The sequence below is a fragment of the bacterium genome (assembly GCA_037128595.1).
Taxonomy (GTDB): Bacteria; Verrucomicrobiota; Kiritimatiellia; order CAIKKV01; family CAITUY01; genus JAABPW01.
Genome location: JBAXWB010000003.1, coordinates 1 through 56,610 on the forward strand (window position 1 = coordinate 1; position 56,610 = coordinate 56,610).

Genomic DNA, 56,610 nt, shown 5'->3' on the forward strand with positions numbered 1-56,610 from the left:
CCAAACCTCGCAGAGTATGCCTCGCAAGCTCGGCAACTCTGAAGGCTGACGTTGGCAGGAGGAGAAATAATGAAGCAAAAGATTATCATGCTGGTGACGGTGTGTACGATTGCATTACTCATCTCCCCTGCTTTCGCTAAGCGGAGCACCCCTAAGACCGTCGCCCCAGTGTCCAAAGACGGGATCGAATACTCCGCCCCTCTCAATCGGGAGGGATTCGTCGTTGCGACATGGATTAAGACAAAACGTGAAATTTGGAGTCGGCAGATTTATGTTATCAAACACGAGTACAAATTCGGGCTTGAAACCGATGTTCAGACCTGTTTCATAACGAAACTTGAAATGCAGAACGGGAAACTGAAAATCAAGAACGAGGAAAAGGCTGAATTTGTACTCGATCTCGACACGATGGAAGTCAAGATTCTCTCAGGACAAGCTGTGATCGATTACACAAATTTCAAGCCACCAGAGAGATGAGGACTGCCAACCACACCTCGCTCGGTACGTCGCTGACGCGCCGACCGAGAAGGTGGCCGTTCGCATTAAGAATATGAGAACCATAATTGTATCATTGGTTATAGGAATCCTGATATGTGGGTGCTCCACACACAGTTCAAGGAATGATCGTGCTTTCCAAGAGAGAGGCCGTGAATTCCAGCATAACTGTTTCCCCACCAACGAAGCAGCAATACAACTTGGGAATAAATTACTTTCATCGGTTTTGACTGAAAGATCAGGCAATGGGAAGGAATATTGGGGTGCGACGGTCTCCTTTTATGGTGGAGGCGCGCCTCCAGGTGGAAATGCCAACTTAATGATTGCTCAAAATGTTCTGCTATTCGTTGAGATTGACCCCTTTCAAAATGTTGTGCCCGCCGCTGCAGCATATGAGGCGTGTGTTTTGGGTGAACTCATCTATATAGATCAAAAGATGAGGATCATTTATATAAAGGCCAAGCCGGAGAATTGGCGGCACGGAGACACGATGTGACAAAAGATGTGCGAACCACACAATTCTGGCTATCGTCGCTTCGCTCCTCAGCCAGATTGTGAACGTTCGCTAAGACATGAGAATAAAACCGATAATATTGACGATCGGGATTGTCGTTATAAGTGCGGCATTTATACTAATCACGAGCCTGGTGTCGAAGGAACAACCGATTACTAGCGTTGATGTCTTGGGAAAAACGATACTGATGGGGTTGACATTCGAAAATGTTGACCAGGGATGGTCGGAGCTTCACCAAACCCACGGAAAGATCGTTGCCCTCACCAACGGGTTTCTGCAAATAAAAAAAGATGATGGCGATCTTTTCATGTTGCCATTCAACTTGGAGGGCATCTTGCGGGCCAAACCAGGAGAGTATCGGGAAAAGGAAACCGGACAGGTAATCGAGGATCCAGACTTCTTGGTCACGTGGACTGTCGGCAATGCGCAGCGTGACCTTATCGCCATAAGGATGAAATATGGTTTTGGCGAGTTCGAGCAAGACAAGGGCAGCGAACAACGAGGAATGACAAACAGCGAACAACACGGTCGACTCGTACGGTGAATCCTGGCGGGTTCACCGCCGGTGACCGTCGACGTTCGGCCAGAAAATATAATGTATGAATACAGAGCGACACATTGTTGAGTGGATCATCTCGGCGCCATGCCTTGCGTTCTGGCTGTTCTGCGTTGTCATCAACCCGATTCTCTTCGTCCGCAGAGACATCCTGGACCGGCCAAACATTCCATCAGTGATTCCAATAGTCGGAGGAATTGTGGGTGGGATCGGATTGATGAACATTCCCATCGCCCATATCAATCACTGGTACTGGATTGCCGGGCTTCTGGACTTCGGTTCGGCACCTTGGCTCGTATACGTCTTGGGAAAAGCTGGAATCGAACGAATTAGAATGATGAAATAAGCCCGAACCACACAATTCTGGCTTTCGTCGCTCCGCTCCTCAGCCAGAATCGGACCGTTCTGTGAAGAGATGAAATGATGAAGCCGAAGCCATTGCCACCGCGAACTGTCCTAAGGCTCCATCGATTGTGGCCATATGCCCGAAAGCAAGGTCATGAGATTGGGGAGATTAGGAGAGTTGGCTACTATTCCCCGCAGGATGGACTCGATTGCGTCTGGCTTGTGGACAAAGCTGGCAAGTACAATTGGACGGCTGACCACAAATGGGTATGTGCGAAGTTTGAAGTCGTCAAACTCTCAACCGAGACGGACCTCTTCGGGAAGACCAAACGGAGACTAGGTAAATTAAAGATGAAATGATCACAGAACCACGGCCTGCTGGGTACGTCGCTGACGCGCCGCGCGTGAAGGCTAACGTTGGCTTAACATTATGAAAATTAAGATTTTAATATTAGTTCTCGTGATATCTGCACTTTTTACTTCGTGGATTATTTATCAGTTATATCTCTGGCCTCCGGATATGTGAAGGGATTTCTTCAATTCAAAGCTGAATGGGCATTTTTTCCGGGGGCCTTTTTCTTGACATTGTTCCAGAGGGCAAACCGTGGACCGTGTGAGGGTGCGAGACGATAATGGAAATGAATACGCTGAATGGGCAAAGTGTGTGTGTTGGTTCTTTGGAATCATAACATACAAGATGGAAGTGATTGGGGCTTCGCGGAAGCGGGTGCCTTTGATCTTGTTTTGGGTCACGACCTCAAACTCATCGTGTTACCAGCGGAATCCGGCGGATCGAAATGCGGGGAGTCGTGGCGCCTATTTGCTCCGAGCATGAGCCAAGCGCACTTTGTATTCTGTGGAGAAAATGAAGAGCCGAACAATGCCTCGGAGATTTCAGGACCCGCGCCGAGCGCGGATTCCTCGGCGCATCAAGGCTGACGTTAACGGGATTCCGCCGCTTTGACATGCCGCCAGACCCGCCCCTTGAATTCACCTTCTGTCACGGTGGGCTTTATCAAGCCCTTGCGAATCAGGGTTTGACGCAAGATATCAGCCTGGCTATCCGATTGGCCCCGTGAGTAAGTCCGGTCGTGAATGGTGTTGTGGATAATGGAAATGGCCCGGCGCGTCTTTTCCGCATCTGTCGTGGGCTCATAATCCGTGGCCAGTCCCTTGGCCATCCCGAATACTGAATATAGCCCGCCCACCGGGAGCCCCATTAATTGTGTAGCCGCCTTGATTACCTTAACAATCTTGTCCATATCAACCGGCTTGTCATTCAGCAGGTTTCCAGCGAAATACGCGATTTCGTCGAGAGGCTTCTGGATTATCAGGCCTCCACCGCTCAGGTAAGTCCCTGAAGCCGCGCTGAAGACCTTGTCCATGACCTGGCCTGATCCGGGGACAACGGTGTCCATGGACTGGTTAATCCCGTCCAACAGGGCCATTTCTTCAGCCTTATCCTTATCATCGTCAGGGCCGGCCCTCAGTGACCGCAGGAAAGCATGGATCATGACCGTGGCTATCAAGGATGCCGATAGACCCAGTGCCGCCAAGGCGATGCCCTTCTTGCTTCCGTCGAGAATTTGCTCGATCAGGAAATTGCGGGCGGTCACATTCTGGCTCAGGAACGGGAACAAGCCGCCCAGGGTGGACTCCCTGACATCCTGAATGAATGGCGAGTCATCAATATCACTGCTACTGTTCTGGGTGGCACGGGTGCCATTGGCGATGATGGTACGAGTCTCCCGCTCTGAAACCCCCTCCGCTACCAGCCCCTTGAACGCCATAATAGCATTGCGCTGTTCCGCGTGCATCATGGGATTCAGGGATTCATTCCCCCAATGGCGAACAACCATGGCCACTTTGCTTCTGGTATTTGGGACCAACCCGCGTGCGACAGGTGAAGCGATATGACTGTAATCACCGGCCCAGCGGTCGCCCAGATACCCATGTTCCATCAGGAAATCAAGGATCCGCATGTTCTCCTGAGTTGACGGCAGACTTGGGAGAGGGATCCTGGTCGTCTTAATCAGGGTTGGGTGTGCGAGATGTGCCAGCATGATTGACGCGGCCTTGGGATGGTCCTTGGCGATATAAGCAGCCAGCAGGAACGAACCGGGGAGACGGTTGTTCCAGTAGGGTCCGGGATTCCAGGCCAGGACTGAGCGCATGACGTTTGAGGACAGATTGGCAATGACCTTGCCCACTCCCTGATGAATGACCTGGGAGCCGGCGAGGTTATTTGTAGTTTGTGTGAGGCGTCTTATCCAGGCGGTCCCCATCCGTTCGACCAGTTCACGATGCAAAGCCCCGTTGTTCGTTTTCAGGGCATTCCTGACATTACGAAGGGGGATCGTCAGGCCGATATATCGGGCCATTCCGTCAACGTGCGAGTCAAAAGCACCGAAGATATTGCCGATCTGGATTGGCAAGGTGTGCTCAACCGGGGCATGAGTGAAGCCCATGTTCTCAAGAAACTTCTGGGTTCCGGTCCAGGTATTCAATTCCTCGGCAAGAATATGGAGTGCCTGCAGATCTTGCCAGTGAGGGACGTCCGGCGTATGAGCCCGGCGATGTGGTGAATCCCGAGATCGGGTTGTCCGTTTTGCGTGAATTGAGGAACGATTGGCGTGTTATTCTCTCTGCCAGTGTCATTTTCCTGGCTCCGGAACTTACGGCCAGTCCGATTGTCGAAAAGTCTCAGGTCTTTACCGGGTTTGGGGCCATCAACCGGTTGTTCTGACTATTTGCCATAGCCTTGCTCGACCTTGGCGGCCACATCGAGATAGCCGATTTCGATCTGATAAATCTGTTTGAAGCACTCCATGGCTTCGGGCGCACGTCCAGTAAGCTCAAAGATGGCACCGAGTTCATACACCACGGCCTTTTTGGTGTCGTCCATAACGGGTAATTCGGCCACAGCCTGTTGCAACTGGTCGATGGCCATATCGTATTGCTGTTTGGCCCGGAAGCACCGGCCGATATAGAAAAGCGACTGAATCCGGCGCTGGGCATTGCGTTGCGAGGCTTGGAATTGCTGGATGGCCTCATTGATCCGGTTCTGCTCAAACAGCAGGATGCCGAACTCATACTTCAATTGCAGATCATTCGGGTAACGCGTCACGCGATCCTGGAGGTCGCTGGTCAGGAATAGCTCGCGATCTTTTTGTTTCGCTTCGACGCCTGCGGTCATGCCGGCCGCCTTGAGCTTCGTGATTTCTTCATCCATCATTTGAATCCGAATGGAGCTGATCGTCTGATCAATCTGAGGGTCGCGCCCCCCGGATACGACTTGGGCCTCCTGGAGGGTCGTGATGGCGTCAGCGAACATCTTGCTGTCTTTATAAAGATTGGCCAGCGCGCGCCGGTAATTCATATTCCCCGGCTCGCGTTTGATCCGGGCCTTGTTTTCCTCGATCATGATGGTGGTGTCATTTTTATCCACCACGGCTTTGGACTCGCGGGCGAGCATATCGGCCTCTTTCCGGTCGCGGATGAGATCGGTGAACTTGGTGCCCTTTGTTCCCACCTTTTCCCAGCCGTCCTTAGACATGCTGTCGATCGCCATGGCGTCTTTCAGGAGCTTCAGTGCGCCACTATCCTGCGGCTTGATCTCGCAGAGTGTCTCGAAGCACTCTCTGGCGAGGCGGGGTTGGTCGGTGGACATGTACAGGCGCCCCAGCCGTTCCAGGAGGTCGGTGTTCTGCGGGTAATGCTCTTTCGCGATCGCGAGTGTTTGGACGGCGATCTCGGGTTCGCCAGCGGCGAGGGCGGCATTATCGAGGAGTTTGATATAATTCAGGTTCAAGGGGTCTTTTAGCAGCAGCTTTTCGGCGGCTTGCAATGCTTCCATGGGTTTGGATTTAAGCAGCGCCTGAGCTTTGATCAGGTTGGAGAATCCCGTAATGGAGGAAATGAGGTGCGTAAGCTGCCCGCCACCCTGACTTTTGAAGCGCTTGATTTCGGCGGCCCGCAGGAATTTCCGGGCCTTATGAAGCCGGGGTTCAAGGGCCAGACAGGCGGTGAACATGTCGATGGAATAGTCCAGATTACCGCGCTCCATGGCCACAAAGCCGCGATTGAACAAATCCTTGATCTTCTGCGGAACCTGTTCAAGAGTCACTTCAGCCATGGTTCATACCCCTTGTGTAATTGATGCGTAGAGCTGTATGTCGCTTGACATACTCTTGTTCCGTATATCAAAGTACGTGGTTTGCGGCTACAAAAAATCATAACACAGACAGGACAAAAAACGGTGGCAAGGATCATGCTGATAGCGGGAAGAATAGGGGCGGGATTGATAGTTGCCCTATTGCTGCTGGTCCTGTCGATGCCGGCCGAGGCCGTTGTGTTCCGTGGATTAGGATTGAATGAAGTCATGGCGTCTTATGGGTTCGGGGCTCCTGCTGAATACGGGAAGAGCGCCGTGTATCGAAGTCGCACCAGTACCGTGATTTTCGAGGCCGGCAGCCGGCGGGTGGTGGTGAACGGAGTTTCCTTATACTTGAACCGGAGCGTTTTGAAAGCGGCTGGAAATTGGGTGATTACTCCGGTGGATGCCGTGGATACCGTTGGAGCCGTTCTGCTCCCTTCGCGGGCCCTGCGAAAAGCTGAGTCGGCTTTGGTGGTGCTTGATCCCGGGCATGGCGGGGCTGATCCCGGCGCCGGGCAAGGGTCCCTGCAGGAAAAGGGTTTAACCCTGGATATCGCCAAGCGCGTGCGGGCCCGGCTGCGTGAGAGCCAGGTGAATGTGATGTTGACGCGGGATCGTGATGCGACGATGAGCCTGGAAGAGCGATGCTGGCGGGCCGACCGCTATGGCGCGGATGTGTTTGTGAGCATCCATTTGAATGCATCCCGTAATCAGGCAATATCAGGATTGGAGACTTATATTGTCCCTGCATCGGGCTACCCGACAACGGTGGAACTGGAGCAAAATGTGCTTAGCTTGCAACGTAAAGACTGCTCCGGTAACCGGTACGATGGGGCAAATGTCGTGCTGGCCCAATATCTGCAGAAGGGGCTGTTAGCTCACACGGGTGCCTTCGATCGCGGGATTCGGCGGGCCCGGTTTTATGTGATCCGCAATGCCAGCAGTCCCGCCGCTCTGGTGGAGTGCGGATTTTTGTCCAACCGCGGGGAAGCTAAGAAAATTCTGGATGCCGATTATCGGGATAAGATTGCGGAAGGGGTCGCGCGGGGTATCCTCACCTATCTCAGCCGGGTGCGCCTGCAGCATCTGCCGCCCGTCAGGAATATGTAAGAGTTCAAAGTTTCGAGTCCAAAGTTCAAAGTTGTAAGTTGAGTGTTGACTGGCTAAAATCGGCCGTTTCAAGGTGAACTTTCAGCTTTGAACTTTCAATATTCAACTTCAAGGAGAGCCAGAGTGATTACTGCAAGGGTTATTGGTGCCAGCGGGTATGGGGGAGTGGGGATTATTGAGCTGTTACTCGGGCATCCGGATGTCAAAATTGCCGGACTGGTCAGCTTGACGGATGTCGGTGTGCCGATCAGTCAGATCTATCCGCATCTGGCCGGCGCCTGTGATATGTTCGTGGTCGCCCCCACGGACCCTTCCGTAAAACAGCCGGTGGATGTGGTGTTTATGGCCACCCCGGACGGGGTAGGAATGAAGATGGCGCCCGAACTTTTGGCCAGTGGGGCCAAGTTGGTCGATTATAGCGGGGACTTCAGATTCAATACCCCCGAGAGCTATGCTGCCTATGCCACCCGCATTGGACGTGATCCCCAACATACGGCCCCGGAGCTTCTGCCCGAAGCGGTGTACGGGGTTCCGGAATTACATCGGCGTAAGATCAATTCCAAGCGGCGGGTGGTCGGAAATCCCGGATGTTTTGCGGTGAGCTGTATCCTGGGGCTGGCCCCGGCCGTGAAGCACGGCTTGATTGATCCTTTCAGCGCAATCTGTGACTGTAAGACCGGTGTGTCTGGCGCGGGAAAAAAACTCAATGCGTCCTTCCACTACCCTGCGCGCTATGAAAATGTAAATGCCTACAAACTGTCCGGCCATCAGCATGTGTGCGAAATTGAGCGGGAGTTGAGCTTGCAGGCGGGCGTGGATATCCGGGTGACGTTTACGGCCCAGGTGGTTCCGGTGTGTCGAGGGATTCTCTCCAGCCTGTACGGGCAATTGAAGGCCGATACGAAGGTTGAAGAGGTGATCGCCTTGTACCGTGAATTCTACAAGGATAGCCCGTTTGTCCGGATTTTTGACCGGAATGCCAATATTGGAACCATTCATGTGCGCGGGACGAACTACTGCAACCTGATTGTGGATGTGGATGCGCGCACCCGGCGGCTGCGGGTGATCGCCCATATTGATAACCTGGTCAAAGGTCAGGCGGGCTCCGCGCTTCAAAATATGAACCTGCTGTTTGATCTGCCGGAGGCAACCGGACTGACGCGGGTGGGAATGTATCCATAAATCTTAATCGTAATCTTAATCATAATCACTCGCTCAGAAGTGGATTAAGATGAGGATTAAGATTACGATTAGGATTTCGATGTAGAATGAAAACACAAATAAAGGACATGATCATGGAAGAAGTCAGGACGATTATTGCGGATGATGTGGAAATTAACGGCTCCATCAAGTGCTCGGGCAGCATTAAGATGGCTGGCAAAGTCAATGGGGATGTCACGACAACGGGCGATGTGTCTGTGGAGAAGGGGGCCGCGATCAAAGGCAATGTGGTCGCTGCGTCGGTGGTGGTGCATGGCATGATCAAGGGCAACATCATCGCGAAGGAACGCATTGAGCTGAAGGGGACGGCCCGGGTGTCCGGTGATATCAAGGCGCGGCGGTTGGTTGTGGAAGAAGGGGTCAGTCTGGTGGGCAAGTCCGAGATTACGCCGGTCGAGTCGGCTTCCGGCGATGTGACGCTTGATCTGGATGTGCCCGTTGCCGCCTCAATTGATACGGTGAAGGGTGACGACGAGATGGGTAAGCCCGGTTTGTCGGCGCGCCCTGCGATGGATCCTCGCGCCCGGCCCGGTCAGCTTTTTGCCCGTAAATAAATGTTTTGTTATTGCATGATGGTTGACAGGAGGGATGAGGGATGGCGGTAAAACACGGTTTGGGTCGGGGGTTGAGTGCGTTGATTAAGGATACTCCCACCGTGGCGGCCCCGACCCCTGCGCCGGTATCTGGCACAGGGGGGCCGTTGATGATTGAGGTCGTCAAGATCCGGCCCAATCCCTTTCAGCCGCGTCGGACCTTTGTGCGGGAGGCGCTGGATGAACTGGTCGCCTCGGTGCGCGAGCATGGCGTGCTGGAACCCCTCCTGGTTCGCCAGGCGGAAGATGGATATGAGCTGATTGCCGGTGAGCGGCGCTGGCGGGCCGCGCAGGAGGTCGGGCTGAAGCAGGTGCCTGTGGTGGTGCGTGAGGCCACCGACCTGGAGGCTCTGGAAATCGGGCTGATTGAGAATCTGCAGCGGGCGGATTTAAATGTGGTTGAGGAGGCCGAGGGGTATCAGGTCCTGGCGCAAACCTTCAAGCTGACCCAGGACGAGATTGCGCAAAAAGTGAGTAAGGCCCGGGCGTCGGTGGCCAATGCGCTCCGCCTGTTGTTGCTTCCAAAAGAAGTAAAAAAGTTTCTCGCTGAGGGACTGATTTCGACCGGGCACGCCAAGGTGTTGCTCTCGCTTGCGACTGAGCCTGAACAATGCAAAATGGCGGAACGCATCATCAAGGAGGGCGTCTCGGTCCGGGAACTAGAGCGGATTGTGGAGCATTCCCGAAAAACTCCCAGGAAAAAGGCCGTCGAGAAAGAGGATATCCCAGCAAGCCATCTCGTGTATCTCACGGATAAGCTCCATCAGCATTTTGGAACCAGTGTTCAGGTTCATCCCTGCCGGACTACGGCCAACGGCCGGAAAGTCAAGGGGTACATCCAACTCGATATCTACACGAACGACGACTTGGATCGCATTCTTGAGCTTTGCGGGCTTGCGGAACGATGAGGGGGAAGGGGTTAAGCCTTAGACGGTCAGGCGGTTGGGCCTTAATTCCTGTTTTTCTGCTGATGGCCTCGTGTGGGCGACAAGAGGTGATGGCGCCCGCCATCAAGGCTGATTATCAGGTTTCTGAGTTCAAGGGGTCGGATGCCTTCACTGAAGTGGATCACTTCTTGAAGTCAGGGTCCGGGGTAGCCGGGTCTCCTGCGGCCGGGAAAGCGGCCGATTATCTGGTCAGGCGTTTACAGGAAATGGACGTTTCGGCCTCGATGGACACCTTTGAAGAGGCGACCCCCGACGGGGTCAAGACGTTCAGGAATGTCATCGGCGTTATCCCTGGTTTCCAAAAACGCATCATCATTCTGGGCGCTCATTACGATCTGAAGTCCGGAATCGACTCCTTTGTTGGTGCAAATGACTCCGGATCCGGGGTGGGATTACTGTTGGCGATGGCGCCGGTGCTGAAAGCCGCTTCTGCCGCAGGGAATGAAGTCTGGCTCGTTTTCCTGGATGGTGAGGAATGCCGGGTGAACTATGGGCCAAATGATGGGTTACACGGGAGTCGGCATCTGGCGGGTAAGCTGGTCGCTGAGGGCCGGGTTCCCAAGGTGCAGGCCTTTATCCTTGTTGATATGATCGGCGATCGAGACCTGAACGTCACCCTCCCACGCAATAGTGATCCCGCATTAATGGCGGCGGTGTTCAAGGCGGCCGCTGCGGCCGGAACACGGGCGGTCTTCGCGTTAAGTGATTATACCATTCTGGATGACCATCAGCCGTTTCTGGACAAAGGGATTCCGGCGGTTGATCTCATTGATTTTCAATACGGCTCGGCCCCCCATCTCAATGACTATTGGCATACCGCCAACGATACGCTGGACAAGCTCAGTGCCAATAGTCTTGAAATAGTGGGGCAGGTGGTGCTGCGTGTGATGAATGACCTCTCGGCTCAGTCGAGATCAGTCCCTTTCAAGGCGGACAACTGATCGGTCAAGGCGGAGCCGACGGGACTGACTTTCTCGCCGTTCAAGATTTTCTCGACGATGGCCTTGGTGTCGCTTGCGAAATCGCTTTTGAGAATCCAGCGGAGGAAGTTAGGGTCACGCTTGGAGAGGTCGCTGAGTTTTTCGCCCTTTTTCTTGCCGAAATTAATGGCGATCTCACCGTTGACCCAGCGGAGTTTACCGTCACGATCCACCCAGGACGGGTCGCGGAGATCGCAATACTTGTCGAGTTCATTCATGGTTCTGGGAAGATCCGGGTACCGGTTGAACTGCCCTTCAAGCACTCTCACGGTGGCCAGGGCGTCGGCTTCTGCGCGGTGTCCTTCCAGAAACAGTTCCCCGCAGTAATGCTGCAGGGCGGCTTTGAGGTCGCGGGGCTCCCGCTTGTGGTAGATGCGCTGGGCATCCACCATGCGGCGGCCTTCCATGCTGAAGTTAATGCTGGCTCGCAGAAATTCTTCGATCAGCATGGGGATGTCGAACCGGATGATATTGTAGCCGGCCAGGTCACATCCTTCCAGAAACCGGTAGATTTCAGGCGCCAGGTCCCTGAACAGGGGCTTACCGGCTACGTCCGCCTCGGTGATGCCATGGATCGCCGAGGATTCAGGAGGGATGGGGATGCCCGGGTTGACGATAAACGTTCGTAGCTCCTGCAACCCCTTGGGAGGGAGTAGTTTCACGATTGATAACTCAATAATGCGGTCAGACCTCGGGTTGATTCCCGTCGACTCAATATCAAAAACGGCCAGTGGCCGATCCAATTGCCAATTAAACATGTATCCTCCGATTTCAAGCACCATAACCCAGTGTCTTTAAAAAAGCAACGCAAGCTATTGACAGCGGGGCTTCTTTTCGCCATTATCTGCGGCCCTGTAATGAAAGCAGGTTAAAGAGTTGGAGTACGATCATGTCGATGCATTCAAGTTTAAAGTCGGCGGATAAAATCGCCACCAAGCGTAATGTCCTTAAGCGTTTCGAAAGAGTTGACCTCCTGCGCAAGCGCGGGAAGTGGAAAGAGGGCAACCGCGGACAAGGGCTTCCCAAAACGAAGCCTGAGTAAGCTGGTTCGTCTTCAGAAATATCTCGCCTCCTGTGGCGTAGGATCCCGGCGTGCCTGCGAGCAATTCATCGCAGACAGCCGGGTTTCTGTCAATGGAGCGGTCGTGTCCCAGCAGGGCGTTTCTGTCACGCCGGGCGTCGATGTGGTCGCCATGGATGGGCAGCAGGTGTTTCCCCAGCAGAAGCTCTACTTCATGCTCAATAAGCCTGGCGAGGTGCTATGCACCTGTCAGGATACGCATGGGCGGCGCACCTTCCTTGATTTTTTTCCAGGAATTACCGAGCGCCTTTATCCTGTCGGACGACTGGATCAGGATAGCGAGGGGCTGTTGATTGTCACCAACGATGGCGAGTTGGCGCTGCGCTTGACTCATCCCCGCCATGAAGTGGCGAAGATCTACCATGTCCGCCTGAATTATCCGTTGCCCGAGCAGGCCAGACGCCGCATGCTTTCGGGGATTGAATCAGAGGGCGAGATGCTTCACGCGGAGGCGGTCAGTCCTGTGCTGGCGCGGCCCTCCGAATATCTCATTACTCTCCGGGAAGGCCGCAAACGACAGGTGCGGCGCATGGTGCGGGAGTTGAAGCTCCGCGTATTGACCTTGCAGCGTATTTCCGTGGGCTCCCTGACGTTGGGGACCTTGCCCTTGGGGAAAGTGCGGGCATTGTCCCGGGCTGAAATCGAGACCTTGTTCCGTGAGGCTGGCGAAGCGCATGCCTGATAGTTCCTTGTTGATCGGGAGTTAACATGAAGAAATATTGGATAGCCTTGGTTTTGGGAAGCCTGCTTTCTGCCGGTGCGGCGGAATCGACTAACCTTCAGGTCCGGGTGGTTGCGGATGATGTCAATGTTCGTGTCCGGCCGGATGCAGGAACTGAAGTGGTGTCTCAAGTCCAGGCGGGCCAGGTCCTGACGGTTGTCCGGATGGACGGCGATTGGTTCGGGGTTCTGGCGCCGACGAATGCGGGGCTTTGGATAAAGAAGCAATTTGTGAAGGCAGGCGTGGTGACGGGCGATAAAATCCGGCTCCGCTCCGGACCCGGCATCAGTTATCGTGATGTGGGGACGGTCAGTCAGGGCGCGGCATTAACTGAAATGGAAAGTCACGGGGATTGGCTGAAAGTGGCCGCCCCGGCCGAGCTTGTGTTATGGATCAGTCGCACGGTGGTTCAGGCGATTGAGGAGACGGTGCCGGCTGCGCCTGTCAAGGTTGAGGGAACGCCGGGGCCGGCTGGGGAGAAGGGGGCTGTAGTGGCCAATCCGCCGTTGTCTCGGGAACTGCCTGCGGGGCTGAGCCGGGATGACCTTGCGCCGGTGTTGGGGCAGGGGGCGTTGGTGGAGCGGTCGGGGCTGGTTGAGCGGGTCCCCCTGGCGTTTTTCCGTGGCATGGATTACCGGTTGGTGACCCTGCGCAATCAACAAAAAGTAACCTTGTGTTATCTCCGGGGCAATGAATCGCAGCTACCCGCCCTGGTTGATCGACGCTTGACGGTAAAAGGGCGGGAATACTGGTTGAACAATCAACGGTATGCCGTCATTTATCCCGAGTTGATTACGCCTCTGGCGGAGTAAATTTAGTCAGGCCGAAGTGTGCATGCACAGGTGGCAGCCGACGTCCCGGCGGCTGATGGGCGGCAGGGGGGCAAGTAATCGTTCGCCGGGACGTCGAACGCCACCTTAAGACGCAGCCGGCAATTCTCCTGGTCGGAGACCATCCGTAACTCAAGCCGTCAGGCGCTTTAATATCCTTTTCAATCTCGCCGCCCTACTACGCCCTGCGGCGGGTACGCCTGGTGCTTCGAAGGGCGCCATCCTTCGCTCGGCAATTCTCTTGGTCGGAGACCATCCGTAGCTCAAGCATTAGCGCTGTATTGAACAACGCCATTTGAGAATTTTTATCAACGATCTGAGATATTATGTCTCATTTGCCTGTTACTGAGACACCTTATGCGAGAAATAAGTCTCACTTGCAATATAAATGCAGGGAAGTTTTAAGGGTGATGCAGAGGTGAAAAACTGGCGTTGCAAAGCAGAAAAACTGCTCTTAAAACGGCACTTCAGAAGGGGGTTCTGATGAGCCGCCTTTCATATACTTAGCGGGAACGCCTTCAGGGCATCGGCAGTCGCCTTTGCAAGTGTCAGGATTGCACCTTGTTGGAAGGCATTTTGGACGGATTTCTAAGCGCTTGCAGAGGCGGCGAATATGGGTGTCCAGCATCTGTAAAACTTTGATGAGAATGGCGGATGGGGCTTCAGCTAGATCAGGTAGAAGGCTTGATTGCGTCCAGATCGCCCGGACATACTCCCATGTAACAGGAGTCTTCTCCAGCCAGGAGAGATCTGACATGTACTGAGTTATCCCCCACCTCACCCGGATCTCCGTTGCCTGTGAAAAGTGGTCAATGAGATGGTCATCTCCTGAGATGGTGGCGAGCTCGGCCATTACCTTATCAAATGACTCACGGCGATCGGTAGCGTGATGCCCCATGATGCCATGGGAAAGAAGCAGATCAGAAACCCAGTCATTGAAATCAAGGTCATCAGGAAATAGGCCCGTTGTGCGGCCGATGTCGAATGATTTTCGGGCTTCCTTTGAGAACCACGATGTTTGCGACTGGGTCCAACCTTTGATGATGATGGGCTGTGGATCCCCGGCAAGAAGCATGAATCGGTCAAGGAGGGTTTGATAGTCACGGGTGGGATCAGCGTCACGGGTGGACCACAAGCCGGTGGCACTGTGCACCTGGTCACGGTACCAGGTTTCTTTTGCGGGTTTATTGTTCGGGGAAAGCCCCTCCAATCTGCAATGCTCTAGCCACGCCTTTTCGACGAGGGGCCGGTATACAGATTGTTGGGGTTTTGTAAGCATAAATATTATCCCTCCAGCAGCGCCACAGCTCCCGATGCCTTCATTTCCAATATCTCCCCAAGAGCGATCCCCGATATCGCCGCCATGCTCTTTGGATCGGTCAACTCCGATAACACCTTGCGCTCATAATCAAGAGCGGTCCGGATATGGCCCATGGCGGCCACATGATGTGGGCGGCCATCCTTCTCCCGGATCTCCTTCATCTTGCGCATGGTCAGATCCAGGATCACAGTCAAGGCCCCGATCGTGCGGACGTAGTCGCAGTCGGAAACTGATTTGATCATTGCCTCAGTCATTGCTGATCCTTTTCACGGTTTTCTTTATTCCGGTGAAGAATAACGAGAATAAATTGTCCAAAGCATAGCCCACAAAGAAAAATCCTCACCCATTCCTCATGAGCCACACACGCACCTACAAGAATAATGTTTCCAATGATGTCTTCCACCTGACTTTGCTTCATGTCGTAATCTCCAATCCCGCTAGATTCTCCCGATAGAACCGGCATTTCTTCCAGTAACAGATGCCTTTTTTCTGGCATCGGGCGGTGAAGACACAGCCGCCTTTTTTACGTTTCCCAATCTTCATATTCACCCCTTAAATATTCAGCGCATTCACAAGGTTATCGATAGCCTCATTAATCCATTTTTTAATTAAAATATCTCTTTTGGAGGGAGAACGTCGTTTAATGGGAGTTTTTTCGATATCCATTAATGCCCAATTTGCATTATTGAGCGCATTAATAAGCAGCCCACGACTATCTTTTGACAGGCTCATTATTTTGCATTCCCTTTCTGTAATTTTCAGAGATGTCGGTCTATTGCCAAACGAACGGTTTTCTGAGTGTCCGGCCAAGCGAGTGCAGCCCTAAGAATAGTAGGAGGCATATTTTTAATGATTCTAAGCCTGTCTTCAACCCCACAATACTGAGATTTTACACCACAAAAAACGCGGCCATCTTCCCACGGGTTTTTCATGATTGAGCCTTTTTAATTGATTTCTGCACCTTTTTAACCAGTCTCCGTCGCGCAGACTCAGTTTGAGAATCTGTTAAAAGTCCGAATATGCAGAGGCGTGAAATTGCCTGAGAATATTCATCGAAACTCATAAGATCGGTTGCCGGGGCCAATCCTGCAAGTTGTTTGACAAGCGGTTCACACATTAATCCGATATCAAATGTCCTGGTGGTTTTAGTTGTCATTATTATTTCCCCTCCTGTTTTTCGCCCATCATTTGCTGGCGCAGGGCGATGGCTTTCCACACATGTTCCTCTGTCATGGGTTGCCGGGACTTGTTGGCGATCCGGCTGGCAACCTTTAGGGTCTCAACCAGGATACCCAGGCGGCCGAGGCTGTTGGCGATCTGGTCAAGGGCCTGAATTAACTTGTCACTGGGATCCTTCAGGTACTGGTTGACGATTGGCTTGAAGTCTTTGACCTTGATGCGCTTAGGAAGCCGGATAGGCATCCCAATGCGCCCCAGGACCTGCTCGAACTGGTAATGGGCCTTGCGGAGCTCATCATCAAAGCGCTGGGTGGCAATGAGTGCCAGGGCGCATCCCTGGCCATCATTGTAAAGGTCACGTAGGATCTCGATATTGACGGGGTTTGTCCGGCGGTCCCCGGGGAGCAGCCGATGGGCCTCATCCACAATCAGGATCCGGTTCTTATTGAATGCCCGGCTCAGGGCCTCCATCAGTTGCGGCACACAGAGGTTCTTACTCACCCCGACAACGTCAGCAATGCGGCGCAGGAGCATCTTGGTGCCACCATAGGGAGGGGCCACCACATAGACACTGCGGCCGTGATTGTTTTCATCACGCCATTTCTTGGTGGCCACGCTCTTTCCCATCCGGCTTTCCCCAATGATCATCGTGATGGAATTGTTAGCCAGGGCGTAATCGAGTCCCGCTGAAATCATCTGGGAAATCCCGTTGTCCACAATCTCATTGGATTGAATGGTACTGCGGGTCTCGGCAATGCGCTTGTAACTCTGGATCCCCTTGCAGACGTTGGGATAACTGCCCTCATAGATTCCCTTCAGAACCTTGAAAATAGTGGTGCGATCATATTCAATCGCCTCAACGGCATCATCCCAGCCCATGTGGTTATCCAGGAGATGCTGGTGAAACCACAGAAGATCATCCTGCACTCCTTTTTCAAGGGCCTTCCAGTTGTCCAGATTCAGCGGGATATTAATCCTGCTGTGAGCGCTTGCCGCTTTTGCTTCCAACGCCCGCTCAGCACCCGGAACCGTCCCATTCTTTCCAATCTCATCCATTACCATTACTCCCTTTTTATTTTTCCGTTTTCAACAGCTCGGCAATCTCTGCCGCGCTAAATTCATCCTGTCCGGGATCCGTGACAGCCGCCGTAAAATCGCCATGCTCAGTGGCGGCCTTACGATCTCCCGCGGTGACTCGTGTATCCCTGACAGTTTCGTCCGTCTCAATCTCTGATTCCAGGACCGGCGCCCCGGACAGAATCGTCTCATTCCATTGATCATCCTCCGCCCGCTGTTCAGCCTGCCCAGCGCTGCGCCCCAGGAACGCCCGCGCCCGGGCTGCATTCGCATGGGCGGCCTGACCCATTGCCCTATGCATTCCCTGATCATCGGCCCTGCAAACCTTGTTCACACGTTCACACCGGCCGATGTACCGGCCCTTGGCATCGCAGACCAACAGGAACCTGGCGTCGAATGGATTACAGAAAGTACGGTATGATTCGTTGTTGTTGAGCAGCACCTGGTGACCCTGCGCATTCACAGCAATGCCCTGGTACCGCATGGGCTCATGACTGATAGATGAGTCCTCAAACAGAAACGCCCCGTGATCATTCAGTTTCCGCTCTTCTGACAGATCCGCCCCAATGATTTGAGGAAGTACGCTCATCGGTATTTTCACCAGTCCGGATGCCTCCCGCTCCCAGACTTCAGATGGTGACATCTTCCGGAGGCTGAAACACCCGGGCAGCTTCATCAGTGACGCCATGGCATCGGCATGATCCTTTGTCTGCATAGGGAGCGCATAGGTTGGCGTCCAGTGTGGTGAGCGGGGATCAACGCGAACCTGCCCTGTGACCAGCTGGGCGGTTTCCCAGCCTTCAAGATCGTGTTCTGTCCGACTATCCAGCCAGGCATAGATGTCTGAAAGAATGCTGGAGGCCTGGCTCATCAGCATGAAGTCCCATCGGATCATATCCAGTTTCTCGGGGCGCAACTGCAGCCCGGCGATCGCCTTGATGAGCGCCTTGTCATTCTCCGTGCGGCCGAATAATTCCTCAGGCCCATTCACCCGCTCATTGCTGCCGGTCTGACCTGGCAACATGGCCGTGGCGTTGTGAACCAGGTTGAATGAGGATTCCAGGGCGGCCTTGAAGCGGGGATTGCCACCGGCACGGCCCCGGTACCACCCGGGGAAGGCTGGTGACCCTTTGCACTTTCCCGTTTCCACATGGATCGCACCGCCGGTGCAATCGAACAGGGCCGCGGCTATGTCATCACGTACAACCGCGGTACCCGACTCACAAACCAACGTGGTCCCCGCCTTGCGGTATCCATGAAGGCTGAACATCGCTGCCAGCAAAAAGCGCATGTCCCGTTCCTGGAGGCGCTTCCGGATCCCGGTGATGTCATCCGTGGTTTCGCATTTGAGGCCGTAACAGATTTTCTTGGCACTGAATAAATCCAGGGCGGTGAGTTCCAGCAGCCGACCGGCTGGCGCTTTGAGCGTGGGCTTGACTTTGAAATCATGCCAGACATCATCCAGCATCATGTACTGTCCCGCTTCCAACCCCACCCGGGTGGTGGGGATGTGAAACGCGAATTGGGATGCGGCCTTGGCCCCGGTGTTGGCCATGGACCGCACAAACTTAGATTCCTTAACCAGTTGCAGGAAGTTGGAATAGCTCCATCCCTTGGGGATCCCATGCACATCTGCAGGCGGGCGGATCTCATACCCCGGGATGGGATAATCGGTGACACGCCATAATTCGACACAGCGCTTGTGGGCCTGTTTCAGGCAGTTCTTGCGCCCCTTGAATTGCTCAATAATCTGTTTCCACCACTGAACAGTGGCGGCCGGGATGGGCGTGTCACCATCCTCAGTCTTGTGCTGCCGATAATCCACCAGCGCCCGCCAGCCGCACACCAGTTTACCAGATGCCAATTTCTTGCCTTTTGAAACCCAGTCATACTGGCGGCGGGCCGTGGCCACACTCACCCGCATCCGCTCCGCCACCATCACCAGTGAGGGGCCAATCCCCACGCCGGCCTTTGCCGCCTCTGAAAACGCCTCTGCCCAGGACAGCACATCGGCCTTTTGACTGTCCGACAGGTTCGACCAGTCAATCGACCGATCTTCCGCTGTTGGAACCATCCCTGGTATGATGAGCGCTTTCATGATTACCTCACTTGGATTTCTTCAGGAAATCCTCCAACTCATCCGCCACACTGCGGAGCGTTTCCCACACTTCACGCAGGCGCACCTTCTCCAGGTGCCCATAGCTTTTCTTCTGACAGTTGGTGACTGTGATCCGACAGACATCCGACCAATCCTTGTTCGCCATCAACCGTTCCGCCTCAGCCCGATCCATCACCGTGGCGGGATTACCTGCACGGCCATAGGGATTATTCGCGCCGCCAGAGGTGCCATCCACTTTCGGCTTGATGATGCCGAGTTCAAGTTGCAGCTCCTGGATAGTCCGGTGATCCGTCATATCCCGAACGGCAGACAACAGGAGATCACGTTCCTTCCGCATCATCATGGATGGTGCCACCGAATTATCCATGTCTCCAAAAACCGGATACTTAGCCTCAATTACCGGTATAGCCCGGTCGGCAAGCAGCATGTATCGCTGGGATGTGCGTAGGTCGAACTTGCAGTTCTTCTCTACCCACGGCAGCCATTCGCCGTGAGGGGCTTGTTCCTTGGCTGCAAGCAGTTCCATTCCGCAGAGGACAGCGAAACGGCAGGCCTGACCATAGGCGGCTTCGGAACTGTCATGGTAGTGGTTGATGATGGGGGCGCGGTCAGCCAGGGTACGTTTCGGCACCATGGAAAGAATCTTTGCCGGCCGTCCAACAGGGCGCTTTTCGACAGATTGATTGGATGCTGCACTCATATATGGTTACCTCGCATGAATCCATTATTGACCGGGTTCCATCCCGCCGTGTGATCTGACACGAACGGTACCTGCTTCTGATATGGATCCGGTGCATTACTCAGCGGGATCCGGACGGGCTTTTGTTGCAACATCATTTTCAGATGTATCCTGAGTTTGAACTGTTCCTGCGTCTCCACAGAATTAGTAGATTCCGTTTTAATCAATATAGGGGCAGCAACGGGAAGAACCGTTTTAACCGGCGGGATGCCAGCCTTCCCGCGATTCAGATACTGCTGCAGTATGACGGGAAGGGCCATATCAAGTGACCTCCTGTTTCGGGGTGACAAAGAATGATTCGTCCTGGACAACACTGCACCCGATATCCGCCATCTCTTCTTTTGAAAACGCATCGCGGTCATCAAGCAAGGCATCCTTTGCGACCTCAACCTTGAAGCGCATGTATTTAGGGGCTATCTGCTGAACGGCGGCGGCGACCCGCTCCCATGTCCATCCTCGCAACAATTTAAGTTTCGGCTGTCCTGTCCGGTATCCCAGCTGACCATGGACCATGTCGATACTTTTACGGGCCCCAAACTCATTCGGGTGTCCATCGGCCCAGACATTCAACGATTCAAAATGACCGTCGATTTCAGCCGTGATCCCTGTAATGTGATATTCGAAATTATCCCGTGCCGATTTGAGTGCTAGATCCAACTCGGCAGCCATCATGTCGCGTCTATAACTCAACTCAGCCAGTTTCCCCAGGGCCGCCTCGGCATCCGCCCGGGTCTCCAGTACTGCGGCCAATGATTTTTTAATACGTGCCATTGGGTGATTCCTTTTAGGCGGCGACACTCTGTGCGGCCTTGTTGATGATCATGGTGTTGCGGATCAACGTTTCAACCCGCTTCTGTACCTCATGCCCGCCCACCGCATTACCGGTGATCATGATGGCCCAGCATTCATCCGGGATGATAGCCGCGGCAGCGGTCAACCGTTCGATGGTCCGGTTGATATTCAGCAAAAGCAGCTCATCGGTTGAACCATGGGGTGTTGTCTTCATATCCTTAGCCAGGCAATCACGCACCAGGGACAGTTTACCCACCGCATCACACAGGCCGCTCATGGCCGTCGCAATATCCGCACTCCGCTCTTTCAGTACCTTGTTCATTATTTTCCTTTTTTCTGTTCGATTTTATCCATTACTGCAATCAACCCAAAAACCAGCACTGTGCCGCATAACGCAAAACCGCAGGCAATCATGAGAGTCATCATGCACCCCTCTCATCTTCAAAAAGATCCAGTTGCACGGGCGGCTTGGCAAACCACTTGCCTTCCCGTTGCCAACCGTGTGCAATGGCTTTTTTTGCAACCGTCCGGGAACGCATGAACATTTTTACCGCCCGGCTCTTGAGGCTGCGCAGATAGGTGTTGAGCTGGTCGGAACTGGTGGGAATGAAGTAGCCCGCGCTGGAGGCCACCAAAGGGTAAGGGAAGTCGGGGAGCCTTAGCTCCATCATCGCTTCCGTGGTCCGCCGATTTGGCAGGCCAGCGCGGGCAGTGAGATCGTCAAGAGTGATCGCGTTCGATTCTCCCCGGGCATTATTCAGGATTCGAACAGCGGCTTTAAATTGATCAAGTGTGGCGTTCATAGTTCCTGGCTCCTTTTTTCAAAGAAACGAACGACGCTGGGGCCGGAGATCCGAAAGTAGGGTTTATCGCCGGAGCCCACATTGATGCCTTCGATCAGGCCGGCTTCACGCCAGGCGAGGACGGTCCGGCAGGAGACGTTAACGGCGGCGGCGACATCAGAGACAGACACGAAGCTACGGCTGCCGAACTGGGTGCGGATCTGACCGACCATGGTTCCGCTGGGATCGGCGGGAAGGCCGAGATCAGATTGTGCGGCCATCCTGGCCGCCAACCTGGTATATCCTGTGTCTGTTGCTGTCGCCATAATCACCCCGCCTTTTTCAGTTCATTCTTCAGCGCCGTGACGATGCGTTTACCGAGTTTCCCGGTACCAAGCCGCTTTCCGTTGATGATCTTCCAGACTTCCCGCCGCCCAAACCCCTTGGCTTCAGACCAGGCCGCGCAGCTGGTACCGCGCAGGACGAAATGGGCACGTACCACGTGTGGGTTGAAGTGCTGAGTGGGTTTGACTTTGGATGGACTCATCATTTGTTCCCTTTTTTCACTTTCTTGACACTGGCTTTAACGGTAGATTTCCGGGATGAAGACAATGAAACAGCTTTCTGATTACCTGGCCGGGAAAGTAGATATGATGCCAATGCGCCCACCACCGGATGCAGACAGACTTCCTGGGGATGCAGCGGGCATATACCGAATTTTGACGGATAGGGAAGCCGCAGGTTGTGACATGCTGGATCGCAAACTACGTAACCATGCGTCATTAGGGATTGAGCCTGACCTCGGTCGATGGGAATCATGGTTTCTTGACCACCGATGGCATTGCGCGGCTGACTGGGCACATCGGTGCGCGACATCACTTCCAGAGCCGCCGGTACTCGTACTGACCGTTTCGTATTTAGACGATAGTATTTCCGATTGGCTACTGTGCCGTCTATGGACTGAACAAAAAGAACATTGGATTCAGAACGTTGCGCTTTATTTAGCTCAGCCGCGAAATGGCTGTGGATCTGGGTCATCATCCGTTTAATAACAGTCTTATTCCGGTGCTTGGATTTCCCTGATTCTAGGTTGATTGTTTTGCTGCTCATTATTTGCTCCTTGCTTCCCGTTCCGATTGATCTATCCTTTTGAAGTGGTCGGCGTCTTTGTCGCCCTTCACTATTGCCAAGGTAACAAAAGTTTACAGACATGCAAGACGAAAGTTTACAATACGCAACGTTCTTGGCGAGCTACGACCGGTTCAAGCTGTCACTTGGGCTTAATGATGAACAGGCCGCAGAACGGATTGGTGTGTCCAGGCAGACAATCTGGAAAATCCAAAAAAGGCGACAAAAGTTAACAAAGAAGCTCTTTTTTAAACTTCAGAAAGCGGAGATTGATGCAGGAATAACACCGGCAAATACGACATCGCTGTCGTATTTGAATGACTCAAATTCCTACACGTATAGGAATTTGAACCCCCATCATTCCCCTTTAAAAAAAGTTAAAATTTCAGAATTAGAGAGAGCAGCAGCGCAACTTAGGGTAGCGATTGAAGGTATCCAGGCGGGTCTGAAAGGGCTAGAGAAAGCGATAGAGCGTCTGAAAGAAGAGTGAAATTGTTGGATTTTCGATTGAGTCCGTGTAGTAATTCTCTCAACTTCTAAGGAGGGTCACACATGAACGACAGTGAAATCAGGTTTGGGGTATTTTTTGCGATTCTGGTCTGGGGATTGTTATCCATGGTTGTTGGGTACCTGGCTGGCCAGCGCGGTAGAGGCGTGTTTGAATTTTTCCTCTTATCATTACTCATCTCTCCTTTATTGGCGTTCCTGATCATGATCGCTCTCCCGATCAAAAATCAGAATGACATGCAAAAGGTGCAATGCCCTCATTGTCATGGTCTTGTGGATAGTGGGGTGAAATGCTGCATGCACTGCAGGCGTAACATCGAATGGAGAGTTACCAGGCAGGATTTCACAGAACCCGAAATTGACATTCAAACACCTGAGCCATCACACGTTGCGGAGTTTGAAGGAACGATCATTGAATGCATGCACTGCAGAAAGATGTATTCACATCAACGTGATGACAAAGCTATATATGCTCCGTGCACCCACTGCGGAACACATAACCCTGTCAAAAAAAAGGCTTCGCCAACTCCCCAGTTTGAAGCTGACTGCCCAGAATGCGGGAAACCGTTTCCAGTGCGGCAAGGTCTTGGCATCATCGAAACCCTCTGCCCTCACTGCCAGAGCATTTTGAAGCTGGATACGGCGGCAGCGGTGGCGTGATTAATGCCTTGATAAATATGTTTTTCTACTTTTCCTGCACTGCGCATCTTGCGCCTGATTGTTGATTTGCCAATGATTTGAGTCTTCAGCATCCTTGCCCTCCTGGGGTATTGCTGAACCACGGCCTCCGCTATTGTCGGGGCATTGAAAGCAAATCAGTCAACGCGATTCAAACGCAGTGAGGTGCAACATGCAGCCCGTCCTGTAAATAGGACAACGCGCAGGAACCTTGCGATTACCCTTGACGGGGTCCCCGTCATCCAGATCCAGGGTTCCGCCTTTTCTTCCCCTGATCCCGCTATTGGTGCCCTGCTGATCGGCCTTGGCCGCTGCATCGAAGAATCAGCCCATATACCCAAAGGCGGTCCCTCATGATTTCAATCTCTTGCTGCCGTTCCAGCACCCTGCCGTTGTGCGACTCACACAACGGAGTCCCCTGTGTGATAACTTCACAGGCGCAGAAAGGCGGGGGAGTCATTACCCCCCGCCCTGGACTCACCTTTTTCAAGGGAGGTCTATGAACGAAGCTGCGAATATCGGTCAATGGGTGATGGCAGCTTCCAGCGTGGGTACGTTGCTGGTAGTGATGCTGAAACTTTCTGGCCGCTCTGAAAAACGGGAGATCACACCCAGTCCGCTGATCGTCAAGCCGGAACCTGAATACGCGTCAAAGGACCATATTCATCACCAGTACATCACGAAGGAAGATTGCCGTGCTGCACATGTCCAGGCGAATCAGTCGGAGAGCAGCAAGCTCGAAGCGATCCAACGCCAACTTGATCACCTGGGGAATACGCTCACCAACACACTGAATCAGCATAATCAGCAGGCAGAGGAGCGGGCGGTAAAGTTTCATGCCAGGATAGACCCCATCGCCACAATCGCCCAGTCCACTTCCGACCGTCTTGAAGATCACTTCAGAGATCACCGCACCGGGAGGGTTCCAAATGCCAATTGATCTGACACTGGTTAAGACAGCACTCAAGGTGCTTTCCAACAATGCCAACCGCGACAATCTCACAGAGGAGCTGGTCGGGGTGGATATCGAGACGATCATCCGCCGGCCCCTGGCTGCTCACCAGATCCGCGACGCCCTGATGGAATGCCAGCGGCACGACTGGGCGGCTGAAGGCCAGGATGATTTCGGGATTCCCACATGGAGCATCACCCCGGGCGGTGAGGCGAAACTCAAGGCGTTTTAATCATGACTGACGATCGCAAACGAAGAACCGATTCATGGGATGCGAGCCTCACAGAGGCCCAGCAGGCGCAGGTGTTTGACCGGATGCGCCGGTTCCCCTGGTACGCGGTATCCAAGTGGATCGCCGAGGAGTTCAATATCGATGCCCCCAGCCGCGCCGGCCTTTACCGGTTCCGGGACTGGTTCGCGGACCATGAATCCGAATACCTGCTGCTGCAGCGGATTAAAGACCGGGATTCCCTTGAGCGGGAATTGACCGCCGCCGGGGCCACGGATCCGCAGGCGCTCTCCAAAGCCCTGGGCAATGACGTGGTGGCCGCCCGGGCGCGTGGTGATGATCAGGCCGTTGAGCGGGCCGTCCGGCTTTATACCTCAGTTTGCAAGGTGGCGGGAGGCACTGAAGATCTAAAGATCAAGCTGCGCCGGCTGGAACTGCTTGAGGATAATGCCGCCAAGGCCAAGGCGACATTGGCAGCAGCCGCGGGAGCTGCGGGCAAGGGCGGGATTACCCCGGAAACACTGAAGGCGGTTGAGGAGGCCCTGAACCTGCTATGACGCCTTCACCCAGCCAACCTAAATTCTTCATGCCCTACCAGAAACGGTGGATTGAAGATGATTCCCGCCTCAAGATCATGGAGAAGTCCCGCCAGATCGGCATGAGTTGGTCAACGGCCTACTCGGCCGTGCGCCGGGCTTCCCCGGTAGAAGCCAGGTTGGATGTGTGGGTCTCTTCCCGTGATGATGTCCAGGCAAAGCTGTTTCTGCAGGACTGCAAGGCATGGGCGGCCGTCCTGAAACTGGCTTCCAAAGACCTGGGTGACCAGATCATCGGTGATGACGGGAAGGGAAGCGCCAGCGTATTGGAGTTCGCCAATGGCCGCCGGATCTATAGCCTGTCGAGCAACCCCAATGCGCTGGCGGGAAAGCGCGGGCACGTTATCCTGGATGAGTTCGCCCTGCACAAGGACCAGAGGACCCTGTACCGAGTGGCCAAGCCCGTTACGCAATGGGGCGGCCAACTGGAGATCATCTCCACCCACAGGGGAGCCGGGACCGTGTTCAACGAACTCATCCGGGGCATTGCTGAAAAGGGGAACCCGATGGGATTCAGCCATCACAAGATTACCCTGGCTGACGCCGTTGAGGCCGGACTGGTTGAAAAGATCAACACAAAGTCTGGTGGCAATGAGACCCGGGACGCGTTCATGGCCCGCACGAAGGCAGAGTGTATCGACGAAGAACAGTGGCAGCAGGAATACTGCTGCATCCCGGCAGATGACTCCAGCGCCTTCATCAGTTACGAAATGATTTCCGGTGTCGAATATGCCGCAGGTGAGGCGTGGGAATGGACCTTTGATCAATTCCAGGACTGCAAACATGAGCTGTACGCCGGTGTGGATATCGGGCGTGATAATGACCTGACCGCCTGCTGGATATTTCAAAAGGTGTCCGGCGTCTATTTCCTCCGCAAGCGCATTGAGCTCCAGGCAGTGTGTTTTTCCGACCAGGAGGCCAACGTCTATCCCTATTTCGGTCTGCCCCAGATGCGCCGGGTATGCATCGATCAAACCGGTATCGGGCGGCAGTTCGTGGAACGTGCCCAGGAACGGTTCGGTACCTACAAGGTTGAGGGGATTGCCTTCACGAACAGCAGCAAGGAGGCCATGGCCTACCCGGTGAGAGCCGCGTTTGAAGATAAAACGCTCAGGCTTCCTGCTGATCCCCTTATTGCGGCCGATCTGCGGGCCATCAAAAAAGAGACGACGGCGGCGGGAAACATCCGGTTTACGGCCGACCGTAGCAAGAGTGGCCACAGCGACCGGTTCTGGGCTCTGGCCCTGGCACTGCATGCCGGGAAACAGACGGGCAGTGATTTCAAACCAGTCACTTTCGATACCGCCGTGAGCCTGGCAATCAACAGCCGCCGCAGCCTGGCAATGGTGGGAGCATAATCATGAAGAGCACAACCAAAACCAAATCTTCCAGGAAGGCTGCGGGCCTGACGGTAACCGGCAACCCTGCAGAGCAATTTGACCGGTGGCGTCAACAGTTCAATCCGTTACGCGGCCTGACCATCGCCCGGGCGGTATCCATGTTCGAAGCGGCCCAGCGTGGTGATTATTCCGACATCCAGTGGGCCTACCGGTTCATTGAACGGCGTGATGAGGATCTGATAGCACTGATTGAACGGCGCGTGAACGTCATCACGCAAATGGACTGGAACGTCAAGATCGTCGATGAAAAGGCCTCAGCCAAACGTGGGATCACCCTGGATGATACGTTGGCCAAAGCCCAGGCGCAGGTGCTGCTGGCGGCATATAATCGCATTACCAATCTCTATGAGGCGATCGAACATATGTCGATGGCGGCATTCAGGGAGTTTTCAATCTGCCAGTTTCAGGCAGGCGATCAGGTAGCCCTCCCGGGAGAGGCCACACACATCGAATGCCTGAATCAGTGGAACATTGCCCGGGACGGTATGCACGGGGACTGGTACTGGAACCAGGCTGCCAAGCAAACGACCGCGATTAGCCTGGGAGCAGAAAACAAGATCGATACCCGCTTTACCCTGATACGGGAGTGGCCCCGGCCGCTGGATGAAATCGGACTCCTGAAGTTCATCCGCTCAAACCTGAGCCGCAAGAACTGGGATGCGTTTGTTGAGATCTATGGGATCCCCGGCTGGATCGTGATCATGCCGCAGAACGTGCCACCCGGTAAAGAGGCCGAATATATGGCGGCGGCCCAGTCGATTGCCGAGGGCCGCCCGGGGGCGCTGCCGTTTGGAAGCGATGCCAAATGCGCCGACCAGGCCAGGGGAACGAATCCATTCCGTGATGCCATGCAGTATCTAAGCGAAAAGCTTGTCCTGGCTGGAACGGGTGGCTTGCTGACCATGCTCACAGAGTCCGGATCCGGGACATTGGCCGGGTCGGCCCACATGGAGGCCTTCAACATCGTCGCCCGGGGTGAGGCGCGTAAGATCAGTGAACTCTTCCAGGCGCAGTTTGATGCCGTTGTCCTGGAGGCGGCTTTCCCTGGTCAACCGAAACTTGCCTATTTCGAGTTGGCCGCCAATGAAGAGCAGGATGTCGGCGAGATCCTGGACCATGCCGTTAAGATTAAGAATGCCGGTGGGCAGGTGGACTGGGTGCAGCTCTCCGAAAAAACAGGCTACACCATCACCGCCGCTCCCCAGTTGCCCACTCCGGCCCCGGTAATGCCAGGCATTGGCTTCCAACTCCCCAACCGCCGCTCACCGGCGATGGTCTTTTCCCTGCGCAATACCGCCTTCAGCAAAGCCGTTGCAGCGGACTTGGAGCCTATCCGCAAACGGTTTGAGGCGGCCCTTGCACTGCCGGATGCCGAAATGATGGCAGCCATTGAAGCGTTAAAAGGGGAACTGCCGGAACTTTTGAAGGAGATCAATACGGATCCGGAATCCGCCAAGATCATGGCCGTTGAACTACAGGCGGCGCTTGAGGCGGGAATGAAGGCCCAACAGGGGGGATCCAAATGATCTGGAACGCTGAAACGAGATTTTACCCGAAAAGGGGTCTGGAATGCCCTACACGCCGTTCAGGGGTATCCACATACGGACCCACCCCCGTTAACCGAATTGCAATGGGTTTCCGCGCGAATGCAATGGCATGTGGTGAAACCCCATCGGAGAAATGACCAATTATGAGTTACCAAGCTAAAAAAGTGTTGTTTGTGATGTCGGGTGGCGGGATGCCGGGCTTGGACATCCATGCGGGGATCTGGTTGGCCCTGGAAGATATGGGCATCCAGGCCACAGAGATATCCGGGACAAGTGCCGGGGCAATCGTGGGGTCTATGAATGCCTGTGGCTGGTCAGCTGCTGCCGGTGTCGAATATCTGCAATTTCACAAGGATGATGATGTCCGGCATGAGCGGCCTTTCTGGAAACTCCGTTTCCCCTGGCTGGAGTCTATCCATGACAATGACCGTATCATGTGTGTGCTGAACGGCTTCCTGCCGACGTCATGGAATATGATACGCAAGCCATTCTCCGCCTGGGCCTGCAACAAGCGCACGGGTGAAAAGGTGAACGTGGCCCGTCCTGAGTTGGCAAACTCTCCGGCGATGGCGGTACTGGCCTCCATGTCAATCTGTGGTCTGTTCCCGTCTGTCCCCTTGCTGGATGGCGAGGATTACATTGATGGCGGATACCGGTTCAATCTGCCTCTGCCCTCCAACTGGCATGACTTCGATGAGGTTTATCTGCTGATCGGCAAGCCGCGTCCGCACGATTACAAAGGGACCGGGATCATCAGCAACATGATCCGCAATGCGAATCTCCTGATGTTGGATCAGATCGCGGATGTCCTGGATGAGACCATGGGTGACCCAAAGGTCAAAGTCATCTGGCCAATCATGGGCGGCGAAAACTCCATGCTGAGATTCGATCACAGGCTTATTGAGCAGGCGTATGACTGGACAGTTAAACACATGAACAAGGAGATCGGACTATGAACGGATTGATTCGATGGGTGCAGAAGTATGAACAGAGCGGATTGACACTGGTTGCCAACAAAGTTGTGTTGGGCCTTATCCGGCACATGCTCACGATCGGTGGAGGCTTTTTCATCAACCAGGGCGTGATGGACAACAACGAGCAGGAGACGGCGATCGCCGCCATCATCACGTTGATTGGTGTGGCCTGGAGCGTACTGGTGAAGATGAGCGCCAAACAAAAGGCAGAGGGAAGCGAAATCCAAAGCAAAAGCGGAGAAATCGTATTGGCCCTTCTGGTTGGGGTTTCGGTGATTGCGGCGGGGTTGTCATGGATCACGACCTCACACAATGCCCAATTGGCCGTTGAGCAACGTGAAGGAAAAATGTATGCGGGCGTGCGCAGTTCATTTGGCCCTGGCGTCGTAGGCGCGGTTTCTGCAAGCCCGGGCGCATCACTTGCCACGATAGCTGCTGGCGTGGCCGCCGGGTACGCCGCCAATCAAAGCAGTGGCGGGAGCAAGGATAAACCCTCTGTCAGCGTCAATGGTAACGGCAACAATGTGAACTACAACGGCAGCAGCGGGACACAGAACACCAGTACGGACAACTCCACAAAGACAGGTCCCTGAATATGAAGCACTTTTTACCTATCCTGGCATTTGCCGCTTTAGTCTTGACGCTCGCTGGCTGCAATACGCCATCCGCGGCAACTAACTGGCCCTACCAAGGTCCGCCGATGGTTGGAACAAATACAATCCCCGCGCCGAAATGGTGAACACTATGAATAAAAACTGGTGGCAGGAAAAAGAGTGGAAGGGTGTAAAAAATGTGGCTCCTCGCGCTCCCCGGCGTATGGCCGCAGAACCGTTCCGGCCGTGCGTGCCGTTTACATGGGTGCCGTGGTGTGTCCCTTCCGAAAACCAGAATGGGCCGTCTTGCGCTGGGCACGCGGTGGGAAACTTCAAGGAAATTATGCTTCGCAGGTTCGTGGGCATGGACACCTTGAAGACGTTTAAACAGATTGACGGTGACGCCATTTGGTTTCGTGCCAGGAAGATGTTCTATGGCGGAAACATGGATGGAGGGCTTTACATCGGGGAAGCATTCTCCGCCGCAGAGGATATGGGGATATTTGCCCCGGGATCCATGTTGCTGACCCTTCCGCGCAGTGAGTCCATGTACTCGCCGCAGTTTGAAAAAACCCCATTCATCGATGGGCGTGATGTCAGCGGATGGGTTAATCATGGGACGAGCCCCGATAATGGTCAGGTTTATGAGGGACCTGGATCAGATGGAACCGCCGGGCACGCGACCATAGATGTCTCACGCGATACGAAAGCTGCATATAACTACTGGCAGGATCAAAATTCGTGGAGTCCGAAATTTGGCTGGAACGGTTTGTTCATCATGTCCGAACAGTATGACGACCTGACGGGTTTGGAGGATGTTAAGTACTACGTCCAGGAGCCTGAAGGCTGGGAGCAGTGGACCGGCTGGAAAAAGTGGGTCATCTAGGAATCCAAAATGAAACCAATCCTGAATAAAAACTTCGAACTGCCCACTGATGGATGGTTCCAGATCATTCCCCGGGGAATCTTCCCGCATCCCTCAGGCGATAAGCAATTGATCGATGAAACCGCCTGCCAGGCCATTGTCAACCGATTCAAGTCTGATGCCGCGGCTGATAACTTTGGCGGGATCCTGGTTGACTACGATCACTTCAGCCTGGATACCGATAAGCCATCGGAGGCAGCCGGCTGGATCATGGACCTTGAGAACCGCACGGATGGCGTCTATGCGCAGATCCGCTGGGCCGGCGATGGTGAGGCGAAAGTCAAGAGCGGGGCCTATCGTTACGTCTCACCCGTCTGGAACCGGGCGGACTGCGTGACGGTTGACGGGGCGCTGCGCCCCATGCGGTTGTCTACGGTCGCCCTCACCAATGATCCGAACATCAAGGTCACCAAGCCACTATCGAACCGCTCAACTGAGCCTGCACCGGCAGATACCGGGACAAAAGACAAACCCGGCAACCCCGGGGGAGAGGAGTCCACTATGGACTACAAAGCCGAGCTCCTGGCACTGCTGGGGCTCCCGGCCGAGGCGACGGATCAGCAGATCGCCGACGCAAAGGCCGCCAAGGCATGCGAGATGCAAAACGCATGCAATGAAAAGGACGCGATGAAGAATCGCGCCGTAACAGCCGAGACCAAACTCCTCGATTACGAGAAGGCGGCTTTAATCGTTCAGGTTGATAAAGACCTGGATGAGCATAAGGACGTGATCGCAAATCGCGAAGAGGTCAAGGCCCAGCTGCTGGTTAATCGCGAAGGGACGTTGAAGATCATCAAGTCCATGCGTAAGCCGGAAGTCATGCCCGCCGCACTTCGTAACCGTGATGGGGGAGCCCCCACCGCAGAGCAGTTGGCCAAAGCGGCTGAACTGGCCACTGAACGTGACCTGTTCATCAAAGAAGTAAAGTTGAAGAACCGCTGCAGCACCAATGCACAGGCTTGGCAGTTGGCGGCAACGTTGAAACCCGAATTGTTCAAGAACAAGTAATCACACAGCGAAGATTCGCTGGAAAAAAGAAAAAGAAAACCATGCATATTATCTCTCTCCCCAACAAAAGCGCCGTGGATCTGTCCGCAAAGGACGGCTATGCGGTCAAGTTTGATACCGATGGCATCAACGTTTGTGGCGCTGCCACGGACCGCGTTGTTGGTGTCATTACCCACGGCGATATCGCCGGTGGCATCAGTGGCGTCTGCGTTCAAGGTCCCTGTCCCGCCGTGCTTGGCGGTACTGTTCTTGCCGGACAGCATGTAACCCCCGCCGCAGATGGCCGGGTGATTGCGACCGGGGCCGGTTCGCAGGATTTCGGCATCGCTGTCGAGGGCGGCGTTGCTAATGACCGGGTCAAAATCATTGTTCTGGGAGCTCCCAAAACGAACGCCTAAGCATTTAAACCAGCAACAACATCAAAAGAGAAAATAGGAAAATAACATGACACGTCCTAATAGTGCAATTGTTCGCGCCGACCTGACCGCGTATGCGTTCGGGCTCACCCAGGATATCGTGGCGGTCCGCCGCATCATCGATCTCCTGGCTCCCACGGTTCCCACCGGTGGTACGTCCGGGCTTTATAACATCTTCGAGGATAAGCAGGCGTTCAAGGCGTATTCCGCGTCTGTTTCGCGCCGCGCAGTCGGTGCCCAGGCATCGGCGATCGAGTTTCTGGGGAGCACGGCGAATTACAACGCCGCACCGTCCGGATTGCGGATCTCGATTGACGATTTCGAGCGGGCGCAGGCTGGTGGAAACACTGCGTTGCTCGAACAGGCCAAGACGCGGACATTGACCGTGAATTGCCTGGTATCGCATTTGAGCCAGGTTCTATCGGTTATCAAGGGAGCCGTTGCGGCGACCGCTGGGCTGGGCAAATGGAATGAGGCCAATGTGGATCCGATCGCCGAACTCAATGCATTGATCAAGGCGGTCTGGAAATCCAGTGGCATTGTGCCGAACACCATTGCGATGGATTTCGGTGCCTGGTGCGTATTGGCCAGCAACCCGAAGATCCTCGACCGCATGCCTGGGGCGGATATCGCCGCGGTGACACCGGATCGCCTGAAAGCCATGTTCGTTAACCCGAACATCAGGATTGAGATCGTGGAGACCTCGGTTTTGGCTGGTGGCGGGCTCGGCAATGCCGGTGCAACCATTCAGGGTGCCCTGGGCGGATCCGTGCTGGCGTTCTTCAACAGCCCCACGGCGACGGTGTACGACCCGTCCTTTGCGAAGTGCTTCGCGCCCAGCGCGTCCCTCTTTACCGAGGTTTATGGGTACCGGCAGGAGCCGCATCTGGATTGGCTTGAAAACGACTGGACCAGCGACGTTCAGGTTATCTCAAGCAAACTGTGCAAGCGCCTGGACGTTGTAGACGCGAACGACTGATCAACCGCGATGGCCGGGCACGGTGAGTGCCCGGCCGTTGCATAAAAGCATTTTGAAAGGAATATATCGTGAAAAGTCTCAAGTTTATTGTTTCCCTGGTCTTGTTGGTTATCGTCATGTCTGCCGCCGCTTATGCCGCGTCAGTCTATGACCGCTCCGTCCAATCTCTGGGTACCACCACCGGTTCGGCTGTGTGGACCAATACCTGGAAGTATTCCGCGGTGGAGCTGAAACGGATCTGGGTTGTCAACCCGCTGGTTGCCTCAAACAACGTGGCGATCTCCCGGATCAGTGCCGACAACGTCTATACCCAGACCGTGGGAACTGTGGCGGTCTTGTCGAGTGCAGGTAACACCGCCAGTTTTACGGCCGGGTTCCTGAAGTATGGCGACAAACTCTTGTTTTCGTCCGACATTTCAACCGGATCGACTGTGATGGTTGAGTACGAAGTTCAGCAGTAATCAGACGCAACACAGGAGTTTTTGCAATGGCCTGGAACACAATTACAACCGACGATATCAAGTCACGCCTGGCAGGTGCCGAGCTCAATGCGCTTCAAACCGCTGCTTTGGCTGATGGCCAGACTGATCCTACGCCGGAGATTGTGAACCAGGTCATTGATGAGGTCCGCGGCTATGTTGCCGCAGCCGGCGTTACCCTGGGCTCAGAGGGAACCATCCCGTCTAAACTCAAAGGGGCCACGCTCAATCTGATCCGGTACCGGCTATGCTCCAGACTTCCCGTTGCCAGCCTCCTTACGGATGCCAGGATCAAGGAATATGATGATGCCTTGCGCCTGCTTGAGCAGGTTGCTGCCAAAAAGTTCGCAGTCGAGGAGCCCACGGTTGCCGCCCCGGAACAGGCCGGCGCATCCTCCCCGCGGTTCAATGATTCCAAAGTCCTGGTATACAGCCCTGAAAATCAGGAGGGCATCTGACATGCCGATCACGTTCGAAATAGAGAACATCGTCACTGACCTGCAGAACGCCATCCGTTCACAATTGACTGATGACACCTGGTTCAGTGGCATCGATGTTTTCACGCCCGATGACATGTCCGCCGAAGGCACAAATAAGACCCCATCGGATATTGAGCAGCGCATCAATCAATCCCTGGGATCGCTCAAGGGCGTCTGCATGATCGTGGTGTTGCCTGTTTTCGGATCAGTTGCTTCTGATTCCCCTGGCATTTTCAGTGATAATGTTCCCGTCCTGGTACGCATCATTGAGAATCCCCTGATAAACAGGGGTGCGAATGGAACACAGAAGACCGCCTCAATGATTGCCACCCGGGTGATGAGACGCTTGCAGCACTTCACCTACCGCGAATGTGTGATTGTTATCAAGACAGCCAAACGCATAGCGGACGATAATTCACTCATCTGGGATGTCTCCGCACAGACTTCCCTTAATCTTCCAGCCCTTGAAATAACCCAAACCCCGTAATCAGGAGATCCCCATGCCTATCAGCAGAACAGATGCCAGTATCATTCGCGGCCCAGCCATCCTCACCTATAACAGCGTAACGCTCTACGCCAAGGATGACATCAAAGTCAAAACCAGGTTCGATTTATTCGATATCCCCGCCTCTGGTTATGGCGCAATCGATCAGCGCATCAAACAGGTTGTGACTGAAATCACCTTCACCCCGCATGGCGAAGTCTCCAGCGGGATCCTGGGCGTGCTCTTTCCTCACGCCTCGGCCGTAACAGGTGCATCCGCCATGCCGGCCACTGATAAAGACCTGGTGATCCATCCCTACAACGGCAAGGAGAAATGCACCTACAAGAATGCATTTGTGAGCAAAATGCCTGATCTTTCCCTGGGAGCCACCAAGACGGCATTCGGCCAGGTAACCTTTACCGCCATTGGCACCAACAATGCCGCCTGGTCTGTGGCGGAACACTTCTCGGCCGTTGCAGACGCCGCGTTCAGTGACACCGGCCTTGCGGCAACAGGCGTCAAGACTGTGCCCTATACGGCCGCCCTGGGTGCCTTGGGTACCCCGTGGAATGGCATCAAGACGAAATCCGGGTGGACAATTTCCTTTGATGTGGGTGTTGACCCGCAGGAAGAGGATTCAGTAGGGATCTTTGACCACATCTATAATGGCCAGGCGAAGATCTCGGCCAAGTGTAATCCCATCGGCATTACTGTAACCAACCTGCATGCCCTGATGGCGACCTTCCAGGGGGCCGGAGCCGCCCGGGGCGCATCCGCTACGGCGAACAAGGCCAACCTGGTGATCTCAGGCGGGTCAGGCGCACCCACCGTGACCCTCAACGGCATGATCCTCACCGATGCACCCCACCGCTACGGCACCGGCGATCGCGTTGAGGAACTTGATTTGATGAGCGTGCGGGGCGTTACCCTGGGCGTGCTGGATGCCCTTTTCACGATTGGCATGGTCGCCTGATCGCGTGAATCCAAATGCGCATCACCATCAAAGAGTTATCAGACGCCGGCGCCAACCTTGGGGAAACCATCCTTTGCGATGGCGTCGCCAAGGGTAAAAATCTTTGGCGAGGACCGGGCGGTCTCACTATCGACGGTAAAATCACGGCGCAGATTCAACCATTTCTCCGGGCGGTATCAGTCAAAGTCTGGAATCGAAAGAACCATTGCATCTCAGTTTCGTTCCGGTGCGATCGCGAGTGCGACACGGTTCAGGCAGCAGAGGCGTTCATTGTTCAGTTTTATGCCACCTGCAAACGGAGCAGCCAGGTAGTGATATCAACGTCTACAGATGCGGGAACATCGCAGATCAAGATCAATAACGCCGTTCTTGAAGACATTAAACTCACGCACATCGGTATCCTTGTGCGGGCCGAGTTCAGCATTGTTGGAGGCTCAATATCATGACGACGTTCGCAAGGCATCGCATCCGGATCGCGCCGGATGCTAAATCACACACACCGGTTATTGATCTGGTTTCCGGCAGCACGGCGCTGATCTGGCGGGGGACCTCCCTGCAGGTTGAGGTGGGGCTTTTAGTCAACGGGGTACTGCAGGCTGACATCAGCAATATTGCACACCTTTACCTGGAGATTCACAACGGATCCCGTTCAGGCGGGGCATTATTGCGAAAAGAACTGCTTCTCGCGGATCTGCATGGCACCTTAACCGCTGAAGAATGGGCATCCGGGACGGCAGATAAATATCACGCCTTATTCGAGCTTTCCAAGGCGGAGACTCAACTCCCGCTTTCGGGCGATAATACGTTGCAGCAGAAGCAAACGTTCTGGCTGGTGATTCATGCAGTGACCACAGATGCCACATCCCGAAACATTACCTGGGGCGGCTGCAATCTGGAAGTTGAAGAGGATGCCGTTCAGAATGATCTGGACGTTGTCCCGATGGCAGCCCCCACGTTCCGGATCTCAGACGGTGATATTCAGCTCTATAACCGGACCACGTCGAAATTTTACCCCATCTGGATTGAAGGGGCTGAAGGCGTCGAGCAAATCAAACATGGAGCGGGGCAATCATGAGGAAGTATTCGAAATTCGTTATTTTGGTGGGGATCTTGGCGTTTGTGCTGATGTTCTTCCTGGCGTTTCCTGGATATTCCAGCACCAATAATCTTCCAGCGGCGGTGGGCGGAACGGTTATGGTCAATTCAAACGGGCTGGTATCGGCACCTTCCGGCTTTTACGCCAGCAACGGACTCGCCCTGGATAACCCGCCTGTCCTGATATTTGACGAAACGTTTGAGGGATGGGGTACTGCTGATGGCATGACCTGGACCAATGGCACAGGTTGGACATCGACGGCCGAGGTCACGAATGGGATTTGCAATCTGGAAACCCATAACCTGCTCTCTCCCTGGATAACCGGGCGGGGTATCTCCGGGATCTCTGTGACCTGGTCAAACCTGGTTGAACTTGCCGGAGTCGTTGAGTACACAACCAACGATGCGGACTGGGTGCAACTCGATACGCTATCGGACATCAGGATCTCATCGGATGGATATCGATTGCGCGTGTCGGTCGTAGAGAGCGTGCCAGGCATTGGGGATTCGATAGCCCTGCTTGATCGTTTGACCGTGTGGGGGCATCAGTTCCCAACACGGATTGGGGGGATAAATGACTATGCCGGGATAGCAATCCGGGTGGATAACCCTGTTGGAAACCGTGATGCAGTCAATCTGCAAACCCTAAACAGCCGGCTTGCAGCGTACATTGCTGGCGGCGAATCCGCCGTGGGTTGGAGTAGATACCCGGCCAGTAACATAGTCGATTTGGCTGGAAATACCCTTCAGTTGGATCCTCGTTACAGCATTTCCGTTGTCGGGGATACCATCTCCTTCACATGCGGTGGTTCTACGATGTTCGATATTACCGGCTCATCGAATTACACACCCAGGATTGTTTCATTCAGGGTTTCTGGCTCTAATCTGATGGCCGGTGTTGTTGGCCGGATTGGATGGAGGCTGTATCCTCAATGGACAGCAGACCTGATAACCCCGAACTGGATAACGCTTGGAACAAATCAATTCAGCAGCACATATCCCTTTGTCACAAATGGCATATTGTCTCTCTCCTGGAATACAGGAACCAATTCAACAGAGTACTGGCGCATCATTGCCGACGACGAAACCGGCGGAACCAATGGTAATGGGATGGCTCAGTTTTATGTTCCGGTGAATATCCCTGCATTATTCGTCAATGGCCACGAGGTGTCACCATACTCCGCCACCTGGGCAAGCAACGCAGACTATTCTGTGTCTTCTGGAACATCAGAATTTTCAGCTGTATCAGGCTATGCCGCGGCTGCGGGAACATCAGTGATTTCGAGCAATTCACTCACTGCCGGATTTGCCACGGCCGCTGGCAATGCATCCACCGCCGCGTATGCTGCAGATGGCGCGCACGCTCAACGATCAGACTCATCTGGAATAGCAGGCTATTCCACAAATGCAGGTAATAGCGCATCGGCAGGATATGCGACGAATGCAGGGTACGCCGAAGTGGCAGGCTACGCAGCCAATAGCGCTTCATCCATACCCGCCGGAACTATCATACAGTTCGGTGGCACTAATCCTCCCACAGGATTTCTCTTATGTGATGGAAGTGCTGTGAGCACAAACACCTATCAAGTCTTGTTTAATGCCATTGGAAGGCAGTGGGGTGGATCTGGAACTAATTTCAATGTTCCTGATTTGAGGGGACAATTCTTAAGGGGATGGGCAGGAACTTCGACAAATTCAATAGACCCAGATGTATATTCAAGAACTGCGCTTTATTCTGGTGGAGCAACTTCTAATAAGGTTGGATCATATCAATCATCAGCTAATCTGGCCCATACCCATAGTTACGATAACTCATCATCTCAAAGTAGTTCATCTTCTGGTTCAGGAGGTAATTTCCAAATGGGTGCTTTTAGTAGCGGAACGTCATCTTCAGGTGGTTTAGAGTCCCGCCCCAAAAATGCCTATGTCATGTACTGCATTAAATACTGATCCATCACCCATGGTACATTTATGAATCTCCGCCAAGTCAGCAGTCTCAATCCTGTTTCATCTATCCCGGCTAAATTGGCCGTTTGGCTGGTTGTCGGGATGACTCTGGCGGGGAACTCTTTAACCGCAGTAGCCGCTGATTCGATCCCCACGCCCATACGTTGGCAGGTGGAGCGGTCGCGGCCCCAGAAGTTCCCCATCCCTATCAAGCGAGGTGAGTCAGTCAACATCATGCCGCAGTTCTTTGATTACAGTACGCCTGTTGACCTTTCGCCGGCCCTTGGAGTCTATCTTGAATACCGGGCGCAAGGTGACACCAACCGCTATGCTGTTACCGGATCACTCACAACGAATGCTGGAGAAATGTTCTTTGCCTGGACCCCTGCAGCTGAGCTGACCAACAGCTCATATCTGTATGAAGTCGTGATTTCTGGATTTACCAACACGTCAATCCGGCAGGAGGGCACGATTACAATGCTGCCGAACCTGGGCTATTCCTCTCCAGTCACAAACCCGACACCGATCACGTCAATTGATTTCGCTACTGTTCGTATCCTCAATATCGGATGTTCCCCTTTCAACACCACTAATCTCACCCGTGGCCCCGCCGGGCCGCAAGGGCCCATTGGGCCTGGCGGCACGAATGGAGCGATTGGCCCTCCTGGCACGAATGTCATAGTATTTGTGGGGTCAGAGGTCGGACCTGTGGGGCCGACTGGTCGTGACGGCCGTGATGGATTACCAGGGCAGGATGGCGTTATTGGACGGGATGGTTTGCCCGGAATTTCCCCGACAATCAATATTGGGAATGTCACCACCGGAACCACCGCCGCCGTGACGAATACGGGTAACTCGACCAATGTTGTCCTGGACATTGTCATACCGCCCGGTCCCCAAGGTCCGATTGGACCCGGTATGACGAACCTTCCCGCCGTTTGGGATGCGGACGCGATCGGGACCAATGCCCTCTATTACAAGCTCAACGGTGAAACCATCACACGGATTGACTCCAACGGTTTGACGATGCTCAAGGGCACAATCCAGCTGTTTGAGGAGGATCTATACTGCAATGTGCTGCGGTATGACGGTTCCCGGACCGCGCCGAGTGAAACATATGCCGGCCACCCGGGAGAGTTCGGGACCTACGGCCGTGGGTATGATGGGCACTGGTGCCATGCGTGGGAAATTGGTGGTACGGAAATCGGTATTTTCCACGCGAGCGGCATTACGCTTATGTCAACGAATTACGCGTTCAGCGGGAAACACCTTGGCGACATCTCCGGAACAACCGGTTACCCAGAACCAATATTCACCGCATGGCAGACCAACATGAATTTCAGCACACTTAGCCTGTCGAATCTGACAGTGACGCCGGGCGGGATAGATGTGCGCGATACTCTCAACACGATCCGAACGCACGCGGATCAGTCCGGGATTACATACAAAAACGCGGGAGGAATAACCCGGTCAACCCTTAGCGACGTGGTTTATATCAAGGATGAGCTGGGTCGTAACCGGACAATGCTGGATTTGAATGGCGTCACGACCTACGACGCCCCCAGTCAGATGCCGATTCTCGGATTCGGGTCTCTAGGACTGGATATGATTTCGTGCAAACTAACAACGGGAAATTTTGCCTACACACTGGGAATAGCCTACGGACTTCAGCTATGGGACCCTTACCAGAATACCTTCCGTGCACGATTCAACTACCAGGGGTTGAACATCTATAATGCCTCAAGTCAGGCCGTTTTCTCTGTCGATTCCGGTGGCACGCCCCTGATCACAATGTGGAACACCGCCATCACCAACTCCGGGTCTCTGACGTTTTACGGGGCGAACGCGACTAACCTATGCACTATAACGGGAAGCACCGGAGCGATAAAAATCCGGGGCGTTGACTCAGACACCCGTTATCCCGTAGCTCCTACCGGGATGACGGCGTTCATCGCCACAAACATCGTCGGCACCGTCACGCAGAGAATCTGGTACACGGCTCAAGGCATCGTCACAAATCACGTTCCATAAAGGAGACCCAATGAAATACGCACTTCCAATACCTATTGATTCCGGCTTCAAATATGACTCCGTGCTGATTGATAATGTGAAATACGACGGATCGAAATACACTGCCGATGTGTTCGGGGTAGTCAACGGTGAACCCCTCCCGTTCATTTTTCAGACGCCAGCCGGCCTACACCGGGTGACGAACTGCATAATCACAGATGCAGAGATCGACGCCGTGTTGGCAGAGCATCCCGGATTGACGGTCAGACTGGACGCCGGGATCCACCTGGCCATGGAACGCCTCTATGCCTTGATCGGAGCGCAGCCGAATGCGTAACCCCTTCAACTATTTCCGCAGGGCTACAGACGAAGCTAAAGACTTCCTTAAGGGGAATAAACTTTGCCTCTGTTTTCATACTGTGCCTGTCGTCGAGTGGCGGCAACTGCGGAAAATATCTCTGATGTTTGTCTTTATTTGCATGGTGGCCTATGCCGCTTTCAGCCAATGCCCCGCCGGAGAGGATGGACAGAATGGGGTTGATGGTATCGGGCCTTCTACAGGGAGTGTTGAGGAAAAATCACCCCCAAAGCCCACCGTCTATCGCATCAGCATGGAGGAAGGGGTTGAGCTGCCCGCCGGGACCATCCTGAACGAAGAGGAACGTAAGGCCGTAATGCGGCTGAATAAATTAATGGCTCACTGGCCGAAAGGTCTATGGTTGGCATCTCATAACGGGAAACTGGTTATGGTGAAAATGGGAGCTGACGGCAAGCCTATGGGGGCCAGCAAATAATGCGCAATGGCTGGATAGTCATGTTGCTGATCGTAGGTGGGTGCGCCACATCCCCGGTATTGCCCCCGCGCTGGCAATTGACTGCCCCTCAGGCTGCATCTGCCCAGTCATCCGAGGAAGTTTACCTGGGGAAAGTCTATAAATCGTATGTCATAAAATTCATTGCATCAACGAATGCCTGTGCTGATCCTGATATCTCCGCAGATATGGCAACAAACCGATTGCCCGCCCGACGCTTTCACATTGACCTGTCAATTGACGGCGGTTCGAACTGGATCCGGCGCATAGGGTATGGGGTTCAGGCTGATGCGTCTATGGTTCAAGCCGAGCTTCAGTGGAGTCCGCCTGCTGATTACAGTTTGCTCACCACGTCCGCCATGGTCCGCGCCACTAATCTGGACGGTCAACCGTGGCCCACCCGGACCCCCGCCAGACCCTACGATCTGCCGGCTGGTAAATACCCCGTTTCGTTTACGTTCCCAATTGTCGGGGCGACCATCACTACCCCGGCAGCGGGCTCAATCCAGTGGCGTGGAGAGGGCGTAGACATGTCATGGCGTCAGTCCGGAGGCGGAGCCGTGTGGGATTTATACTGGATCACCCCGGATAGCAAAGGTGTCGATTTCTCCCACTGGATCACGACCATCAGCAATGTAGTGGAAGGCGTAAACAGCAAGCGCATCAGCCTGAATGCGCCTGTGGCTGATCAACTGCAGTTGTACATCATGTCTCAATCTGACCCTAACTTGATAGGTGTGTCCCCAATCTTCACGGTGGATCCATGAAAAAATTATCCTTCCCCGTCTGTACATGTTGCGGTCAATCCATCATCCCCCGCAGCCTTTCTATCGCACAGATTTTAGAGGAATGCGGCATGCTCCATGTTTTGCCTGATGTCCGACTCGACTTTAAAACTATGACGGCAATTCGCAAAGGGAAACCAGTCAAACTCACGAAAACAATGTGGCGATTGATGGCCATTTTAATCGCCGCTGGAGGTGATCTCGTTACCCGGAAAGATTTGAATGTGCTTTGTTTTGATTCAATCTCCATGAATATCCGATCTCTGGATACATTCTTTGCAATGATTCGGAAATTGCTGGGAAATATCATTAAAACGCATCATGGCCTTGGATACAGTTGGTGTCCTGATGGGTATGTCGTGAAGTACACCATGCATTCACGAAACCAGAAGAAACAGAAAAAGAAGTGAAAACATCATGCCTTCCTTTTCATCCATGCCATTTCTCGAAGCCCTTAAGCGCTTACAGGGTCAATCTCTGCTCCCCACATCCGCCGGTACCTACGATTTAGGGCAACTTCCGGCTGATCTGCGTGAACGCGCATTCTTTTCCGCCCGGGTAGTCAATGCGGATATCCTGCAGCAGGCCTATGACCTGATCACCCGCGGCGTGAGCGGCGGCGATCGCGACGCGTCCGGTAATTATGTTCCTGGCTCCTCTGTTAATCTGGCAACGTTCCGCCTGGAGATGAAGAATTACCTGCAGTCGATCTCCTATCAGCCTGAGGCAGGCGAGGAAGGCACCCTTAAAGACCTTTCGAGCGATAAACGCCTGGAAGTTATTTTCAAAACAAATGTCCAGATGGCCCAGGGCTATGGCACCTATATCCAACAACAGGATCCCGCCGCCCTCGATGCCTGGCCGGCCCAGGAACTCTACCGGCTGGAGGATCGCCAGGAGAAGCGCCCCTGGGGGCAAATCTGGAATGATGCGATCCGGGAGATCGGCATTGCGAATACCTCGGCGATCCCGGTGGCAGACCCTTATGCCGATTCCGGTATGTTTTCCCTGGTGAATGACCCAATCTGGGCCGCTATCAGCCAGTTTGATCTGCCGTATCCACCGTATGCCTTTGGATCCGGTATGTGGGTCCGCGCAGTGTCCCGTCTGGAGGCTCAGAATATGGGCCTGCTTGCCCCAGGCGATGCCGCCCCTGTTCCTGATATCACTCCCTTTAATCAGGACGTGCAAGCGGTTGTAGGCGATCTTGCACCGTCGTTGCAGGATGCTCTTTCTGCGTTCGGGAAGCTCATTAACGGCGTGTTTCACCTCACCAAATGACCATCTCCATCACCATATCCGGGCCAGCTCAGGAAACCCTGCAGGGAATGCATTCAGATCTGGCTAATGAAGGTTCCAAACATGTCGCTGGTGGCGCTGTTAGCCGCCTGCTGAAGGATCATCTGGGAGGGCTTGATAGTAGCCGGCCGAACAAGATTGGTGGCAAGCGTACCCATTATTATGCCGATGCGGCCCGGAACGTCTCCTATGAGGTGTCAGGTGATGGCGCGGAGGTGAAGGTCCACCAGATCGGGATCGCGCTGCACTACTACGGGGGCGTCATAAAGCCAACGGGCGGCCGCAAATACCTCACCATTCCGGTGGATCCGGAAGCCTACGGCCGCCGGGCGGGTGAATTTAATAATCTGGAAATCGCGTGGGGACTTACCAAAGGCGGGAAACCACGCCCTATCGGTCTGGTTAAGAAAAACGACTGGGCCTATAAGACCAAGAAAAACCGTAAGTCCGGGGCCAATGAGGTGGTATCTGCGTCATATGAGGGCGGAAAGTGGATGTTTGCCCTGGTACTGTCCGCCACGATCCCTGAGGACAAATCAATCCTGCCGGAAGATGACACCATTCAGGCGGCGGCTATGTCATCCATCACCGATTATATCATCTCTAAAATGCAAGGACACTCATGAGCGCTGATTCTGAATTGCTGATCAAGATTAAGACCATCCTTGAAAGTCAGGGCATTGATGCTGCCAAGGCGAAACTGACGGAGTTGACCAATACCACAAATGCGGCCGGCCTTTCAGAGGCGGCTGCTAATAAAGAGCGTGATGTGACCGTCGATAAGGCTGAGAAGACGGCAAAAGCCGTTTTAGCCATGAACAATGCAATGGCGGGCGGGATGGGGCCGTTCCGCGCAGCAATCTCAGTTGCCAATCAGTTGGGCGGTAATTTCGCAATGCTGGCCTTCAAGGCATCGGCAGTTGGGGCAGCAATGACCATCGGGTGGAAGATGGGTTCTGCTCTCAAAGACTGGGTTACTGGAGCAAAAGAGGCTGAAGGCGAGATGGATAGGATTAAGAAAGCCTCAGATGAGCTGCGCGATCGCGTTTTAAAACTCAACGACATCCGCCTTGATAATCTGAAGGCAGAAGCAAAAGCGATCGCGGATGGATTTTCAACGGCAGTTGATAAGGCAGAGCGGCTGAAACGGCTCAGCGATCTGCGTGAGGATACGGAACTGGCTACTGACCTGGCTGGGGTAAATTTGCGCTTCGAAAAAAAAGAGATCAATGCCAACGAACGCGATCGGCTTGAATTGAAATATCAGCATGAGTCTGAGCAACGGAAAAATAGGACGGAAGAAAAGCGAATCAATACAGAAGAAGGGCTTTCATCCAGCCGTATTTCACAGGCGAAAGATAATTTCACGGACCTGCACTTTAAGGCCAGAACAGCAAGTAGTGAATATGAGGACTCTTTACAAACATTTAAAGATAATGGAGGGAAAAACGCTGAGGACATAATTTCTGGAGGTAATCAGTCTCCTGAATATTTAAAAGCCATTAATGAGGCGAAATCTGATCTTAAGAAGGCGAGGGAATATTTAGGTCCTGATGGGAAACCAAATGAACTTGCCATCAATCAGGCGCAGAAAAGGCATGATGCTCTAGCCGAATTGCCGGGATTGAAATTAATCGCTGATACCTCAAGAAAAGACTTAGATTCATTCAAACCTACCCTGCAAAAAACGGTGCAAGAGGAAGCCATTAAACAGGAACAACTTGATGCCGATAAGGCCGCTCTCCTTGAAAGGGCCAACACTTCATCCTTAAAATACAAGACGGGAAATGCCGTTATTGAAAACAAAATCACCTCAGATTTCGACAAAATGGCCGAAGAGCAAAAGCCGGCCCATTTAAAAGCACGCGACATGGGGCAGTCCGTCATTGATTCTCTCCATATTATTCCGCATGCAGATACCGGTAACGATGGCCGCCGTGTTTCAAGATCCAAGCAAAATGAACTAGATTCAAATGATCTGAGTGAGGCAAAGAAAGCGATTATGGAAGCTACAAACGCTTCCTTCCATGGCGGTGACACTAAAGCCGTAATAACTGAATTGGCGGCTGCACTTAGGAAGCATACTGCTGAATTATCCGGAGCAGTTCAGCCCAAAGACCTCATTCCGCTGTTCAATGCCATAAAAAATATCAATTCTCAAAACAACGTATCCAGGGGGGCTGACTCATGAACTGGAAAATCAACGGCATGATCTTTGCAGACCATGATTTGTCCAATATCAGCCTGGAACTCTCCAATATGGCTACGGATCGCCTTACTTTCGAGGCCCCGGGCAGATCAATCACAGACTCATCGCTCTTCTCCTATGATCAGACCGTTGCCATCACCCGGGATGGTAAACCCTTTTTTGTTGGCAGATGTGGCCGGCTGCCGGTTTACGGTGACCCAAAACAGGAAGGGCATTCCTATGAAATTCTCGGCCCATGGGATCAGCTTGAGCGCCTTATTTATATGCAGCGCTGGAAGTCCGGATACTGGGCTGGTGATGTCTATCGCTCTGAGTGGAACTACAAAAGCCGGTGTGTCCTTGGCCAGGACGAAGAAGGAAAGGCTATTCCGATTGGAAAAATCATTTCCAACGTCATTGAATATGCGAAATCTTGCGGAGTTTTAATCACAAGTGGTGAAATTACGGACGGCCCTTATATGGCATGGGACGAAGTCACAGACATGTCATGTGCCGACGTTATCCGCCGCCTTACCCGCTGGCTTCCTGGTTCCGTAGGGTATTTCGATTATTCCACAGTTTCCCCGGCCTTTCATTTCAAAGTCAGGTTTGAGATACCACCCGTCACTTTGAAAATTGAATCTTCTGTCGAGTCCGTTAATTTGACAGCCGTGGGATCCCGTTCAGTGCCGTCCGTTGTTCTCATATATGAACAGACCAATGATGTTGAGGGGGCCACGAAGCTTTCCACTATAAAGGATGCATATCCTGACGGGGCGACTGGTCGCGAAATAGGGGCTATCGTCCAAACAATCAACTTGCCCGGGTGGAGTTCCAGCACCACCGTTCAAAAGCAGTCAGTTCACTGCCGATTTATCCCACCGCTTGATTATGATCCCATCATGTTTCAGAAGTGGTTTCTTAGGCATCACCCCGAATGGACTATCCCCGGATCTCCGAATGTTTTCAATATCCTCAAATATCGCAACGTCACAATCGACTCTGTTACAAGGGACTCTGACCTACATTTCGAACTGGTAGAGGGGACGCTGCAGGACTGGATGCGGAAATACATCCTGAATAATGACGGCGAACGCATACTCAACCCCAATAATAAATACAGTTACGAGGATGTTGACGACAATGTCATGACGACCATCTCATACCAGGTGATTGGTGAGGATGGTTCCGTTACACGAGAGGTGAAAGGGGAGGTTGTCACCACCCAGATCGTGGCCACCAATTGCCCCCCGGGGACCTATCGTAATGTGTCATCGTCAATTTCGGCTGGTGATGAGGTCATAAAAGGCCTGGCGAAGTATATCTATGAAACCCTCAATGCAAATCATTTCAGGGGGAGCGTATCCATTGCTGAGGAAGAGGTGACGGGATCAATAGGACTGGGGAATCGCCTTTTGATTACTGGAGGTAAAACTGAGTGGTCAAGCATGTCCGCCGTTATTCAAAGAATCCAGTCGAATTTGGATAGCGGGATCACGACCATTCAGGTGGGGCCCCCACAGCATTTATCAGCAAACGACATGATCGAACTGCGCCGGGCAAACCGCTCCCGCAAAAACTGCCAGGATGCTGATGCCAGGATAACTGGGGAGATGTCTAATAATAATGTGGAACTTGGATCTGCTGCCCCTAAAGGTTTCGGGGCATCCAGCCCGGGTAATTGGGGCAGTTTCATCGATCTTGTTTCGGCCATTGGCGCATCTGACACCTCGTTAGATATCCAGAAGACAAAGGTGCATGTGAATATGGTAGGGTCCCCGGCTACACAGGCGCTTCCGTTCGTTACCATTCCCGTTGTCACACAGGTTCGTTTCTATAACGACAAACTTGAAATTAAAACCAAGAACATTAAGACTTTCCCGGTGTCCGACCTTGAAAGCGACTGGATTACGATCGCCACCGCAGAACCCTGCAACTGATATGGCACTCAAATCAAAAAACGGTATTTTGCTTTCGCGGAATGGCCACCTTTGCACGACGTGTTGCGAAGATAATTTCATGACCATTCTATATGAGTGGGATCCGCCAACCCGTGACCTTGATACCGGGACATCGTTTTTAGACGGTACAGTAGGCTGGTCTTGCGGGGGATCTGGCCCATTCATTACATGGCTTAGCGGTGATAATACAAGTTATGGCCCGGAAGAGGTCATGGTACAAGTGCGTGAGTCTCACGCTGCAGGCGCATGGGTCTCAAGTGTGGAGATTCACTGCGCGGCCGGATGGTATTACCCTGCAGGCGGATCCGGACCTGCCAGACTCCGCGTCACATTTAACGGTGTCACTCAAACCATGTCCTTTTCCCCAGGGTCTCAAAAAACCTGCGCAACCACTCCTGTTGGAAAGATAACCGTTCATGATGACTGGACATTTACCCTTACCGGCCCCTGATCTTGTCAAACTGGCTGAATCCCTGTTCCCCGGCATGTCCGCCCCGGCCGCCTACCTCCCTGATTACCTCATCCGGGCTATTTTGCGTTCCCCATCATCTGTATCCGGAATTACCTTATCAATCACCTCAGGAATTGGCGTACTGGACATCGTTAATGGATCCCTCAATTTCACCCCTGTTTTAAGTCATATTCAAGACGGGTGCACTGCCATTGCAAAGGGGCGTTTTGAAGTATGCAAAGTGTGCCCCGAATCCCTGGATGGGTTCACCTGTAAACTGGTGGCCGGGTGCTGTTTTGGTAAACGTAGGACTGATCCGTCATTTCACTGCCCGAAAGGCGCGTGGTAATCATTATGTCTCATGAGACAGTTCAGGGATGAATAATATCTCAGATCGTTGATAAAACAGGGGGGGTGGTCTCGTTTCTTCTCACATCGCCTCCAGCGCCCCGCAGCCAAATTCCCGCGTATTCTCGCCTTGTCCCGCTTTCTCTCACTTCTCAGATATCACTGTGCTCTTCAGCGCCGAGCGAAGGATGGCGGAGGGGGAGGGATTCGAACCCCCGGTGCCTTGCGGCACTCCGGTTTTCAAGACCGGCGCGTTAAACCACTCTGCCACCCCTCCGTTGCAATCACGAATGTGAAGCGGTGAGACTAGATAAACTGGCATAACCAATGCAAGTGCTTTCTCCTCCTTTCCTTCCCCCCTCTACCTGTGGTAATACTAGACCATGTTCAAGGCGATTGATAAATGGCTGCCTGGCTACCTCCGTTCGATCCTTGGCCGGCCGCGGACGCCCAAGGGGACCCGGCATCTGATTGTGGCGGTGTGTGATCACTTTGAGCCGTTCCGTGGCGAGTCCGCAGCAGACGTGGCACGTCAGACGGTTCGTGATTGGCTGGCCGCCTACCCCGGGAGCGTGGATAAATTTCGTGATGTTGACGGGTTTCCCCCGCGCCACACGTTTTTCTATCCCCAGGAGGAGTATGACGCCACGATTCTGGACGATCTGGCCGTTTTTTGCCGCAAAGGCTATGGCGAGGTCGAAATCCATCTTCATCACCGGCATGATACAGCCGAGGGGTTCCGGGAGAAGTTGGTCGCATTCCGTGATCTGCTGCACGAAAAACATGGGTTGTTGGGCGTGGAGCGTACACGCAAAAGCGCCTCTTACGCTTTCATCCATGGAAACTGGGCGCTGTGCAATGCGAGGCCGGATGGTGATTGGTGCGGGGTGAACGAGGAACTTGGCATACTGGCCGAAACAGGCTGTTATGCCGACTTTACATTCCCCTCGGCCCCGTCTCCGACCCAGCCCCGCATGGTGAATGCCATATATTACGCCAAGGATACTCCCGGCCGTCCCCGTGCCGCGGATCGGGGCGTGCGAGTAGAGGCTTTCGGTCAGTGCGAAGCATCGCGCATCTCACGTCTCACATCTCACGTCTCACTCCTCCTCATCACCGGGCCCCTTGCGCTCAACTGGTGGCGGCGGAAATGGGGGGTGTTGCCGAGGTTGGAAAATGCGGAGATTTCGGGAGCCAATCCTCCCACGGCCGACCGGATTCGGTTATGGGCGCGTCAGCAGATTCATGTGGGGGGGCGGCCGGACTGGATATTCGTGAAGCTTCATACCCATGGCTGTATGCCAGCCAACCAGGCGGTCCTGCTGGGGCCAGCGATGAGGCAGGCCCATCAGCTCCTGCAAAAGGAATTCAATGATGGGCAGCACTGGCAATTGCATTACGTGACGGCCCGCGAAATGGCGAATCTGGTGAAGGCAGCGGAAGCAAATCTGCCCGGATCTCCCGGGCAATACCGGAATTATCAGGTTGGTCCCCCCGGGGAAATTGCCGCGTCCAAGAAATCGTAGATCTCTCCGGTTTCCCCTCAGGTTCAGGAATATGCTATATTTAATCAATTATCCCAATGGGGGGCTTCGATCATGAGTAAACAGCAAATCAGTGGTGAGGGAAAAATGTTCAATTTGAACCGATGTAATGCGCTCCGCGCTGTAGGGATGGCTTCCTTGGTGGCAATGTGTGTATTAGGCGCCTTGAGCCTACAGGCGCAGACGGTGGTCATCAGGACCCGTCCCCTGACGCCTGGTGAAATCAAGGATGCTGGATTAACCAACACGACCCAGCTGGCCAATGGAGTTGCGAACGTCGGACTGGGGCAGCCGCTCTATCTGGAGGCACTGGTGACCAAGGGGCAACCGGTATCCGGGGCGACTTGGTCATGGATCAACCGGCCGACAAATTCCGTGGCGTCCTTTCGGGTCAGTCCGTTGTTGACCAATGTGGTTGCCTCGTACGATGGAGGCGATAGGAAGTATTACGATATCGCCGGGCGGACCGTACTGGTTCCTGATATCGCCTGCGATCCGTTTATTACCAATAACGACTTTATCGTCGGCGTTGCGGTTGTGCTCAGCAATAAAACCCTGTATGCCACGAATACCTGCTACGGCTCCCTGTATATTGGCTGCCTGGCCTGGACCAATAATTATACCGGGCCTAACGGGGAGGGCTTCTGTTATGTCTGTCATAATTCTCCCTATGCGGGAAGCAAGATGGCGCTATGGGGGCAGACGGCCCATGCCACGGCATTCACACGCAAAATCAATGGTGAGGCTGGCGCCGGGTTCAAGTCGACCTGTGTCTCCTGCCATGTGCTGGGTTACGATAAGACGGCCAGTGCGAACAATGGCGGGTTTGATGATATCGCGACACAGGTCGGTTGGGTATATCCAACTAATCTGGCGACGGCCGCTGCAACCAACAACTGGAATCTCATGCCGCTGGTGCTCAAGAACAAGTCCAATATTCAGTGTGAAAGTTGCCATGGACCCGCCGACCGCCACGCCCGGAATCTGGGGGACATCAATGCGATCGGTCTTTCGCTCAGTGCCGGCAATTGCGGACATTGTCATGACAGCATGACGCACCATGTGAAAAACTATGAATGGAGTCAGTCGTTGCATGCAACTGGCGAGGTGTTCAAGTCTTACACCAGCGAAGCCGGTTGCGCCCCTTGTCACAGCGGGCAGGATTTCATCCTGTCGAAGGATCCTGACTGGGCAGGGGTTACCAATCCCGTGCGTCTGGGTACCGCGAATGAGGGAATTACTTGTGTTACCTGCCATGACCCCCACAGCACCGGGATGGGCGATTATCAGCTCCGCTCCTTCACCAATGTGGTCCTCTTCAACAATGCGAAATTTACCCAGGGCGGCAATGGCTTGTTGTGCATGCAATGCCACATCTCCCGTCGGGATGCGGAATCATATGTTCTGCCACCCCTGACGGCCTCGGGTGCCTCCCGCTTTGGGCCGCATCATGGGCCCCAGACGGACATGCTATTCGGCACGAATGCCGTTCAGTACGGGATGTCGATGCCCAGTTCGCGGCACATCAACGTGCTGGAAGATTCCTGTATTGAGTGCCATATGCAGGAAACGCCCACCAATGGGGTGGCCATGAACAAGGTCGGCGCCCATACCTTCAGCCTCAGTTATACGACCAACTCAACCACGGTTAACATGACGGAGACCTGCGTCAAGTGTCATGGCGAGATCGAGGACTTTAATATCGGCGGGGGCGACTATGATCACGATGGGGTGATCGAGGGGACCCAGACTGAGATTGATGGCATGGTAAACACGCTCGCCCTGCTCCTGCCGCCGGTCGGGTCAACGACCGTGACCCCGACTGCGGCCTATACCCTGAGTCAGCGGAAGGCGCTTTACAATTACCTGTTTGTCACAGAGGACCGGAGTCACGGGGTGCACAATCCGAAGTACGCCGCAGCCATCCTGCAGGCCTCGATTGATGACCTTACGGGCGGGATCGATGTGGATCGCGACGGGCTGTTGGATTCGTGGGAAATGGCGAATTTCGGAAGTCTGACCGCTCAAACCGGGGCGGGTGATCCGGACCATGACGGCGTACCCAATGCACTGGAAATGGCGGCAGGAACCAATCCGAACAACAGTGATTCGGACGGGGACGGCCTTTCGGATCTCGCCGAATTGCAGGGGGGGAGTAATCCGCTCAGTGCGAGTTCCAAGCTGACAACCAATGCGGTGAATATGCTGCCTGCCCTGGAGCTGGCCTATCTGCCGGGTACCTTGGGCGTGACGCAGCAGTTCCAGTCCGTGACTGCGCTGACCCTGTCCAGCAGCTGGACGAACATCGGGTCCCCGTTTGTCAGTTCCAACGCCTGGTTCTATAACCTGCAGTCGACCCGTAATACGAGCAACAAGTTTTATCGGGTGATTCAGGTCCCGTAAAAGACCTGGTGATGGCGTGGGGTAGCGCGGGGATATCCGTTGCTACCCCATCTGTTTTTTTGATAAAAGGGTTGCTATGGGATTAACCATACGATGAAGCCAGTGACGATGAGGCATAGCGCTGTGACAACGGCGACCATCCTGGCCGGGATCGTTGCCACTTTTGTTTTTATTCCTCTCCGAGGATCCGCTGAAGCCATCCCCGTTGTGCCCGCCCAGATCACGCCTCACTATGATGGCCGACTCCGTATGGAATATGATTTCCGGTCGGAAGGGAATTCCCAGGATTCGGACCTTTACACCTACTGGTATGGGAGTGGACGTGACCTGGGGAATGGGCGTTTTGATTTTTATGCGTCCGGGCGCGAGCATACTGATTTGGACGGTTCGACAGCGGAGGATGGAACCTATCGCAGCGCGGATGATGCCAGTGGTGTGATTGAGGACCGGTTGCTGCAGGCGTACGGGGATATTCACGACCCCAAGGGCGACCTGAAATTACGGCTCGGGCGTCAATATGTCGATATTGCCGATTATCTTCAGATGGATGGCGGGCAGGCCATGTTTTTCGAAAATGGGCCGCTGGGCGGCCGGGTTTATTTTGGTCAGCCTGTCAGTTATTATACGCCGGTATCCGGTGACTATGCCGCCGGCGCTTCGGTGGTTGGGCGGCCCTGGACAGGAAACCGCACCCGGTTCACCTGGGCTGAATACTATGAAGACCGGCAGGCCGGGGATGATCAGAACTATTTCGTCGATCTTCAACAGGACGTGACCGACTCCCTGCGGACGCGTGGCCAACTTTCCGTGCTTAATGATGAATTCCGCATGGCGCTGCTGGAGGGGTCATACTTCGCGCCTGATGGGAATACCGATGTTCATGTGGGCGGAAGCCGGTGGGGCTCCTTTGATGCCAAAACCCGGGCCTACTCACCTCTTTACAACCAGCTCGGAGGCCAGCAACCTTACTCCTACCTCTATTCACGGGTGTCGTATGCCTTCTCGCCCAAGTGGATGCTGTCGCCCGGCATATCGGCCCGGCTTGCAGATAGCGGGGATCAGGATTACAGCAATCGGGACTACCTTGATTATGATCTGACGCTGGTCTATGAGCCCAGCAAGGCCGTGAGTTCGTCCCTTTCTTTGCAGTATTGGGATGTCAGTGAGGGCGATAGCTTTCTGGGTTTGAGCGGGGAAGTTCGCTACCGGTATCGCCGCCTCTGGGAAGTCAGTGTGGGGTCCGCGTATGTGGACTATTCCTACCAGAGCTACTCCGATATTTCCTATGCCGCCAATGGCGGGCAGACGGTGTTTTATGAGGATGGCACCGTTTCCGAGCAGACGCCTTATACACTTACCTATTTTTTGCGGACAAAATGGAACGTCACACGTAAGTTGATTTTGAGGCTGCAGGGGGACATTGAGGACCAGAAAAATGTCGGCGAGTTAGCTTATAGGGCCCGAGGCTCGGTTGAGGTGCGATTTTGAAAAAGGCGTATGAAATGAATTCATTTTTTCAAAAGGTGGCTATCAGCCTGATGTCGGTATTGTTGGTGGCCGGGTGTAATAAAGAGGAGAGTTATAAGCTCGCCTTCAGCCATAATCTTCATGTGACCGATAACGGAATGGCCTGTGCCGATTGTCATGGGAAATTAGCCGATGGCCGTTTCGCCACCCCCACGCATGCGTCGTGCAAGGATTGCCATGAGGATTGGGTAGAGTCCAAGAAAATTGACGCGAAGACCTGTGGGATGTGCCACAAAATAAAGGACTTGCGTGAATTGTCGCTGGATAAGCCCGGAAAGATGGCTAGCCCGGTGAATGGGGTTTTTCAGCATTCCCCCGCCCTGACGAACCGCTGCGCCGACTGCCACGGGATGTTGTTGGACAAGGCCTTAACCCGCGTTCCGGAGATGACGCGCAAAGCGAAAGTCGAAATGCGCGATAAGGCGCACCGGTGGGGAATGGAGTGCGCCGCCTGTCATGTGGATATGGATCCCAAAACCCCGCCCGCGAGTCACTCCCAGAACTGGACGAGGCGGCATGGTGCCTTTGGGACTGAGCCGGACAATGCCTGCGGTGTCTGTCATCACGAGGAATCGTGCCGGGAATGTCATCAGGTGACCATGCCGGTTTCGCACAACAATCTATGGCGGCTCAAGACCCACGGGATTCAGGCCGCGTGGGATCGGTCACGATGCCTGGTCTGCCACCAACAGGATTCGTGCGATGCCTGTCATGCTGACACCCGGCCCCAGTCTCATACGGCAGGATGGAATCGAAGTCACTGTTACAGCTGTCATACCAGCAAGGCAAACGGAACCGGCTGTGCGTTATGCCATGAGGCGGAAATCAGTTCCCATCCCAACCCCCATCTGGCGGGCTGGCGGGATCAGCATTGTAACCATTGCCATGCCGGGCCCGAGTCGGAACAATGCGGGGTGTGTCATGAAGGGGGCGCCTCGATTGCGAACCACCCGAACCCGCATCGCGGCGGATGGCGCGAACAGCATTGCACCGTCTGTCACCCCGGCTCTCCTGAGTCGCAGCAATGCACCGTGTGCCATGGCGGCTCTTTAGCGGATGGGCATGTGAATCCCCATCCTGCGGGCTGGCTTACGACCCATTGTAACAATTGCCATGCCGGCACCGAGGCGGCCAGCTGCGGGATCTGCCATGAAGGGGTCACCTCAGTGGCAAACCATCCTAACCCGCATTCGGCTGGGTGGAAGGATCGACATTGTAATGCCTGTCATATAGGGACCCCCGAGGCAGATCAGTGTGCCGTATGTCACCCGGGTGGGAACAGCTCGCTGGTGCATCAAGGCATTTGGCCCCCCACTCATAACCGATTCGGCGATCAGGGGAACTGCTCCTATTGTCACCGATAGCCACCGGGGAAGCGTTTATTGAGCCGGGAAATCCCGGACGATGGCTCCCGAGGCGTCAACTTCGAGTAAAAACGGGGTGATGCCGCATGAGCCTCTGACATCGGCTACGTCCGGGCCTGACAGGGCCAGATGGAACGAAATGGATCTGGCATCCCTGATGGAGGCCGTGAAGATGGCGAATTTTCCGTTCTCAGATACCCGGGTGCCCACGTCGGTGTAATTGGAGGGATCGGCAGGGACCAGGTTCAATATCCTCGCATCAGACCGTTTGTCCAGGCGAATCACCAATGCGAGTTTTTCCGTCGCGACATTGCTGATGGAATTGAATTTCATGGTTGCCACCAAGCCGTCGGCGACGGGTTTTACGCTGGCATCTGCCAGGATCATCCTGTTTCTATCCAGGGCTGGCGGCGTTTCCGGCGCTGTGGGTGTCTGCCAAGGCTTCAGCCCTTTGCCTTTGGGGATGGCTTCTGATACTTCCCCGTCGCCTGATGCGTTTTGAAATGCATTTAGGGAGGGCTCCGTTTGTGTGCCCTTCATGTGGGAAGTGGCAGATCCAGCGATAGGCATGGAGGCAGCCCCGCTTGTCTTTCCGGCGGTCCTGCTTCCGGAGCCAGCCGTTTTGTTAAGTTCGGCATTTTGAGCGGCTAACGTTTCATTGGCCGTTCGCATCCGGGTGAGTTCCGACTGTTGACGCCAGAACACTAAACCCAGAATGGCGACACCGACGGTGGTCGCGGAAAAGGCAAGTAGACGATAAGATGATTTCATGGGTAGATCCCTGTTGTTGTAATTTTTATCACTTTAGTTCATGCCCTGTTTTGCAGCAAGTTCTTTAGGATTATTACGGAATACCATTTGATTTTGAATCGATGGATTTGATATAAATCTAAGTCAGTTCGGTGTGTCTGTAAATGTGTTAAAAGGGATCTCAACTCAAGGAGAATGCATGAAGAAACTAGTTAGTCAGT

At 53.9% G+C, this 56,610-nt stretch carries 65 protein-coding genes and 1 tRNA gene (1 of these 66 only partly in view); 46 read left to right on the top strand and 20 right to left on the bottom strand.

What is annotated here, in order from left to right; genetic code table 11:
• Positions 1–69 precede the first annotated feature (69 nt).
• The 3 genes from WCS52_02085 to WCS52_02095 all read left to right on the top strand — a co-directional run bounded on the left by WCS52_02085 (position 70) and on the right by WCS52_02095 (position 1,911).
• Complete coding sequence (locus WCS52_02085; GenBank protein MEI6165959.1) at positions 70–477, top strand: hypothetical protein; 408 nt, start codon at positions 70–72, stop codon at positions 475–477.
• A 590-nt stretch (positions 478–1,067) separates the two neighbouring features.
• Entirely contained in the window at positions 1,068–1,553 is a 486-nt protein-coding gene (locus WCS52_02090; GenBank protein ID MEI6165960.1) for a hypothetical protein, read from the top strand.
• 55 nt (positions 1,554–1,608) lie between these two features.
• The gene (locus WCS52_02095) at positions 1,609–1,911 is read left to right on the top strand and encodes a hypothetical protein (GenBank protein MEI6165961.1); all 303 of its coding nucleotides are present in this window, start codon (positions 1,609–1,611) and stop codon (positions 1,909–1,911) included.
• Positions 1,912–2,851: 940 nt separating this feature from the next.
• On the opposite strand, the gene WCS52_02100 is transcribed toward WCS52_02095, so the two are convergent.
• Positions 2,852–4,417 (bottom strand): hypothetical protein, encoded by a 1,566-nt coding sequence (locus WCS52_02100; protein MEI6165962.1) that lies wholly within the window; start codon positions 4,415–4,417, stop codon positions 2,852–2,854.
• A gap of 20 nt (positions 4,418–4,437) precedes the next feature.
• Here WCS52_02100 and WCS52_02105 point away from each other — a divergent pair, with 20 nt between their 5' ends.
• Positions 4,438–4,656 (top strand): MipA/OmpV family protein, encoded by a 219-nt coding sequence (locus tag WCS52_02105; protein MEI6165963.1) that lies wholly within the window; start codon positions 4,438–4,440, stop codon positions 4,654–4,656.
• Here WCS52_02105 and WCS52_02110 read toward each other — a convergent pair whose 3' ends face one another.
• Positions 4,657–6,045, bottom strand: coding sequence for a tetratricopeptide repeat protein (locus tag WCS52_02110; protein MEI6165964.1), 1,389 nt, complete (start codon positions 6,043–6,045; stop codon positions 4,657–4,659).
• Between the two features lie 165 nt (positions 6,046–6,210).
• On the opposite strand from WCS52_02110, the gene WCS52_02115 reads away from it, so the two are divergent.
• The 5 genes from WCS52_02115 to WCS52_02135 all read left to right on the top strand — a co-directional run bounded on the left by WCS52_02115 (position 6,211) and on the right by WCS52_02135 (position 10,878).
• Entirely contained in the window at positions 6,211–7,176 is a 966-nt protein-coding gene (locus WCS52_02115; protein MEI6165965.1) for an N-acetylmuramoyl-L-alanine amidase, read from the top strand.
• A gap of 123 nt (positions 7,177–7,299) precedes the next feature.
• The gene (gene argC, locus WCS52_02120) at positions 7,300–8,358 is read left to right on the top strand and encodes an N-acetyl-gamma-glutamyl-phosphate reductase (GenBank protein ID MEI6165966.1); all 1,059 of its coding nucleotides are present in this window, start codon (positions 7,300–7,302) and stop codon (positions 8,356–8,358) included.
• Between the two features lie 86 nt (positions 8,359–8,444).
• Positions 8,445–8,951: a polymer-forming cytoskeletal protein gene (locus tag WCS52_02125; protein ID MEI6165967.1), complete on the top strand. Its 507-nt coding sequence runs from the start codon at positions 8,445–8,447 to the stop codon at positions 8,949–8,951.
• Positions 8,952–8,992: 41 nt separating this feature from the next.
• Positions 8,993–9,898 (top strand): ParB/RepB/Spo0J family partition protein, encoded by a 906-nt coding sequence (locus WCS52_02130; GenBank protein ID MEI6165968.1) that lies wholly within the window; start codon positions 8,993–8,995, stop codon positions 9,896–9,898.
• A gap of 89 nt (positions 9,899–9,987) precedes the next feature.
• Complete coding sequence (locus WCS52_02135) at positions 9,988–10,878, top strand: M28 family peptidase (protein ID MEI6165969.1); 891 nt, start codon at positions 9,988–9,990, stop codon at positions 10,876–10,878.
• Here WCS52_02135 and WCS52_02140 read toward each other — a convergent pair.
• Entirely contained in the window at positions 10,842–11,675 is an 834-nt protein-coding gene (locus WCS52_02140) for a 3'-5' exonuclease (protein ID MEI6165970.1), read from the bottom strand. The two genes, WCS52_02135 and WCS52_02140, sit on opposite strands and share 37 nt — an antisense overlap.
• Positions 11,676–11,806: 131 nt before the next feature.
• Between WCS52_02140 and WCS52_02145 the strand changes: the two genes are divergently transcribed.
• Genes WCS52_02145 through WCS52_02155 form a run of 3 tightly spaced genes read left to right on the top strand, consistent with a single transcriptional unit; the run spans position 11,807 to position 13,531 of the window.
• A complete protein-coding gene (locus tag WCS52_02145; protein MEI6165971.1) occupies positions 11,807–11,959 on the top strand; it encodes a small basic protein in 153 nt (50 codons plus the stop codon).
• A 1-nt stretch (position 11,960) separates the two neighbouring features.
• A complete protein-coding gene (locus tag WCS52_02150; protein MEI6165972.1) occupies positions 11,961–12,680 on the top strand; it encodes a pseudouridine synthase in 720 nt (239 codons plus the stop codon).
• A gap of 26 nt (positions 12,681–12,706) precedes the next feature.
• A complete protein-coding gene (locus tag WCS52_02155; protein ID MEI6165973.1) occupies positions 12,707–13,531 on the top strand; it encodes an SH3 domain-containing protein in 825 nt (274 codons plus the stop codon).
• Between the two features lie 472 nt (positions 13,532–14,003).
• Here WCS52_02155 and WCS52_02160 read toward each other — a convergent pair whose 3' ends face one another.
• From WCS52_02160 to WCS52_02230, 15 genes are all read right to left on the bottom strand, one after another.
• Positions 14,004–14,828 carry a hypothetical protein gene (locus WCS52_02160; protein ID MEI6165974.1) on the bottom strand — a complete coding sequence of 275 codons (825 nt, stop codon included), beginning with the start codon at positions 14,826–14,828 and terminating at the stop codon, positions 14,004–14,006.
• A gap of 5 nt (positions 14,829–14,833) precedes the next feature.
• The gene (locus tag WCS52_02165) at positions 14,834–15,124 is read right to left on the bottom strand and encodes a hypothetical protein (protein ID MEI6165975.1); all 291 of its coding nucleotides are present in this window, start codon (positions 15,122–15,124) and stop codon (positions 14,834–14,836) included.
• Positions 15,121–15,288 carry a hypothetical protein gene (locus WCS52_02170; GenBank protein MEI6165976.1) on the bottom strand — a complete coding sequence of 56 codons (168 nt, stop codon included), beginning with the start codon at positions 15,286–15,288 and terminating at the stop codon, positions 15,121–15,123. Before WCS52_02170 ends, WCS52_02165 begins: the two co-directional genes overlap by 4 nt.
• On the bottom strand, positions 15,285–15,413 hold the full coding sequence (locus WCS52_02175) for a hypothetical protein (GenBank protein MEI6165977.1): 129 nt from the start codon (positions 15,411–15,413) through the stop codon (positions 15,285–15,287). Before WCS52_02175 ends, WCS52_02170 begins: the two co-directional genes overlap by 4 nt.
• Before the next feature lie 9 nt (positions 15,414–15,422).
• Positions 15,423–15,602, bottom strand: a complete 180-nt coding sequence (locus WCS52_02180; GenBank protein MEI6165978.1) for a hypothetical protein — start codon at positions 15,600–15,602, stop codon at positions 15,423–15,425.
• Between the two features lie 196 nt (positions 15,603–15,798).
• The gene (locus WCS52_02185) at positions 15,799–16,026 is read right to left on the bottom strand and encodes a hypothetical protein (GenBank protein MEI6165979.1); all 228 of its coding nucleotides are present in this window, start codon (positions 16,024–16,026) and stop codon (positions 15,799–15,801) included.
• Positions 16,027–16,028: 2 nt separating this feature from the next.
• Positions 16,029–17,105, bottom strand: coding sequence for an AAA family ATPase (locus WCS52_02190; GenBank protein MEI6165980.1), 1,077 nt, complete (start codon positions 17,103–17,105; stop codon positions 16,029–16,031).
• A gap of 16 nt (positions 17,106–17,121) precedes the next feature.
• Complete coding sequence (locus WCS52_02195) at positions 17,122–19,224, bottom strand: hypothetical protein (protein ID MEI6165981.1); 2,103 nt, start codon at positions 19,222–19,224, stop codon at positions 17,122–17,124.
• Between the two features lie 7 nt (positions 19,225–19,231).
• Entirely contained in the window at positions 19,232–19,879 is a 648-nt protein-coding gene (locus tag WCS52_02200) for a DUF3102 domain-containing protein (protein ID MEI6165982.1), read from the bottom strand.
• 366 nt (positions 19,880–20,245) lie between these two features.
• Positions 20,246–20,755 (bottom strand): host-nuclease inhibitor Gam family protein, encoded by a 510-nt coding sequence (locus WCS52_02205; protein MEI6165983.1) that lies wholly within the window; start codon positions 20,753–20,755, stop codon positions 20,246–20,248.
• Positions 20,756–20,768: 13 nt separating this feature from the next.
• Entirely contained in the window at positions 20,769–21,098 is a 330-nt protein-coding gene (locus WCS52_02210) for a hypothetical protein (GenBank protein ID MEI6165984.1), read from the bottom strand.
• A 100-nt stretch (positions 21,099–21,198) separates the two neighbouring features.
• Positions 21,199–21,579 carry a hypothetical protein gene (locus WCS52_02215; protein MEI6165985.1) on the bottom strand — a complete coding sequence of 127 codons (381 nt, stop codon included), beginning with the start codon at positions 21,577–21,579 and terminating at the stop codon, positions 21,199–21,201.
• Positions 21,576–21,884 (bottom strand): hypothetical protein, encoded by a 309-nt coding sequence (locus WCS52_02220; protein MEI6165986.1) that lies wholly within the window; start codon positions 21,882–21,884, stop codon positions 21,576–21,578. The genes WCS52_02215 and WCS52_02220 overlap by 4 nt, the downstream gene beginning before the upstream one ends.
• 2 nt (positions 21,885–21,886) lie before the next feature.
• Positions 21,887–22,108, bottom strand: coding sequence for a hypothetical protein (locus WCS52_02225; protein ID MEI6165987.1), 222 nt, complete (start codon positions 22,106–22,108; stop codon positions 21,887–21,889).
• Complete coding sequence (locus WCS52_02230; GenBank protein ID MEI6165988.1) at positions 22,105–22,668, bottom strand: hypothetical protein; 564 nt, start codon at positions 22,666–22,668, stop codon at positions 22,105–22,107. The genes WCS52_02225 and WCS52_02230 overlap by 4 nt, the downstream gene beginning before the upstream one ends.
• 100 nt (positions 22,669–22,768) lie before the next feature.
• On the opposite strand from WCS52_02230, the gene WCS52_02235 reads away from it, so the two are divergent.
• The 29 genes from WCS52_02235 (at position 22,769) to WCS52_02375 (ending at position 47,981) form a co-directional block, all read left to right on the top strand.
• A complete protein-coding gene (locus WCS52_02235) occupies positions 22,769–23,176 on the top strand; it encodes a hypothetical protein (protein MEI6165989.1) in 408 nt (135 codons plus the stop codon).
• A gap of 62 nt (positions 23,177–23,238) precedes the next feature.
• Positions 23,239–23,853: a hypothetical protein gene (locus WCS52_02240; protein MEI6165990.1), complete on the top strand. Its 615-nt coding sequence runs from the start codon at positions 23,239–23,241 to the stop codon at positions 23,851–23,853.
• Positions 23,854–24,370: 517 nt separating this feature from the next.
• Complete coding sequence (locus WCS52_02245) at positions 24,371–24,811, top strand: hypothetical protein (protein MEI6165991.1); 441 nt, start codon at positions 24,371–24,373, stop codon at positions 24,809–24,811.
• Positions 24,801–25,055 (top strand): hypothetical protein, encoded by a 255-nt coding sequence (locus WCS52_02250; GenBank protein ID MEI6165992.1) that lies wholly within the window; start codon positions 24,801–24,803, stop codon positions 25,053–25,055. The genes WCS52_02245 and WCS52_02250 overlap by 11 nt, the downstream gene beginning before the upstream one ends.
• Before the next feature lie 2 nt (positions 25,056–25,057).
• Positions 25,058–25,609, top strand: coding sequence for a hypothetical protein (locus WCS52_02255; GenBank protein ID MEI6165993.1), 552 nt, complete (start codon positions 25,058–25,060; stop codon positions 25,607–25,609).
• Complete coding sequence (locus WCS52_02260; protein MEI6165994.1) at positions 25,606–27,006, top strand: terminase family protein; 1,401 nt, start codon at positions 25,606–25,608, stop codon at positions 27,004–27,006. Before WCS52_02255 ends, WCS52_02260 begins: the two co-directional genes overlap by 4 nt.
• A 2-nt stretch (positions 27,007–27,008) precedes the next feature.
• Entirely contained in the window at positions 27,009–28,574 is a 1,566-nt protein-coding gene (locus WCS52_02265; protein MEI6165995.1) for a hypothetical protein, read from the top strand.
• A gap of 164 nt (positions 28,575–28,738) precedes the next feature.
• Positions 28,739–29,551, top strand: a complete 813-nt coding sequence (locus WCS52_02270) for a patatin-like phospholipase family protein (GenBank protein MEI6165996.1) — start codon at positions 28,739–28,741, stop codon at positions 29,549–29,551.
• Positions 29,548–30,162, top strand: coding sequence for a hypothetical protein (locus WCS52_02275; GenBank protein MEI6165997.1), 615 nt, complete (start codon positions 29,548–29,550; stop codon positions 30,160–30,162). Before WCS52_02270 ends, WCS52_02275 begins: the two co-directional genes overlap by 4 nt.
• 151 nt (positions 30,163–30,313) lie before the next feature.
• Positions 30,314–31,048: a hypothetical protein gene (locus tag WCS52_02280; GenBank protein MEI6165998.1), complete on the top strand. Its 735-nt coding sequence runs from the start codon at positions 30,314–30,316 to the stop codon at positions 31,046–31,048.
• A 9-nt stretch (positions 31,049–31,057) separates the two neighbouring features.
• On the top strand, positions 31,058–32,095 hold the full coding sequence (locus WCS52_02285; GenBank protein MEI6165999.1) for a phage protease: 1,038 nt from the start codon (positions 31,058–31,060) through the stop codon (positions 32,093–32,095).
• 41 nt (positions 32,096–32,136) lie between these two features.
• The gene (locus WCS52_02290) at positions 32,137–32,493 is read left to right on the top strand and encodes a hypothetical protein (protein ID MEI6166000.1); all 357 of its coding nucleotides are present in this window, start codon (positions 32,137–32,139) and stop codon (positions 32,491–32,493) included.
• Positions 32,494–32,539: 46 nt separating this feature from the next.
• On the top strand, positions 32,540–33,490 hold the full coding sequence (locus WCS52_02295; protein MEI6166001.1) for a hypothetical protein: 951 nt from the start codon (positions 32,540–32,542) through the stop codon (positions 33,488–33,490).
• A gap of 68 nt (positions 33,491–33,558) precedes the next feature.
• Positions 33,559–33,951 (top strand): hypothetical protein, encoded by a 393-nt coding sequence (locus tag WCS52_02300; protein ID MEI6166002.1) that lies wholly within the window; start codon positions 33,559–33,561, stop codon positions 33,949–33,951.
• Between the two features lie 26 nt (positions 33,952–33,977).
• Positions 33,978–34,427: a phage protein Gp36 family protein gene (locus tag WCS52_02305; GenBank protein ID MEI6166003.1), complete on the top strand. Its 450-nt coding sequence runs from the start codon at positions 33,978–33,980 to the stop codon at positions 34,425–34,427.
• A 1-nt stretch (position 34,428) separates the two neighbouring features.
• A complete protein-coding gene (locus WCS52_02310) occupies positions 34,429–34,935 on the top strand; it encodes a hypothetical protein (GenBank protein MEI6166004.1) in 507 nt (168 codons plus the stop codon).
• Positions 34,936–34,948: 13 nt separating this feature from the next.
• On the top strand, positions 34,949–35,905 hold the full coding sequence (locus tag WCS52_02315; protein ID MEI6166005.1) for a hypothetical protein: 957 nt from the start codon (positions 34,949–34,951) through the stop codon (positions 35,903–35,905).
• A 14-nt stretch (positions 35,906–35,919) separates the two neighbouring features.
• Positions 35,920–36,351: a hypothetical protein gene (locus WCS52_02320; protein ID MEI6166006.1), complete on the top strand. Its 432-nt coding sequence runs from the start codon at positions 35,920–35,922 to the stop codon at positions 36,349–36,351.
• A complete protein-coding gene (locus WCS52_02325; protein ID MEI6166007.1) occupies positions 36,348–36,980 on the top strand; it encodes a hypothetical protein in 633 nt (210 codons plus the stop codon). The genes WCS52_02320 and WCS52_02325 overlap by 4 nt, the downstream gene beginning before the upstream one ends.
• Entirely contained in the window at positions 36,977–38,950 is a 1,974-nt protein-coding gene (locus tag WCS52_02330; protein ID MEI6166008.1) for a phage tail protein, read from the top strand. Before WCS52_02325 ends, WCS52_02330 begins: the two co-directional genes overlap by 4 nt.
• 21 nt (positions 38,951–38,971) lie before the next feature.
• A complete protein-coding gene (locus WCS52_02335; GenBank protein MEI6166009.1) occupies positions 38,972–40,978 on the top strand; it encodes a hypothetical protein in 2,007 nt (668 codons plus the stop codon).
• Between the two features lie 10 nt (positions 40,979–40,988).
• A complete protein-coding gene (locus WCS52_02340; GenBank protein ID MEI6166010.1) occupies positions 40,989–41,294 on the top strand; it encodes a hypothetical protein in 306 nt (101 codons plus the stop codon).
• 124 nt (positions 41,295–41,418) lie between these two features.
• On the top strand, positions 41,419–41,751 hold the full coding sequence (locus WCS52_02345) for a hypothetical protein (protein ID MEI6166011.1): 333 nt from the start codon (positions 41,419–41,421) through the stop codon (positions 41,749–41,751).
• Positions 41,752–41,771: 20 nt separating this feature from the next.
• Entirely contained in the window at positions 41,772–42,536 is a 765-nt protein-coding gene (locus WCS52_02350; GenBank protein MEI6166012.1) for a hypothetical protein, read from the top strand.
• The gene (locus tag WCS52_02355; protein MEI6166013.1) at positions 42,533–42,964 is read left to right on the top strand and encodes a winged helix-turn-helix domain-containing protein; all 432 of its coding nucleotides are present in this window, start codon (positions 42,533–42,535) and stop codon (positions 42,962–42,964) included. Before WCS52_02350 ends, WCS52_02355 begins: the two co-directional genes overlap by 4 nt.
• Before the next feature lie 7 nt (positions 42,965–42,971).
• Positions 42,972–43,835: a hypothetical protein gene (locus WCS52_02360; protein ID MEI6166014.1), complete on the top strand. Its 864-nt coding sequence runs from the start codon at positions 42,972–42,974 to the stop codon at positions 43,833–43,835.
• Between the two features lie 47 nt (positions 43,836–43,882).
• Positions 43,883–44,479, top strand: coding sequence for a hypothetical protein (locus tag WCS52_02365; protein MEI6166015.1), 597 nt, complete (start codon positions 43,883–43,885; stop codon positions 44,477–44,479).
• Positions 44,476–46,044 (top strand): hypothetical protein, encoded by a 1,569-nt coding sequence (locus WCS52_02370; protein ID MEI6166016.1) that lies wholly within the window; start codon positions 44,476–44,478, stop codon positions 46,042–46,044. The genes WCS52_02365 and WCS52_02370 overlap by 4 nt, the downstream gene beginning before the upstream one ends.
• Positions 46,041–47,981, top strand: a complete 1,941-nt coding sequence (locus WCS52_02375) for a hypothetical protein (GenBank protein MEI6166017.1) — start codon at positions 46,041–46,043, stop codon at positions 47,979–47,981. The genes WCS52_02370 and WCS52_02375 overlap by 4 nt, the downstream gene beginning before the upstream one ends.
• A 1,009-nt stretch (positions 47,982–48,990) precedes the next feature.
• Here WCS52_02375 and WCS52_02380 read toward each other — a convergent pair.
• Positions 48,991–49,078 (bottom strand) — tRNA-Ser (locus WCS52_02380).
• A 106-nt stretch (positions 49,079–49,184) separates the two neighbouring features.
• Between WCS52_02380 and WCS52_02385 the strand changes: the two genes are divergently transcribed.
• From WCS52_02385 to WCS52_02400, 4 genes are all read left to right on the top strand, one after another.
• A complete protein-coding gene (locus WCS52_02385; GenBank protein ID MEI6166018.1) occupies positions 49,185–50,327 on the top strand; it encodes a hypothetical protein in 1,143 nt (380 codons plus the stop codon).
• Positions 50,328–50,399: 72 nt separating this feature from the next.
• A complete protein-coding gene (locus WCS52_02390; protein MEI6166019.1) occupies positions 50,400–52,748 on the top strand; it encodes a hypothetical protein in 2,349 nt (782 codons plus the stop codon).
• Positions 52,749–52,841: 93 nt separating this feature from the next.
• A complete protein-coding gene (locus WCS52_02395) occupies positions 52,842–54,236 on the top strand; it encodes a hypothetical protein (GenBank protein MEI6166020.1) in 1,395 nt (464 codons plus the stop codon).
• Between the two features lie 14 nt (positions 54,237–54,250).
• Positions 54,251–55,639: a cytochrome c3 family protein gene (locus tag WCS52_02400; GenBank protein MEI6166021.1), complete on the top strand. Its 1,389-nt coding sequence runs from the start codon at positions 54,251–54,253 to the stop codon at positions 55,637–55,639.
• A 15-nt stretch (positions 55,640–55,654) separates the two neighbouring features.
• Here the strand turns inward: WCS52_02400 and WCS52_02405 are convergent, their stop codons facing one another.
• Positions 55,655–56,410: a hypothetical protein gene (locus WCS52_02405; GenBank protein MEI6166022.1), complete on the bottom strand. Its 756-nt coding sequence runs from the start codon at positions 56,408–56,410 to the stop codon at positions 55,655–55,657.
• A 178-nt stretch (positions 56,411–56,588) separates the two neighbouring features.
• Here WCS52_02405 and WCS52_02410 point away from each other — a divergent pair, with 178 nt between their 5' ends.
• Positions 56,589–56,610, top strand: partial view of a cytochrome c family protein gene (locus tag WCS52_02410; protein MEI6166023.1) — the 5' portion only. Its footprint extends 578 nt past the window's final position; only the first 22 of its 600 coding nucleotides appear in the window; the start codon lies at positions 56,589–56,591; its stop codon lies beyond the right edge, outside the window.

Coding starts and splice junctions, on each gene's coding strand:
- WCS52_02085 (MEI6165959.1), top strand. CDS start 70: ATGAAGCAAAAGATTATCATGCTGGTGACGGTGTGTACGATTGCATTA.
- WCS52_02090 (MEI6165960.1), top strand. CDS start 1,068: ATGAGAATAAAACCGATAATATTGACGATCGGGATTGTCGTTATAAGT.
- WCS52_02095 (MEI6165961.1), top strand. CDS start 1,609: ATGAATACAGAGCGACACATTGTTGAGTGGATCATCTCGGCGCCATGC.
- WCS52_02110 (MEI6165964.1), bottom strand. CDS start 6,045: ATGGCTGAAGTGACTCTTGAACAGGTTCCGCAGAAGATCAAGGATTTG.
- WCS52_02125 (MEI6165967.1), top strand. CDS start 8,445: ATGAAAACACAAATAAAGGACATGATCATGGAAGAAGTCAGGACGATT.
- WCS52_02130 (MEI6165968.1), top strand. CDS start 8,993: ATGGCGGTAAAACACGGTTTGGGTCGGGGGTTGAGTGCGTTGATTAAG.
- WCS52_02135 (MEI6165969.1), top strand. CDS start 9,988: ATGGCGCCCGCCATCAAGGCTGATTATCAGGTTTCTGAGTTCAAGGGG.
- WCS52_02140 (MEI6165970.1), bottom strand. CDS start 11,675: ATGTTTAATTGGCAATTGGATCGGCCACTGGCCGTTTTTGATATTGAG.
- WCS52_02145 (MEI6165971.1), top strand. CDS start 11,807: ATGTCGATGCATTCAAGTTTAAAGTCGGCGGATAAAATCGCCACCAAG.
- WCS52_02155 (MEI6165973.1), top strand. CDS start 12,707: ATGAAGAAATATTGGATAGCCTTGGTTTTGGGAAGCCTGCTTTCTGCC.
- WCS52_02160 (MEI6165974.1), bottom strand. CDS start 14,828: ATGCTTACAAAACCCCAACAATCTGTATACCGGCCCCTCGTCGAAAAG.
- WCS52_02165 (MEI6165975.1), bottom strand. CDS start 15,124: ATGACTGAGGCAATGATCAAATCAGTTTCCGACTGCGACTACGTCCGC.
- WCS52_02170 (MEI6165976.1), bottom strand. CDS start 15,288: ATGAAGCAAAGTCAGGTGGAAGACATCATTGGAAACATTATTCTTGTA.
- WCS52_02175 (MEI6165977.1), bottom strand. CDS start 15,413: ATGAAGATTGGGAAACGTAAAAAAGGCGGCTGTGTCTTCACCGCCCGA.
- WCS52_02180 (MEI6165978.1), bottom strand. CDS start 15,602: ATGAGCCTGTCAAAAGATAGTCGTGGGCTGCTTATTAATGCGCTCAAT.
- WCS52_02185 (MEI6165979.1), bottom strand. CDS start 16,026: ATGACAACTAAAACCACCAGGACATTTGATATCGGATTAATGTGTGAA.
- WCS52_02190 (MEI6165980.1), bottom strand. CDS start 17,105: ATGGATGAGATTGGAAAGAATGGGACGGTTCCGGGTGCTGAGCGGGCG.
- WCS52_02195 (MEI6165981.1), bottom strand. CDS start 19,224: ATGAAAGCGCTCATCATACCAGGGATGGTTCCAACAGCGGAAGATCGG.
- WCS52_02200 (MEI6165982.1), bottom strand. CDS start 19,879: ATGGTGCCGAAACGTACCCTGGCTGACCGCGCCCCCATCATCAACCAC.
- WCS52_02205 (MEI6165983.1), bottom strand. CDS start 20,755: ATGGCACGTATTAAAAAATCATTGGCCGCAGTACTGGAGACCCGGGCG.
- WCS52_02210 (MEI6165984.1), bottom strand. CDS start 21,098: ATGAACAAGGTACTGAAAGAGCGGAGTGCGGATATTGCGACGGCCATG.
- WCS52_02215 (MEI6165985.1), bottom strand. CDS start 21,579: ATGAACGCCACACTTGATCAATTTAAAGCCGCTGTTCGAATCCTGAAT.
- WCS52_02220 (MEI6165986.1), bottom strand. CDS start 21,884: ATGGCGACAGCAACAGACACAGGATATACCAGGTTGGCGGCCAGGATG.
- WCS52_02225 (MEI6165987.1), bottom strand. CDS start 22,108: ATGATGAGTCCATCCAAAGTCAAACCCACTCAGCACTTCAACCCACAC.
- WCS52_02230 (MEI6165988.1), bottom strand. CDS start 22,668: ATGAGCAGCAAAACAATCAACCTAGAATCAGGGAAATCCAAGCACCGG.
- WCS52_02235 (MEI6165989.1), top strand. CDS start 22,769: ATGCAAGACGAAAGTTTACAATACGCAACGTTCTTGGCGAGCTACGAC.
- WCS52_02240 (MEI6165990.1), top strand. CDS start 23,239: ATGAACGACAGTGAAATCAGGTTTGGGGTATTTTTTGCGATTCTGGTC.
- WCS52_02245 (MEI6165991.1), top strand. CDS start 24,371: ATGAACGAAGCTGCGAATATCGGTCAATGGGTGATGGCAGCTTCCAGC.
- WCS52_02250 (MEI6165992.1), top strand. CDS start 24,801: ATGCCAATTGATCTGACACTGGTTAAGACAGCACTCAAGGTGCTTTCC.
- WCS52_02255 (MEI6165993.1), top strand. CDS start 25,058: ATGACTGACGATCGCAAACGAAGAACCGATTCATGGGATGCGAGCCTC.
- WCS52_02260 (MEI6165994.1), top strand. CDS start 25,606: ATGACGCCTTCACCCAGCCAACCTAAATTCTTCATGCCCTACCAGAAA.
- WCS52_02265 (MEI6165995.1), top strand. CDS start 27,009: ATGAAGAGCACAACCAAAACCAAATCTTCCAGGAAGGCTGCGGGCCTG.
- WCS52_02270 (MEI6165996.1), top strand. CDS start 28,739: ATGAGTTACCAAGCTAAAAAAGTGTTGTTTGTGATGTCGGGTGGCGGG.
- WCS52_02275 (MEI6165997.1), top strand. CDS start 29,548: ATGAACGGATTGATTCGATGGGTGCAGAAGTATGAACAGAGCGGATTG.
- WCS52_02280 (MEI6165998.1), top strand. CDS start 30,314: ATGAATAAAAACTGGTGGCAGGAAAAAGAGTGGAAGGGTGTAAAAAAT.
- WCS52_02285 (MEI6165999.1), top strand. CDS start 31,058: ATGAAACCAATCCTGAATAAAAACTTCGAACTGCCCACTGATGGATGG.
- WCS52_02290 (MEI6166000.1), top strand. CDS start 32,137: ATGCATATTATCTCTCTCCCCAACAAAAGCGCCGTGGATCTGTCCGCA.
- WCS52_02295 (MEI6166001.1), top strand. CDS start 32,540: ATGACACGTCCTAATAGTGCAATTGTTCGCGCCGACCTGACCGCGTAT.
- WCS52_02305 (MEI6166003.1), top strand. CDS start 33,978: ATGGCCTGGAACACAATTACAACCGACGATATCAAGTCACGCCTGGCA.
- WCS52_02310 (MEI6166004.1), top strand. CDS start 34,429: ATGCCGATCACGTTCGAAATAGAGAACATCGTCACTGACCTGCAGAAC.
- WCS52_02315 (MEI6166005.1), top strand. CDS start 34,949: ATGCCTATCAGCAGAACAGATGCCAGTATCATTCGCGGCCCAGCCATC.
- WCS52_02320 (MEI6166006.1), top strand. CDS start 35,920: ATGCGCATCACCATCAAAGAGTTATCAGACGCCGGCGCCAACCTTGGG.
- WCS52_02325 (MEI6166007.1), top strand. CDS start 36,348: ATGACGACGTTCGCAAGGCATCGCATCCGGATCGCGCCGGATGCTAAA.
- WCS52_02330 (MEI6166008.1), top strand. CDS start 36,977: ATGAGGAAGTATTCGAAATTCGTTATTTTGGTGGGGATCTTGGCGTTT.
- WCS52_02335 (MEI6166009.1), top strand. CDS start 38,972: ATGAATCTCCGCCAAGTCAGCAGTCTCAATCCTGTTTCATCTATCCCG.
- WCS52_02340 (MEI6166010.1), top strand. CDS start 40,989: ATGAAATACGCACTTCCAATACCTATTGATTCCGGCTTCAAATATGAC.
- WCS52_02345 (MEI6166011.1), top strand. CDS start 41,419: ATGTTTGTCTTTATTTGCATGGTGGCCTATGCCGCTTTCAGCCAATGC.
- WCS52_02350 (MEI6166012.1), top strand. CDS start 41,772: ATGTTGCTGATCGTAGGTGGGTGCGCCACATCCCCGGTATTGCCCCCG.
- WCS52_02355 (MEI6166013.1), top strand. CDS start 42,533: ATGAAAAAATTATCCTTCCCCGTCTGTACATGTTGCGGTCAATCCATC.
- WCS52_02360 (MEI6166014.1), top strand. CDS start 42,972: ATGCCTTCCTTTTCATCCATGCCATTTCTCGAAGCCCTTAAGCGCTTA.
- WCS52_02365 (MEI6166015.1), top strand. CDS start 43,883: ATGCATTCAGATCTGGCTAATGAAGGTTCCAAACATGTCGCTGGTGGC.
- WCS52_02370 (MEI6166016.1), top strand. CDS start 44,476: ATGAGCGCTGATTCTGAATTGCTGATCAAGATTAAGACCATCCTTGAA.
- WCS52_02375 (MEI6166017.1), top strand. CDS start 46,041: ATGAACTGGAAAATCAACGGCATGATCTTTGCAGACCATGATTTGTCC.
- WCS52_02385 (MEI6166018.1), top strand. CDS start 49,185: ATGTTCAAGGCGATTGATAAATGGCTGCCTGGCTACCTCCGTTCGATC.
- WCS52_02390 (MEI6166019.1), top strand. CDS start 50,400: ATGAGTAAACAGCAAATCAGTGGTGAGGGAAAAATGTTCAATTTGAAC.
- WCS52_02395 (MEI6166020.1), top strand. CDS start 52,842: ATGAAGCCAGTGACGATGAGGCATAGCGCTGTGACAACGGCGACCATC.
- WCS52_02400 (MEI6166021.1), top strand. CDS start 54,251: ATGAATTCATTTTTTCAAAAGGTGGCTATCAGCCTGATGTCGGTATTG.
- WCS52_02405 (MEI6166022.1), bottom strand. CDS start 56,410: ATGAAATCATCTTATCGTCTACTTGCCTTTTCCGCGACCACCGTCGGT.